Origin of the sequence: Variovorax frigidus (assembly GCF_051216515.1) — a bacterium.
In the GTDB taxonomy this organism is placed as follows: domain Bacteria; phylum Pseudomonadota; class Gammaproteobacteria; order Burkholderiales; family Burkholderiaceae_C; genus Variovorax.
In genome coordinates this window covers 946,853-1,004,045 of the sequence record NZ_JBPJZF010000001.1, presented here as the reverse complement: position 1 = coordinate 1,004,045, position 57,193 = coordinate 946,853, and the positions used below count along the sequence as shown (strand labels likewise).

Genomic DNA, 57,193 nt, shown 5'->3' with positions numbered 1-57,193 from the left:
GCCGGCGTCGACGGCCTGATCCTGGTCTGCGCCGGTGCGGGCGGCCATGCCGGCACCATGAGCCCCTTCGCGCTCGTCAGTGAAGTGCGCCAGTTCTTCGACGGCCCGATCGCGCTCTCGGGGTCGATCACCTCCGGTGCGCACGTGGCGGCGACACGCGCGATGGGCGCCGACCTGGCCTATGTCGGCACGCGCTTCATCGCGACGCCCGAAGCCAATGCGCAGGAGGCCTACAAGCAGATGATCGTCGACAGCGCCGCGGCCGAGGTCACCTACACGCCGCTGTTCACCGGCGTGCACGGCAACTACCTGGCACGCAGCATCGCGGCCGCGGGGCTCGACCCGGTCAACCTGCCCACGGCCGACAAGACCTCGATGAACTTCGGCTCGACGCGCATCAAGCCCTGGAAGGACGTCTGGGGTGCGGGGCAGGGCGTGGGCAACATCCGCGAGGTGCTGCCGACGGCGGAACTGATCGCGCGCATGGTGCAGGAGTACCAGGGCGCCCTCAACCACATGGCAGCTTGAGATGAAGATCGGCATTCCCTCGGAGACGCTGGCCGGAGAGACACGCGTGGCGGTGACGCCGGAGACCGCGAAGAAGTTGGTGGCGCAGGGCCACGTGGTGGTGGTGCAGTCGGGCGCGGGGGGGGCGGCCAGCGTGACCGATGCGGCCTACGAAGCCGCCGGTGCGCGCATCGTCGACGGGGCCGAGGCCTTCGCCGCCGAGATCGTGCTCAAGGTGCGCGCGCCCTCGGACGCCGAAGCCGCCTTGCTCAAGCCGGGTGCCGTGGTCGTCGGCATGCTCAACCCCTTCGATGCCGCGGGCCTGCAGCGCCTGGCCGCGGCCGGGGCGGTCGGCTTCGCACTCGAAGCCGCTCCGCGCACCACGCGTGCCCAGAGCATGGACGTGCTGTCTTCCCAGGCCAACATCGCCGGCTACAAGGCCGTGATGATCGCGGCCGACCAGTACCAGCGCTTCTTCCCGATGCTCATGACGGCCGCGGGCACGGTCAAGGCCGCGCGCGTGGTGATCCTGGGTGTCGGTGTGGCGGGCCTGCAGGCGATCGCCACGGCCAAGCGCCTGGGGGCGGTCATCGAGGCTTCTGATGTGCGCCCCAGCGTGAAGGAGCAGATCGAGTCGCTGGGCGGCAAGTTCATCGAGGTCTCCTACGACACCGCCGAAGAGAAGGAAGCGGCTGTGGGCGTGGGCGGGTATGCCAAGCCCATGCCCGCGAGCTGGCTGGCGCGCCAGCAGGTCGAGGTGGCCAAGCGCGTGGCGCTGGCGGACATCGTGATCAGCACGGCGCTCATTCCCGGTCGTGCCGCGCCGACCTTGATCACCGAAGAGATGGTCAAGTCCATGAAGCAGGGCTCGGTGATCGTGGACATCGCCGCGGGCAAGGGCGCGGACGGCGTGGGTGGCAACTGCCCGCTGTCCCAAGCCGACCGCACGGTGGTCAAGCACGGCGTGACGATCGTGGGCGAGACGAACCTGCCCGCGCGCGTGGCGGCGGACGCCTCGGCGCTGTATGCGCGCAACGTGCTGGACTTCCTCAAGCTGGTGCTGCCCAAGGAGGGGGGTCTGAAGATCGACCTCGAGGACGACATCGTGGCGGCCTGCCTGGTCACGCGCGACGGTCAGGTGACCCGCAAATAAGAACGCAAAAGAACACAAGGAGCCGAGACATGGAATCCGTCAACCCGACCGTCATCAACCTGATCATCTTCGTGCTGGCCATCTACGTGGGCTACCACGTGGTGTGGACGGTCACGCCCGCGCTGCACACGCCGCTGATGGCGGTGACCAACGCGATCTCCGCGATCGTGATCGTGGGCGCGATGCTCGCGGCTGCGCTCACCACCACGCCGCTGGGCAAGACCATGGGCGTGCTGGCCGTGGCGCTGGCCGCGGTGAACGTCTTCGGCGGCTTCCTGGTGACCCGGCGCATGCTGGAGATGTTCAGGAAGAAGGAGAAGAAGCCTGTTCTGAGCAAGGTCGAAGGGGCCGCACCCGCTGCCGGCAAGGGAGACGCAGCATGAGCATGAGCCTCGTCACGCTGCTGTACCTGGTGGCCAGCGTCTGCTTCATCCAGGCCCTGAAAGGCCTGAGCCACCCCACCACATCCATCCGCGGCAACGTCTTCGGCATGAGCGGCATGGCGATCGCCGTGCTGACCACGATCGCGCTGATCCATGGCCAGGCCCGGGCGCTGAACATCGACTTCGGCACCGGCATCGCCTATGTGCTGGTGGCGCTGGTCGTGGGCGGCGGTCTGGGCGCCTACATGGCCAACAAGGTCGAGATGACCAAGATGCCCGAGCTGGTGGCCTTCATGCACAGCATGATCGGGCTGGCGGCGGTGTTCATCGCGGTGGCCGCGGTGGCCGAGCCCTGGGCCTTCGGCATCACGGCCGCACCGGTGGCCTCGGCCATCGGCAGCGTCACGGTCGACGGCGGCGCGGTGCTGATCGACGGCTTCCTGCGCTACGCCATCCCCGCGGGCAACCGGCTGGAGCTGTTCCTGGGCGCGGCCATCGGCGCCATCACCTTCAGCGGCTCGGTGATCGCCTTCGGCAAGCTCTCGGGCAAGTACAAGTTCCGCTTGTTCCAGGGCGTGCCGGTGCAGTTCCAGGGCCAGCACATGCTCAACCTGGTGCTGGGCCTCTTGACCGTTGCACTGGGCCTGGTGTTCGTCTTCACCGAGAGCTGGAGCGCCTTCTTCGCGATGCTGGCGCTGGCCTTCGTGATGGGCGTGCTGATCATCATCCCGATCGGCGGGGCGGACATGCCGGTGGTGGTGTCGATGCTCAACAGCTACTCGGGCTGGGCGGCTGCGGGCATCGGCTTCAGCCTGAACAACGCGATGCTGATCATCGCGGGCAGCCTGGTGGGCAGCTCGGGCGCGATCCTGAGCTACATCATGTGCAAGGCGATGAACCGCAGCTTCTTCAACGTGATCCTGGGCGGCTTCGGCGGCGAGGCGGTCACGGCGGGGGGCGGTGCCAAGGAGCAGCGGCCGGTGAAGAGCGGCAGTGCGGACGATGCGGCCTTCGTCCTGAGCAATGCCGAGACGGTGGTCATCGTGCCGGGCTACGGTCTGGCGGTGGCGCGCGCGCAGCACGCGGTGAAGGAGCTCGCGCAGAAGCTCACCGACAAGGGCATCACGGTGAAGTACGCGATCCACCCGGTGGCCGGGCGCATGCCGGGGCACATGAACGTGCTGCTGGCGGAGGCCGAGGTGCCCTACGACCAGGTGTTCGAGATGGAGGACATCAACGGCGAGTTCGGCCAGGCCGACGTGGCGATCATCCTGGGCGCGAACGACGTGGTGAACCCTGCCGCGCACACCAAGGGCAGCGCGATCTACGGCATGCCGATCCTGGAGGCCTACAAGGCCAAGACGGTGATCGTGAACAAGCGCTCCATGGCTGCGGGCTACGCGGGCCTGGACAACGAACTCTTCTACATGGACAAGACCATGATGGTCTTCGGCGACGCCAAGAAGGTCGTGGAAGACATGGGCAAGGCGATCGAGTAGGCCGAGCAGGCCGATCCACATCAGCACAACGAAGGAGCTGCACATGACGAACGACAAGACGGGAAAGAAGGCGATCCTGGTGATCGGCGCGGGCGACGCCACCGGCAGCGCCATCGCCAAGCGTTTCGCGCGCGAGGGCTACATCGCCTGCGTGACGCGCCGGCAGGCCGACAAGCTCGCGCCGCTGGTCGAGGAGATCAGGGCCGAGGGGGGCGAGGCGCACGGCTTCGGCAGCGACGCGCGCAAGGAAGAGGAGATGGTGGCGCTGGTCGAGCAGATCGAGCGCGACATCGCGCCGATCGAGGTCGCGGTGTTCAACATCGGCGCCAACGTGCGCTTCGGCATCACCGAGACCACGGCGCGCGTGTACTTCAAGGTCTGGGAGATGGCCTGCTTCGGCGGCTTCCTCATGGGCCGCGAGACCGCCAAGGTGATGCTGCCGCGCGGCCGCGGCACGATCATCTTCACCGGTGCCACGGCCAGCCTGCGCGGGCGCGACGGCTATGCGGCCTTCTCGACCGCCAAGCAGGGCCTGCGCGCGCTGGCCCAGAGCATGGGCCGCGAACTCTGGCCCAAGGGCATCCACGTGGCGCACCCGGTGATCGACGGCGCGATCGACACCGAGTTCATTCGCACCACCTTCCCCGAGCGCTACGCGCTCAAGGAGCAGGGCGGCATCCTGAGCCCCGAGGCCATCGCCGACGCCTACTGGCAGATCCACATGCAGCCGCGCAACGCGTGGACGCACGAGACCGAACTGCGTCCCTGGATGGAGGCCTGGTGATGAGCGACGCCACGAACGACATCTCGCGCGCGCTCGAGGCCGGCGTGCTGCGCCTGGGCTTCGACCGCCCGGCGCGCAAGAACGCCATGACCGGCGCGATGTACATCGCCCTGGCCGAGGCGCTGCAGCAGGCCGATGCCGACGACGCGGTGCGCGTGGTGGTGATCCACGGCAACGAGGACGCCTTCTGCGCCGGCAACGACATCGGCGACTTCGCGGCTGCCGCGCCCAGCGAGGGCGAGCGCCCCTCGGTGCGCTTCATGAAGGCGCTGCTGCGCATGGGCAAGCCCGTGGTCGCGGCGGTCAACGGGCCCGCAGTGGGCATTGGCGCGACGATGCTGCTGCACTGCGACCTGGTCTACGCGGGGAGCGCGGCGAAGCTGGTCTTCCCGTTTGCCAGGCTCGGCCTGTGCCCGGAGTTCGCGTCGACGCTGCTGCTGCCGGCCAAGCTCGGCCACCAGCGCGCGGCCGCGCTGCTGATGCTGGGCGAACCCTGCACCGCGGCCGAGGCGCAAGCGCTGGGCCTGGTCAACGCGGTGCTGCCGCCGGCCGAGGTGCTGCCACAGGCGTTGAAGGTGGCGGCGCAACTGGCCGCGACCTCGGCGCCGTCGCTGCGCGCCACCAAGGCGTTGATGCGCGGCGAGGAACTGGCCGGCTACGAGGCCCGTATCGCGCAGGAGAACGCGCACTTCGCGCAATTGCTCGCGTCGCCCGAGGCCAAGGCCGCCTTCGCTGCGTTCCTGCAGCGCGGCAAGGGCGGCTGAGCCGATGCATCGAGATACCCAGGAGACCACCGTGCGCACCCAAGTTCCCGTCCACTTCATGTTCGACTTCGGCAGCCCCAATGCCTACATGTGTCACCGCGTGATCCCCGAGATCGAGGCCCGCACCGGCGCCGTGTTCACCTACGTGCCGATGCTGCTCGGCGGGCTGTTCAAGCTCAGCAACAACCGCTCGCCGGCCGAGGCCTTCGCGGACATCGCGAACAAGCGCGCCTACGACAAGCTCGAGGTGCGCCGCTTTGTCGCGAAGCACGGTCTCGACCGCTACCAGCCCAATCCCTTCTGGCCGGTCAACACCCTGCAGACCATGCGCGGCGCGGTGGCGGCGCAGAAGCTGGGCTGCTTCGTGCCCTACGTGGAGGCGGTCTACGTCGCCATGTGGGAGCAGGGCCTGGACATGGCCGACCGCGAGGTCATCGTGCGCACGCTCGACGCGGCGGGGCTCGACGGCCTGGCGATCTACGAGGGCACGCAGGACGCGGAGGTCAAGGCCGAGCTGATGGCCAACACGCAGCGCGCCTACGAACGCGGCGCCTTCGGTTCGCCGACCTTCTTCGTCGGCGAGGAGATCTTCTTCGGCAAGGACCGCCTGCGCGAAGTCGAGGAAGAGATCGTGCGCGCGCAGGCCGCCTCGGCCTGAGCGCGCCGACGACCCCACCCCGGATCAAAGAGAGACAGGAGACAAGAATGAACACCCGACTTTTCATGCGCACGCTGGGTGCAGCCTGCGCGCTCGCGGCCCTGCTGCCGCTGGCGCAGGCCCAGGACAGCGTCACGAACTACCCGGTGCGGCCGATCCGCGTGATGATCGGTTTCGCGCCCGGCGGCTCGACCGATGCGCCGATGCGCGTGCTGGCCGAGCGCGTGTCGAAGATCCTCAAGCAACCGGTGGTGGTCGAGAACAAACCCGGCGCGGCCGGCGTGATCCCGACGCAGGTGCTGCAGTCCTCGCCCAACGACGGCTACACGCTGGCCATCGCGCCGGCCGGCGTCTACCGCATCCCCTACACCACCGACCTCAAGTGGGACCCGGCCACCGACCTGAGCTACATCATCGGCATCACGGGCTATGCCTTCGGCACCGTGGTGCAGGCCTCGTCCTCGATCAAGACCATGGCCGACTTCATCGCGCAGGCCAAGGCCCGGCCTGGAGAGATCACCTACAGCACGCCGGGCGTGGCGACCACCAACCACCTGACGATGGAGCAGGTGTCGCGCATCGCGGGCATCCAGCTCAACCATGTGCCCTACAAGGGCTCGGCCGAATCGCTGCAGGGGCTGCTCGCGGGCCAGGTCGACTCGGCCGCCGAGACCTCGGCCTTCGTGCCGCAGGTGGACAGCGGCAAGCTCCGGCTGATCGCGGTGTGGGGCGCCAAGCGCATGGCGCGCTATCCCGATGTGCCCACGCTCCGGGAGCTGGGCATCGACATCGTCCAGACCTCCCCCTGGGGCCTGGTCGCGCCCAAGGGCACCGACCCGCGGATCGTCGCGCGGCTGCACGACGCCTTCAAGGAGGCGATGGCCTCGCCGGCCTTCCTCGAAGTGCTGGCGCGCTACGACATGGAGCCCGACTACCGCAGCTCGAAGGACTTCCAGCGCTTCGCCGTCGAGTCGATGAAGCGCGAGAAGGCCATCCTCGACACGCTGGGGCTGAGCCGCACGCGGCAATGACCTGAACACAAGAAGAAAGACGGAGACAAGACCATGAAGACACGACACTTCCTCGCGAGCGGCCTGGCCGCCGCTGCACTGAGCCTGCTGGGCGGGGCCTCGACGGCCATGGCACAGGAGGCCTTCCCCGCGCGCCCCATCAAGGTCATGCTGGGCTTCCCGCCCGGTGGCTCGACCGACACGCCGATGCGCGTGCTGGCCGAGGACGTGGGCCGGATCCTCAAGCAGCCGGTGGTGATCGAGAACAAGCCCGGCGCGGCGGGGCTCATGCCCGCGCAACTGCTGCAGGCGGCGCCGGCCGACGGCTACACGGTGGGCGTGATCCCGGGCAACCTGTTCCGGCTGCCCTACACCGGCACGATGAACTGGAACCCGGCCACCGACCTCAGCTATGTGATCGGTCTCACGCAGTTCGTCTACGGCGTCGTGGTGCCGCCCAACTCGCCGTTCAAGACCTGGGACGACCTGCTGGCCTACGCCAGGACCAACCCTGGCCAGCTCACCTACGCCACCTCGGGCGCCTACCTCGCGCAGCACATCACGATGGAGCAGATCGCGCGCATCAAGGGCGTGAAGTTCAACCACGTGCCGTACAAGGGCACGGCGGAGGCGTTGAACGCGGTGATGGGCGAGCACGTGATGGCCGCGGCCGACACCTCGGGCTGGGGTCAGGCGGTCGAGGCCGGGCGGCTGCGGCTCTTGGTGACCTTCAACGAGAAGCGCCTGGCCAAGTTCCCCAACGTGCCGACGCTCAAGGATGTCGGCATCGACTTCCCGCCGCCCTCGGCCGCCTGGGGCCTGGCGGTGCCGAAGAACACGCCGCCGGCGGTGGTGCAGAAGCTGCATGACGCCTTCAAGCAGGCGATGGAGATGCCGGGCTTCCGCAACGCGCTGGCCCAGTACTACATGGAGCCTTCGTACATGAGTTCGGCGCAGTACCAGCAATTCGCCGCGGCCTCGGTCAAGCGCGAGAAGACGCTGCTCGACGAGATCGGCTTCGTGCGCGACAAGTGAACCTTCTTCGCCCGTCCGAGGTGGACGGGCATGACCTCAGCGCCGCGCGCCGAGCTGCTGCTCGATGCGGCGCACCGTCTCGATCACGCGCGGCCGGATCTCCTGCATGAAGGTCTCGCGCGACAGCAGCTGCGCCGGGCCGGCGGCGTTGATCACCATCACCGGCAGGCCCTGGCCCAGCTGCAGCGGCACCGCGATGCCGTGGATCTCCTTCTGCCATTCGCCGAAGGAGCTGCAGCAGCCGTGCTCGGCCAGCTCCGACACGCCCTGCCGGATGCCCTGCGCGACGCGTGGCCACGAGGTCGGATCGAGCGCCTCGATGCGTTCCTCCAGGCCTTGCCGCTCGCTGGGCGTCACGCCCGCCAGGTAGGCCCGGCCCATGGCCGTGGTCGCGAGCGGGATGCGCGAGCCGATGTCGAGCCGCAGCGTCACGATCGACTGCCCGCGACAGACCTCGATGTAGAGCATCGACATGCCGTCGCGGATGCCCAGCGAGATCTGGCTGCCGGTGGCGTTGGCCAGCTCGTCCATCAGCGGTCGGCTGACCTCCTTGACGTCGAGCCGCGCGAGCGTGGTGCCGCCCAGCGTGAGCGTGGCCATGCCCAGCCGGTAGCGGCCCGACTCTTCCACGTGGTGCAGGTAGCCCAGCTTGGTCAGCGTGTAGGTCAGCCGCGTCACGGTGGACTTGGGCAGCTTGCAGCGCTCGGACAGGTCCTGGTTGCCCAGCCGTTCCTCGCCCGACTTGAAGCAGCGCAGCACGTCGAGCCCGCGGGCCAGCGCCGTGACGAAGTGGCGGTCTTCCTTGCCGTGGGCACTGCCTGAGGCGATGCCCTCGTCCTCACGGTCTTCCTCGGCATCGAGGGGGGAGGGCACGGATCTCTTGTTCATGGTGATGTGCTGCAGAGCGGTTTTTTAATCTGCCATGGAGGTAGGTTGACCCCGCATGGTCCCTCTTGTCTCTTCAGATGACTCGATTGCAGAATTCTAGACTGCATTGCAAAACATATGGCAATGGCCGAACCCTCTGCAACAGGAGACTTCCATGCATCCCCTCCTTCCCACCGGCATCCACAGCTTCCCCGCGATCGAGCGCGTGCGCTTCGGCCAACCGGCCGCCGCGGCCGTGGCCGTCGAAGCCGCCCAGGCCCGCGCACAGCGCGTGTTCATCATGGCGAGCCGTACGCTCAACACCCGCACCGAGGTGATCCGCGAGATCGAGGCCGCGCTCGGCGAGCGCCATGCCGGCACCTACGACGGCATGCCGCAGCACACCACGCGCACCGGCGTGGCGCGCGCCGCGCGGGCGGCGCAGCAGGCCGGCGCCGACCTGATCGTGGCGGTGGGCGGCGGCTCGGTGATCGACGGCGCGAAGATGGTCACGCTGTGCCTGCGCCACGGCATGAGCGACGAGCACCTCGAGGCGCTCGACCGCTTCGAAGTCAGGCTGGGCGACGACGGCAAGCCGGTGCGGCCGGTGTTCGACGGCCCGACGGTCCGCATGGTCGCGGTGCCCAGCACGCTCAACGGCGGCGAGTGCAACGCGGGCTGCCTGGTGACCGACGAGCGACGCAAGCACAAGCAGACCTTCTTCCACATCCACATGATGCCGCGCGCGATCGTGCTCGACCCGGCGCTCACGCTGCACACGCCCGAGACGCTGTGGCTGGGCTCGGCCACGCGCGCGCTCGACCATGCGATCGAGGCGCTGCTGTCGGTCACGGCCACGCCGCTGGCCGATGCGGTGGTGCTCTCGGGCATCGCGCGCATGGCCGCGGTGCTGCCGAAGTGGCAGGCCGCGCCGCACGATCTCGCGCTGCGCGCCGAATGCCAGATCGCGTCGTGGCTGTGCTCCTACGGCCTGTCCAGCCGCGGCGCGCAGGGTGGCGTGATGATGGGGCCGAGCCACGCGATCGGCCATGTGCTGGGCGGCACCTGCGGCGTGCCGCACTACCACTGCACGCCGGTGCTGATGCCGGCCGTGCTGCGCTGGAGCGAAGGCGCCACCGCCGATCGGCAGCGGCTGCTCGCGCAGGCGTTGGGCCAGCCCGCGCTGTCGGCGGGCGAGGCCTTCGCGCAGCTCGTGGCCTCGCTCGGCTTGCCGGCCAACCTGCGCGCGGTCGGCGTCGACGAGAGCCGCTTCGACGAGATCGCGAAGATCAGCATGCACGAGATCTTCACGCGCGGAAATGCGCGCCAGATCACCACGCCGGCCGACGTGCGCGAGATCCTCGCGCTCGCGGCCTGAACAGGGCGTCGAGGGTCGACGCGCCGGTGCGCGCGCGGAGACACGGCGATACGGAACCAGGCCGACCGGTGGCGTGGAACCGGCCGGCCGGAAACCGCGCGCCGCAAGGCTGTCAAGAAACGGTCATTTGGCGCGGCGAGTATGGGAAGGTTTGATCCTCCTCGTACCGCCTTGTCGCCTTCGCCCTCCCACCCGCCATCGCACCGGCCGTCCGTCTGCCGGCGGGTGTGCGTTCGCGACGCCGCTGGAACAGGGCGGCCGATCGCATGCGCCGGCACGCCGTGGCGCTGACCTGGGCGCGCAGGGTCATGGTCCTGTGCTGCGCGTTGGGCGTTCAGGTCGCCGCGTCGGCCGACCCCGCGGAGGGCCTGTTCGATTTCGACCTGCCCAGCCAGCCGCTGGCCTCGGCCCTGCGGGTCTATGCGAGCACGGTTCGGCGCCCCTCGGTCTCTCGCAGCGAGATGGTGACCGGCAGGACCTCGACCGCATTGCAAGGCCGCTACTCGGCGGAGGCCGCGCTCGCGCTGCTGCTCGCCGGCACCGGCCTCGCGGTCGAGACCGTCGATTCGGGCGGCATCCGGGCGTTGGTGCTGGTGGCCGCACCGATGCCGAGCCTGGCGGTGCGGCCGTCGGGCCTGTCGCTCGGTGACTATGCAGGGCTGCTGCAGGCCGGGGTGTGGGCCGACTTCTGCGAGGACGCGCGCACGGCGCCCGGCGCCTACCGCGCGCTGCTGCGTTTCCAGGTCGACGGGGCGGGACAGGTGCAACGGCCTCGGCTGCTGGGTCCATCGGGCGATGCGATGCGCGACGCGGCGCTGCTGGAGGTGCTCCAGCGCGTGCGCATGGCGCAGGCCCCGCCGCCGGACTTTCCGCAGCCTGTGACCCTGCTCATCGAACCGCATCGCGCGCATGGCGGCCCGCGCTGCACCGCGGAGGTCGCCGGGCCATGACCGACAACGCCCATCCGGCCCTGTCCGACTACCTGAGCCGGCACTACGCGCGGCTCAAGCTGCGCGTCGCCCGTTTGCTGGGCAGCGAGGACCTCGCCGGCGACGCTCTGCAGGACACCTGGCTGCGGCTGCAGGGCCAACCGGACGAGGCCGCGTCGATCCGCAGCCCGACGGGCTACCTGATCCGCGTCGCGGTCAACATCGCGGTCGACATCCAGCGCCGGCAGAGCCGCTCCGCCTCGGTGGAGGAGATCGAGGCCTTCATCGATCCGGCGCCCGGGCCGGCACAGACCGCCGAGGCACGCTCCGAGTTCAAGGTGATGCTGGCGCTGCTCGAACGCCTGCCGGAGCGGCGTCGCCAGGTGTTCCTGCTGGTGCACCTGGACGGCCTGGCGCACAAGGAGGTCGCGCAGGCGCTCGGGATCTCGATGCGCACGGTGGCCTACGAGCTGAAGAGTGCGCATGGGACGTTGAACGAAGGCATGCAGCAAGGCGCCGGTCCGCGCCGGACGCCGCCCATGGAAAATTCATGATCGAGAAAGTTTGCAGTTTTGGCGTGCCTCATTCGTCCTTCCTGAATATGGCCATGCTTGCATCCCCCCGTGACCTGCCGGCGCACCGCGCCGCGTGCGGAAGGCGCGCGACCGCATGAGCACCGCACTGCCGTCCGAAGCCGTCGACGCGGATGCCGCCGAGCGCCTGCAGGCGCAGGCCTGGGTCTGGCTGCGGCTGCTGCATTCGGGCCAGGCCCGGGTCCACGACCTCGACGGGCTGCGGCGCTGGTTGCGTGCCGCGCCGGCGCACCAGGCGGCCTTCGACCAGGCCAAGCAGCAGTGGACGGATTTCAAGCCCCTCTCGCGTACGGCGCTGCGCGCCGACGCCGGTCTCGCACAGCGCCATGCCACGTTGCTCGCGGCCCGGCAGGCGCCATCCCGCGGCACGCCGGGCCGGCGCGCCTTCCTGGGCATGGCCGGTGCGGGTGCGCTCGCCAGCCTGGTCGGCTTCGGGCTGGTGCATCCGCCGGCCGACCTGTGGCCCGCGGCCGGTGAATGGGGCGCCGACCTGCGCACGGCCACCGGCGAGCAACGCACGGTGACGCTCGAGGGGCGGGTCGGGCTGATGCTCAACACGCGCACCAGCGTGCGGTTGCGCAGCGCCGGCAGCCAGGCCGTGGGCATCGACCTGCTGGCCGGCGAGGCCGCGATCGACCTGCGGGCCAGCGCCCATGCCTTCGGCGTGGCCGCGGGCGTGGGCCGCAGCTTCGCCGAGGGCGGCCGCTTCGAGGTGCGCCACCTCGACGGCCGCGTGTGCGTCACCTGCATCGAGGGCCAGGTGCGCATCGAGCATCCCGCGGGCGAACGCCGACTGCGTTCGCGGCAGCAGGCCGTGTATGTCGCCGACGCCATCGGCGCCGTGGTCGACATCGACGCGGCGGACGCTACGGCATGGCAGAAGGGCGAACTGGTCTTCAGTGAGACGCCGCTGCACGAAGTCATCGCCGAGATCAATCGCTATCGCCCGGGGCGCATCGTGCTGATGAACACGCAGGTGCGTGACAGGCCCGTGACCGGCAGCTTCTTCACGGCTTCGCTGGACGAGGCGCTGCTCCAGATCCGCCACGGCTTCGGCCTGCAGGCCCGCGCGCTGGTGGGCGGGGTCGTCGTCCTGAGTTGATCGCCGGGTGCACGCGCGCTGCGCCTGCACCGCGTCGTCCGTCGAGTCGGTCTGGATTTATTTTTGCAGTCGGACGGGGGCTTCGTTCGTCCTTTCGGTATCGGAGCCTGCGTGCACGCCGGCTCCATGGACAGCGTCGAACGGCAAGGGCCGTCGGCGCTGCGAGACCGACTCCACCTTCGACTGGACACCCGATGAGCAGACGCGAAACCCCGGCCCCCTCGACCCCTCGCGCGCAGCGCCCGTTGCATCGATCGCGACGCAGGCTGGCGCCGATCGCACGGGCGATCGCCGTCGTGCTGGCGACCGGCAGCGTGCTTGCCGATGCGCACGCACAGCGCGCACTCGGCGCGGCCTGGATGGCGCAGAAGAACGTGATCCAGGGCACGGCGCAGGCCACGGGCCGCTTGCCCAATGGCCAGCCGGTGACCAGCCTCACGAACCCCACGCAGCAGCGCGACAGCGCGCAGATGCAGCGCTCGCTCGACAACCTCAACCTCGCCGCGCGCGGCATCGCGGCGCAGCAGGCGGCCCAGGAAGCGGCGCGGCAGGCGGCGTTGAATGGCAATGCGGTGCTGCCCGATGGCCTCGTCGACGGCGGCCTCAAGGTCGACACGAACAGCCTCACGGCCGGCTGGTTGAACGCCAAGGCGCCGGTGCAGACGGCCGCGGGCGGGCGCACGGTGGTGGGCATCGAGCAGACCGACGAGAAGGCGATCCTGAACTGGGAGACTTTCAACGTGGGCAAGAACACCACGGTGAAGTTCGACCAGAAGGGCGGCGCGAAAACCGACGGCACGAACAGCTGGATCGCGCTCAACCGCATCAACGACCCGAGCGGCAAGCCGAGCCAGATCGCCGGGCAGATCCAGGCCGACGGCGCGGTCTACCTCGTCAACCGCAACGGCATCGTCTTCAACGGCAGCAGCCAGGTGAACACGCGTTCGCTGGTCGCGAGTTCGCTGGCGCTGAGCGACAAGCAGTTCAAGCTCGGCATCAACAAGGCGCAGTATTTCAACGATGCCTACGAGGGCCAGGCGGATTCGTTCGCGATCCCGCAGTTCGGCGAGTTCACGGCCGTGCGCCCGGACATCAACCAGGGCTTCGTCAAGGGCGTCGATGGCGCGCCCGACACGCTGGGCGGCGTGGCGCGTTTCGATCCGGGCGCGGCGCCCGGTGCGGTGCAGGTGCAGGCCGGCGCAAGGCTGGCCGTCGATGCCGGCGGCAAGATCATGCTGTTCGCGCCCAAGGTCCACAACGCGGGCACGGTGTCCGCACCCGACGGCCAGGTGATCCTGGCGGCCGGCGAGAACGTGCACATCAACACCTCGAAGCTGACCGACAAGAACGGCGTGCGCGGTCTGGAAGTCGCGGTCTCGGCCGTGCCGGGCTGGGCCTTTGCCTGGACGCACATGGAGAACGCGCTGGCCGGCGGCCCGGTGCAGTGGAATCCGCAGTTCGTGCAGGGCCTGCGCGACGTGCTGCTGCCGGAGATGGCGGCGCGCACCGCCGCCGTCGGCTACGACGTGACCAACGCGGGCATCGTGCAGTCCGAGCGCGGCAACATCACGCTGCAGGCGCAGAACATCCACCAGAACGGTGTGCTGACGTCGACCACCGCGCTGAACAACCGCAGCGGCTCCATCCTGCTGCGCGCCTGGGGCCAGGGCACGCACGCCTATCAGAACAGCGACAACGACAACATCCTGATCAACTGGCTGGCCGGAACGCTGACGCTCGGCGAAGGCAGCGTGACCCGGATCCTGCCCGACGCCAGCGACACCAGCCTGATCGAGACCACCGCGCTCGCGACCCGCTACCAGCCGGGCCGCATCGCCCTCTATGGCAAGCTGATCGACCTCCAGCCGCACGCCGGCGTGCTCGCGCCTTCGGGCACCATCGAGATCGAGTCGGCGGTCAACCCGCTCTACACGCAGCTGCCGGGCTACCGCCCCGGCAGCCTCGGCGACGGCAGCCGCGTCTACATCGACGCCGGCGCCTACGTCAGCGTGGCCGGCATCCAGGGCGCGGCCGTGGACATGTCGCGCAACTTCGTCGAGGCCGAGCTGCGCATCAACGAATTGCGCGACTCGCCGCTGCTGCTCGATTCCTGGGTGCGCGGCAAGAAGATCGTCGTCGACCGCCGGGCCTCGGGCGTCTTCGCCGACGGTCCGATGGCCGGCGTCGAATGGGTCAAGAACAGCGCCGGCGTGATGGTTCCGGGCGCCTGGGCCGGCACGCCGATCGGCGACGTGACGGGCTGGGTCGGGGTCGGCATGACCGACATGAACGAGCTCTCGACCGATGCGGGCCGGATCACCGTGCGCGCCGGTGGCGAATTCATCTCGCGCGCAGGCTCGCTGCTCGACGTCTCGGGCGGATCGGTGCGCTACAACGACGGCCTGAACACCGCGACCAAGCTGATGGGTGCCGACGGCCGCGTCTATGCCATGGACAAGGCCTTCTCCGACCGCGACTACACCGGCATCGCGGGCCGCTACGTCCAGGACCACCAACGCTGGGGCGTGTCGGAGGAATTCGTCTCGCCGCTGATCGGCCGCAACGCGATCGAAGCGGGCTACACCGAAGGCCGCAACGCCGGGTCGGTCGTCATCTTCGCCGGCAAGGGTTTCGTGCTCGAAGGCGACTATGCGGGCGGCGTGGTGGTCGGCGACCGCCAGCAGAAGCAGCCGTCTAAGAACATCGGCGGCAAGCTCGAATTCGGCGGCGGCAGCGTCGAGGACCGGCCGTGGTCGCTGGGCGACCTGGTCGTGGGCCACGACCCGCACCGGCTCGCGGCCGACTTCACTTCCACCGCGACGCTGGGCGCCGACTTCATCGCCGCGCCGCGCCCCGGCCGCAACGAGGAGCCGGGCAAGCTGAGCTACATCCTCGACGACACGCTGAGCCAGTCGCGCATGGGCTCGGTCACCTTCCACATGCGGCGCGACTTCACGCTCGAGGAGGGCGCGGTGCTCGACATGGCGCCGGGCTCCAGCCTCATGATCAACGAGTTCGAGAACTCGACCAACACCGTCACCATCCACGGCACGATGCGCGCGGCCGGCGGCAACATCACCGCGATGGCGGCGATGGGCACCCTGCGCATCGGCGAGAAGGGCCGCTTCGACACCAGCGGCCAGTGGATCAACACCTGGCTGGACGGCGCGCAGCCCGCGCGCTGGGCCATGGACGCCGGCAGCATCCTGCTGTCGGCCAAGGATTTCGAGATCGACAGCCGCGCCGTGCTCGACGTCTCGGGCGGCGGGCGTGTCGACACCGCGGCCAAGGGCCTGCCGACGCTGCGGGTCGGCCATGCCGGCCTGATCACGCTCGCAGGCGTGGACGAGCGCACCGACCTGGGCGCGCTCGACATGCGCGCGCTGGCGGCGGGCTCCGCCGGCCGGCTCGCGATCAACACCGGCGCCGTGGTGCAGATCGGCGGCGAGCGCAACGACCCCACCCGTCTCTGGCTGCCGGAAACGCTGTACGCGGAGCGCGGCTTCGGGGTGGTGAGCATCGCCGGCAGCGCCGACATCGGCGTGGCCGACGGTGCCGTGGTCAGCCTGGTGCCGGCCAGCCTGGACACCGGCGGCTTCGACTACCGCCTGCTCGCCAGCGGCGCCCGCCTGGCCGACGCCGCGCCGGCCGTGCGGCTGGCGGCCGCGCAGCGTTTCGCGCGCAAGCCGGCCGAGCTCAACCTGAGCAACACGTCGAGCCACATCACGATCGGCGCCGGTGCGTCGGTCGGCGTGGACACCGGCGGCCGCATCCAGCTCAAGGCCGAAGGCGGCACCGTCACGGTGCAGGGCACGGTCGCCGCGCCGGCCGGCACCATCACGGTCGAAGCGGGGCAGGTCACGCTGGAGGCGGACGCGCAACTGCTGGCGCGCGGCGCCGCGCTGATCGCCACCGATGCCAAGGGCCGCCTGAGCGGCCGGGTACTGGACGGCGGCCGCATCGAACTGGTCGGCGGCATGGCGGACCTGGCCAGCGTGGCGCTGAAAGCCGGCTCGCTGATCGACGTCTCGGGCAGCACCGGCGTGGTGGAGAGCCCCAGGTCCGGCCCCTTCGGTGGCGACCTCGCAGGCATGCCGCTGCGCCGGCTGGACAGCGACGGCGGCAGCATCCGCGTGCAGGGCGCGCTCGCGCTCGACGGTCGCCTGGCCGGCCATGCCGGCGGTGCGTCCGCCAGCGGCGGCGCGCTGACCCTCGTCGACAGCGGGGTGAAGCCGACGGGCGGCATCACCGTGCCGACGCGCCTCTACTACCGCGACAAGGCCGGCGTGATCCGCAACGGCCTCTTCACGACGCTGGACCTGGACATCTTCGACACGTACGGCACCGCGCCGCTGCGGCTCACCGCAGCCATGCGCACGGCCCTGACCAACCTGTCGCCCATCCAGGCCAGCGGCATGGTGATCGACGATGGCGGCTCGGGCGGCAGCGGCGTGACCATTCAGAAGCCGTGGGAAGCCAACCCGGTGCTGGACGCTCGCGTGGTCCAGCTGCTCAACACCCATTTCTATTCGAACGCGACGGCCACCCAGAAGATCCAGATCGGCGATGTGCAGGTCTCGGCGAGTTCGCATGTCTCGGACAAGGCACTGGCCGATGGCGGTTTCGCCGACCTCTCGCTGAACGGCAAGGTCTCGCTGAACAACGTCCACCTGCAGGCGGGCCATTCGATCACCATCGGCGGCACGCTGAGCGGCCTGAACGGCAGCAGCGCCAGCCTCAGTGCGCCGCACCTGGTGTTCAGCGGCATCGGCGGTGGTTCGCCCCCGGCCGCCAACACCGCGCAGTCGAGTGGCCAGCTGACGCTCACGGGACAACTGATCGACATCCAGGGCAGCAACGCCCCCGGCGCAGGCATGCGCATCGGCGGCTTCGCGCGCACGGTGATCGAGGGCAAGGCGCTGCGCTTCATCGGCGAGATCCCGGCGCAGTTCGCGGGCACGCTCAATTCGGACATCACGCTCGGGGTCGACGGCGAACTCGTCGTGCGCGCCGGCCAGGTCTATCCGTCGACCGGCATGACCGGCATCCTGCGCGCGGGCGATTCGATCACGGTGGAACGCTTCGGCGAGACCGGCTCGGCGCCCCTGTCGGCCGGCGGCACGCTGCGCCTCGAAGCGCCGGTGATCGAGCAGAACGGCGTGCTGCGCGCACCCTTCGGCCAGATCGAGCTGATCGCCGCGAACCGCCTGACGCTGGGCGCGGGCAGCCTGACCTCGGTCTCCGGTGCGGGCCTGAACGTGCCCTACGGCAGCCTGATCAACAACGAGCATTGGCAGGATCCGCGCAAGGCGCCGAACACGGTGACGCCGTCCGACGGCGCGTTGGTCGCGCCGCCCGAGAAGCGCATCACGCTGAAGGCCCCGGACGTCGGCCTCGCCGCGGGCGCGGTGCTCGACATTACCGGCGGCGGCGACCTGTTCGCGGCCGAGTTCGTACCGGGCCCGGGCGGCTCGCACAACGTGCTGAACGTGCCCGGCATGTACGCCGTGGTGCCCGGCTACGGCAGCGCCGCGCCGGTCGCCGGTGCGCCGGCCGGCCAGCGCGTCTGGCTGGCCGGCAGCCCGGGCCTCGCGGCCGGCTGGTACACGCTGCTGCCGGCCCGCTACGCCTTGCTGCCCGGCGCCTTCGCGGTGCAGAGCAACGGCCGCGCCTGGCTGGGCACGGCGGCCAGGCCGTCGGCCTTGCCCGACGGCAGCCACGTGGTGCAGGGCAAGGCCGGCGATGCGCTGGGCAGCCTGAGCGAAGAGGTCGCCACCGGCTGGCGCGTGATGTCGGGCGCGACGCTGCGCCGGTACACCGAATACAACGAGGCCTCGTCGAACGCGTTCTTCTCGTCCGACGCCTTCAAGCTCACGCAGTACCGCCTGACCGGCCGCGACATCGTCACGCCGCGGCTGGCGCGCGACGGCGGCGCGGTGGTGTTCGACGCCACCGCCAGCCTGGTGCTGGACGGCAGCCTGAAGTCAGCGCCCGACGCGGGCGGACGCGGCGGCCTGGTCGACATCGCCGGCCAGAAGATCGCCATCGTCGGCCGCGACCTCGATGCGGCCGACCTGCGTGCCGACGGCTACCTCGTCATCGACGCGGCGAGCCTGTCGAACTTCGGCGCCGGCAGCCTGCTGGTCGGCGGCAAGCGCAGCGGCCACGTGCTCGGCCTCGGGCTCGAGGTGACGGCCACCGACATCGTGGTGCGCAACGGCGCCGGCTCGGCGCTGACCGGACCGGAAATCATCCTGGCCGCCAGCGACCAGGTCGGCATCGACGGCGGCAGCGTGCTGAGCGCCGTCGGCACGGTCTCGCCCGGCGGCGGCCGGCTGGTCGTCAGGCCGCGCGTGGCGGCGGTCTACACCGATCCCGACGGCAACCTCGACGACAACAACGACGGCGTGATCGACGCCAAGGACACCAAGGACGACGTGCTGACCAGCCCGGCACGCGACCACGGTGCGCTGGTCCGCCTGTCGAACGGCGATGCCACCACCGTGCTGCGCGAAGGGGTGGACACCACCACCGGCGGGCGGGTGCGCATCGGCGAAGGCGTGATCGTGCAGGGCGGCGCCTCGCTGCTGATCGACGCGACCCGCTCGACCGAGCTGGCCGGCTCCGCGCAGGTTTCGGCCGCCCGGCTGTCGGTGTCGGCCGGCCGCATCAGCTTCGGCGGCGGCACCGAAGGCATGCTGCTGGACGCGGCGACGCTGACGCAGCTCTCGAACGCGAAGGCGCTGACGCTGCGCAGCTATTCGAGCTTCGACTTCTACCGCTCGCTCGACCTCGGCGCCAGCGGCCTGGCCGCGCTGACTTTCGACGGCGCGACCTTCGCCAGCCGCGCGCCGGGCGACGTGACGATCAAGGGCGACACGGTGACGCTGGCCAACAGCGGGGGCGCGGCCGTCTTCGATCCCGCGCAGGGCGGCGGCGCCTTCATCCTCGACACCCGCACGCTGGTGCTGGGTGCCGGCGACAAGGCTTTCGCGGGCTTCGGCCGCGTCGAGCTGGCCGCGCGCGAGCAGATCACCGGCGAGGGCAAGGGCAGCCTGTCGACCGCGAGCGCGCTGACGCTGCGCACACCGGTGCTGACGGGACGCGGCGGCGCCGTGCAATCCATCGCCACCACCGGCGACCTGCAGGTGCTGGCATCGGGCACGTCCGGCGCGGTCGCGGCCGACCCGCAGGAGAGCCTGGGCACCCGGCTGTCGCTCAGCGGGCGCAACGTGCTGTTCGCCAGCCAGGCGCTGGCGCTGGGCGGCGGCATCGAGCTCGGCGCCACCGGCGGCAGCGTGGTGGTGGCCGATGGCGCGCGGCTCGACGTCGGCGGTTTCGCCAAGAACTTCTTCGACGTCGCCGATTTCGCCGACGCCGGCCGCATCAGCCTGTCGGCCCTGGGCGGCGACGTGCGCCTGGCCTCCGGCAGCAGCCTGAACCTGGCCGCTCACCGCGACGGCGGCAGCGCCGGCACGCTGAGCCTCGCCGCATCGGGCGGCGGCACGGTGGTGCTGGACGGTGCCATCACCGCGCAGGCCGGCGCCAGCGGCAAGGCCGGCGCCTTCGCGCTGGACATTGCCGCCCTGCCGGACTTCGCCGGCTTCAGCCAGCGGCTCAACGACGCGGGCTTCAACCGCTCGCGCCAGTTCCGCATCCGCCAGGGCGACATCACGCTGGGCGGCGTCACGACGGTGGAGGACTTCGTGCTGACGGCCGACCAGGGCCGCGTCGACATCACCGGCCGCATCGATGCGCGCTCGGCCTACGGCGGCGCGGTCCGCATCACCGGCGGCAACGGCGTCGCCATGCAGGACGGCGCGCAACTGCGGGCCGGCGCCACCGGCGAATTGGGCAGCGGCCGGGTCACGCTCGAAGCCGCCGGGGGCTCGCTGGACCTGCAGGGCGGCCTGATCGACGTCTCCGGCGCGGACGGCGGCAAGGTTCGACTGCGCGCGCAGCAGAGCGACGATCACCGGGACGTGCGGGTCACCGCATTGCGCGCCGCCATCCAAGGTGCGCGTTCGACCGTGCTCGAAGGCGTTCGCGGCTACGACGTGGCGAACTACGACGGCAGCAGCGTCGATTCCGTGAAGGCCGATGCGGTCGCCGACGCCGTGCGCTTCGCCGGCCTGGCGCCGGCCATGGCCGCGCGCCTGGGCCGCAGCGACATCGCCGTCGCCGCCGGCATCGAGATCACCAGTGCCGGCGACCTCGTCATGAACGGCGACTGGAATCTGTTCGGCGATTTCGCCGCCAGCCGCGAAGGCAGCCTGACGCTGCGCGCCGGCGGCAACCTGTTGTTGAACGGCCACCTGAGCGACGGCTTCGACAAGGCCGGACGCGACGGCGTGCTGCAGGACGCCGCATCGTGGGACCTGCGCCTGGTCGCCGGTGCCGACCTCGCGTCGGCCGACCGGCTCGCGCTCCAGCCGCTGGCCGGCCTGGCGGCGGGCAAGGGCTCGGTCATCGTCGGCACGGCCAACACCAGTGCGGATCCGGCCGTCGACAACGGCGCCGGCAAACTGCTGCGCACCGGCACCGGGGACCTCACGGTCCGCGCCGGCCGCGACCTCACGCTGGCGCACAAGGATTCGGTGGCCTACACCGCCGGCCGCAAGGACATGACGACCTGGGCCGACTTCACGACCGCGCGCGCCGATGCCACCTACGGCGTGGCCGGTGGCCACCTCGACCTGGCCGCGCAGGGCGACATCGGCGCGCAGGCGTCCGGCCAACGCTTCACCGAGTGGCTCAACCGCCAGGGCATGGTGAACCAGGACGGCTACTTCGGCGAGTACTCGATCCGCTCCGGCACCCGGCCGGATGGCAGCTACGGTCCGATCGTCGAGAGTCCGGACCAGTCGAGCTGGTGGGTCAACTACGGCGAGTTCCGCCAGGGCGTGGGCGCCCTGGGCGGCGGCAACGTGAAGGTCAGCGCGGGCGGCGACCTGCGCGACCTCGGCGTCATGCTGACGACCAACCTGCGCCTGCGCGGCGGCCTCCGTTCGGGCGCGGCGATGGCGCAGGAAATGCGCAACGGCGGCCTGATGGCGGTCGATGCCGGCGGCGCGATCCGCGGCGGGCAGTACTACGTCGCACGCGGCGCGGCCGAGCTCCGCGCCAACGAAACGGCGACCAGCCACACCGTCCAGGTGCGGCGCAGCACCGGCAGCACCGGCAGTACGCAGGATGTCGTCGGCGATTTCGCGCTGGCGCCGGTGCTCTCGCTGGGCGACGCCACGCTCACCCTGCGCACCGCCGGCAACCTGGTGCTGCAGGCGGTCATCGACCCTCTGCTGGTGCGCTACGGCGACGGTTACATCGCCGGCAACCTCAACGACTACCAGGCCTACATGAGCGGCTACACCGGCCGCAGTGCGCTCCGGCTGTCGTCCACCGGCGGCGACGTGACCCTGGTCAACCAGGCGGAGTTCGCGTTCAAGAACGTGGCGCTGCAAACCTCGACGACCGCGCAGGACGGCCTGGTCGGCAAGGGCGCCAACCGCTTCCCGGCCATGACGCATGCGACGGCGATGAACGGTTCGCTGGAGATCCAGGGGCCGATGTCCGTCATGCCCGGCACCACCAACGACGTGCGCCTGCTGGCGCAGAAGAACGTCTTCTTCAACAACCAGAACTACAGCCTGCTCCGCGCACTGGGAGGCAATACCCGCTTCAACGCGACCTACCAGAGCGAGCCCTACGCCGAGGTCATCATGTCGTATGCGACGCCGGAGATGATGCCGTCCGCTTTCGCGCCACTGGGCAACTTCCGCCAGGTCAACCTGGACGCGCTGCTGCGCAACGTGCAGGGGCCCTCTGTCGACATTGGCGCCTTCTCGAACGCCCGCTACGACGCGCTGAAGAACCCGGACGTGCTGCCCCTGGCCGGCGACCGCGAACCCAGCCGCATCTATGCCTCGCAGGGCTCGGTGCTCGGCCTGGACATGATGGCCAGCGAGCAGACCTGGACCCGCGCCGGCACCGACATCCGCGGCGTGCGCATGAGCGGGCGCAACAACCATGCCGACGACGTGACCCTGCTGGAAGCCGGCAACGACATCCTCGCGATGACGGCGTTGCGCCCGCGCGGCGGCAGCGGCGTCGTCATGCAGGGCGCCGGTACGCTGCTGCTGTCGGCCGGACGCGACGTGTACGCCGACGACATGCAGATCCGGACCGTCGGCAACCAGCTGTTCGACGGCGCCAACCGGGCCCTGCCCGACACCCGGGTCAAGGGGCTGCCCGACCAGGGCGCGGCGATCACGGTGATGGCCGGCATGAACCGCGCCGCCGGCTACGACGCCTTCGCCAGTGCCTACCTCGACCCGGCGAACGTCGCGGCCATGCCCGACTACCTCCAGACCCGCGCCGCCGACGGCCGCATGCTGCCGGCCTACCTGAGCGACCGGGTCGAAAGCCGCAAGGACGGCCAGGAAAAGACCGTGCGCCGCGGCCTGGTGTCCTATGTGAAGGACATGACCGGCGAAACGCTGGAGCCGCTGGCCGCCTGGGCGCGTTTCCAGACCCTGCAGCCGCTGGCCCGCCAGCAGTTCCTGCGCCAGGTCTACCTGCTCGAACTGCGCGAAGCCGGCCGCGACCAGAACGAGCCGGGCGTGGGCGGCCTGCCGCGCAACGGCGGCTACAACCGCGGCTACGCGGCGATCGCCACGCTGTTCCCCGGCGACGAATGGAAGGGCGATGTGGCGGCCAACAAGCTGATGCTGCGCACCATGGCCGGCGGCGACATCAACGTGTTGACGCCGGGCGGCGGCCTTCAGGTGGCGGCGTTGGGCGCGACCGTGCCCGAAGGCTACGGCCTGGTGACGCTGGCCTCGGGCCACATCAACGTCTTCGCCAAGGAGGACGTGACGGTCAACCGCTCGCGCATCCTGTCCTTCGTGCCGGCGGCGACGCAGCAGGGCAGCGACCAGATCATCTGGTCCACGCAAGGCGACATCGACGCCGGGCGCGGCTCGAAGACCGTGCGGGTGCCGTCCGGTCCGGACATCGCCACCGACGTCGACGGCGACACCACGGTCCGCGAGCGTTCCGACATGAGCGGCAGCGGCATCGGGACCGTCGGCGACGGCGACGTCGACCTGGTCGCGCCGGGCGGCACCGTCAATGCGGGCGACGCCGGCCTGCGGGTGGCCGGCAACCTGAACATCGCCGCGCTGCAGGTGCTCAACGCCGACAACATCCAGGTCAAGGGCGAGATCAAGGGCCTGCCGGTGATCGCGGCGGTCAACATCGGCGCGCTGACCAACGCCAGCGCGGCGGCCTCGCAGGCGGCCGTTGCGGCGCAGGAGGTGCTGCAGCGCGAACGCGCCGCGGCCCGCCAGACATTGCCTTCGGTGTTCACGGTGCGCGTGCTGGGCTTCGGCAGCGAGCCCGCGGGGCAGGGCGGCCAGGGCGGGCCCGCGTCGGACCCGCCCGCGCCGAGGCCGGCGAGTCGCGCGGCCTACGATCGATCGAAGATGGTGCAGATCGTCGGCCTGGGCAGCGACATGGATGCGGGCGGCTGGCTGCGGCTGACCGAGGCCGAGCGCCGCAGTGTGCAGCAGGATCGGTGATGCACGGCCTCGCGACGGATCGCATGGCGGATCACGGGAGCGCCGCCATGGATGACCCTGCGCCGGCCCTGCCGGCCCTGCCGCTGCGCGACGTGCTGGTGCGCCACTACGCCACGCTGCATCGCCGCCTGACGCGGCAGCTGCGCTGTCCCGAATTCGCGAGCGAGTGCCTGCACGAGCTCTGGCTCGGCCTGGGCGAGGCCGTGGCGGATGCCCTGGACCGGCCCGAGGCCTACGTCTACCGCGCCGCCTCCAACCTGGCGATGGACCGCCTGCGCACGCGCAGCCTGTGGCAGTACGTGGACGAGAGCGAGGCTTCCGAGCTCGCGGACCTGTCCCCGGGACCGGCCCAGCTCACGGAGATGCGCTCGGAGATCGCGGCGATCGATCAGGCCTTCCAGCAGCTGCCGCGGCGCCACCGTGCGGTGCTGGTGGCGATCCGCGTCGATGCCTGCAGCCGCAGCGAGGTGGCGGCGCATTTCGGCATCTCGTTGCGCACCGTCGACACGGTGCTGCGCCAGTCGCTGGACCACTGCGCGCAGCAGACCGGGCTGCGCATCGCCGGCGGCGTGAGCGCACCGCGGCGCAGCCTGAGCCCGCGCCGCACGGCGACGGTCGGCGCTGCTGCGTCCGGCATCGCGGCCCGTTGCCGGACGCACCCGACCGCTGCCGCCGCGGGCTGCTAGGCCTGCGCCCCCAGGGCGATCGACAGCGCGCGTTCGCGCGTCACGCGGTCGGTGTCGTCGAGCGCAGCACGCGCGCGGCCTCGACCTTCATCGACTTCATCCTTGCACGAGCGAAGGATGAGGGCCGGCGACCCTGGAGGCGCTCGCTCTACCCAGGGGCCCCGTTGCCCCGTGCGCTTCGTGCGCGGCCGAACACGTGTCACCGCCGCACCAAAAATGCCCCAACCCCCCTGATTTCGGGGCCACTATGGGGCAATTCAAAAAATGCCTGCCATTTTTTGCACCTGCTTTTCGCGCTCGAAATAAATCGGACGGATTCCCGTTCGACGCCATAAAGAATTGTACGAATATCCGTACGAATTTCTTTGGCGAAGCGCGTTTCAAGGGTCGAATCTATCGATTTTCATATCGAACTCGGGTTTACGAGGGAATCGAGCTGGCACAGACCATGCTCCAGTACCCATGCCTCGATTCTTGCGAGCGACCCCGTGCAAATGCCGATGAATCGGTCTTGCATCCATTTGTAGTCATAGGAGTAAAGATGACCGATAAGAGCAGTTTTCGTCTTTTGGTAATGGCCTCCGCCTTGGGCCTTGCCGCATGCGGCGGCGGTAACGACGCGCCGGTCGTGGTCGCGCCCCCCGTCAGTGAAACGCCCAATCCATCGACTGAACCGCCCCCGACCACGCCGCCGGTGGCGTCCGATCAATTGGTCATTCCGCCGGAAGTCGTGGCGGCCGCGGCGAAGATCGACGGTGATCCACAGATCAAGGCGTTGCTATTGGACCAGAGCGCACCCACGGCGGCCAAATCGCGCTGGAATCAGTTTCTCGAATTGGTAAAAATCGCCTCGCCATCGCGTGCCGAACTGCGCATGGCTGCGGAAATCCATCAGCGCCTGATCAATGAATGGGGATTCTCTCCCACCGAAGTCAAAACCCGTGCCGACGGCATCATGTTCGGCACCGACGTGAACGTGGTCGACGGCCTGCCCGTCTATAACGCATGCGTCGAAATCAAGGGCTCCTATTCCAGTTCCGCCGCGGCGAAGCATTACAACGGCCAATTCCCGAAGGTGCTGGTCGAAGGCCACATCGACGTGGTGAATCCGGAAAGCCTGCCACCGGCCAGCGATCCGTTCAACAAGATTCGCCTGCAGCCCTTCAGCCAGGCCGTGGTCGAAACGCCGGCCCAGCTTGCCGGACTGACGGATGTGCTGAGCTTCAATTCAGCGGGTCGGGTCATCGAGGACGCGAACTACGGCCGCGCCAGCCAGATCTTCGCCAACGCGACGGCGGCAGCGGCGGGTGGCGGCGTGCGGGTGTATGTGCCCGGCTACGGCGACATGATGTCCAGCACTTCCAATGCCTTCGTGCTCGCCGCGGCCATGAAGAAATTCAACATCCGCCCGGTCTACGACGTCTGGATCTGCGGCACGGCGGGTGAGGAAGGCAAGGGCAACCTCGCCGGCATGAAGCAACTCTTCGGCTTCGAGCAAGACCTCGGAACCGGATCGAACCCACTGAACTTCGTTTCCAGCATGGGCCTGGAAGGCGGCGGCACCGTCAACTTCCTGGGCAGCTACCGCTTCGAGATGAAGTTCAAGGCGCCAACCACCGCCAGCAGCAGCGATCCGAGCGCACCGGAAGCCATGGCAGCGGCCATCGCCAAGATCGCCGACGTGAAGACCCCGTCCGAACTTCGCCAGGGTGCGCCCCGGACGACCTACACGGTGGGCCGTGCATCGTGCGAGGCGCCAGCGGCAGGCAGCACCGTCGTGCCGAGCTGCTCGCTGGAAGTCGACATGCGCTCCCCGGTGACGGAGACGCTGAACGAGGTGCGCGCCTCGATCGTGCCCCAGTTCCAGGCCGGACTGACGGCGGAGAACACCCGTTACAGCCGTGCCGACGGCACCGCGCAAGCGCTGTCGCTGGAACAGGTCTGGTACGGATTGCGTCCCGCCTTCGTGCTGACGCAGCCCAACACCGCCGCGATCCATGCGGGGATCCAGTCGGGCCTGACCACCGGAACGGACACCCGCACCACGGTCAACACCTCGTCGGGAAGCCTGAACGACAACGTGCCGGCCAACACCGGCGTGCCGACCTATAACTTCACCCTGGCCTCGAACGCCGCCGGTGCGGGGGGTCATGCCTTCTGGGAGTGGGGCACGCGCGGCACGCCTGACCTCGAAGTGCAGCGCATGCGCCGGGTGCTCACCGCCACCCTCATCCAGTCCGGCTACCACGCTGCGGACGGCACCATCGTCCAGCCCTCGGTCGGACCCATCGGCAATCGCACCCGCGAAGTGCGCTAAGGAGCAAACATGAACACCCGATTTCTCATCAAAGCCGTCTGCGTGGCCGCGTTGACCGTGGCCGGTTTCTCCGCCCAGGCCCAACAAACGGGCAGCGTCGCTGTCGAGTTCCAGGGGCCGGGAGGCCACAGCAGCAGCAACTACGGCCGCACCAGCGCGCTTCACGCCGCCGGACGTGCGGTGATCTTCCTGCAGCAAGCCAACCTTCCCCGCGGCAGCTACACCATCACCAATGTGACCGGTGGCAACTCGGTCAACAGCATCGCATCCGATGGCCTCATCGAACTGCAGCTGACGGCCGCCGACCCGACGGCCTATGCCGACCTGGTCGCCAAGATCACGGCAGCAGCCAAATCGGGCGCCGATGCGGAGAACGCCTTCCGGGGCGTCAAGGTGGGTGACCTGACGGCCGGCGCGCCCGCGCATGTCCGCTACAACGTGGCCCAGCGTTAAGAAGCCATCGGGCGGTGATGCGAGGCGCACTGACGCCCCGCATCGCCGCCCATTTGAAGGGTGTGCTGCAAATGTCTTCTGCGCGCTCGGAAGTGCTGGCGTTGACTTATAATTCGATATTCAATAGATGTCGTAGGTGGATCGGAAGCCTATAGATGCCAGGAGGCTTTATTTTGAGGCAGCCAATGGCATACCGTGTGTGGGCCAATTTTTATTGGCCGATTGTTTTTCTTTTATTCGGCAGCACCTGTGGCGTTCACGCCCAGGACATCGACACCCTCAAACGCATCGCGGACACCGGCACCATCCGGCTCGGCCACCGCGAATCGTCCATTCCATTTTCTTATTACGACGAAAAACGCAATGCGGTCGGATTTTCACACGACCTGATGCTGAAGATCGTCGACACGCTTAAATCCAATCTCGGGCTGCCGGGGCTGACGATCAAATTGGTCCCGGTCACCCCGCAGAACCGTCTGGCATTGGTGCAAAATGGCAGCGTCGATATCGAATGCGCATCCACCACCCATAATCAAGAACGCGCCCGCCAGGTCGCTTTTTCGACATCTTTTTTTCAGATCGGGACCCGTCTTCTCACGCACCGATCGTCCGGTATCCGGGATTTTTCCGATCTGGCGGGTAAACGCGTGGCGGTGACGTCGGCGACGACCTCCGAGCGGCTTTTGAGAACCTATAACGAAAGCTCGCTCAGGGGCTTTCGCATCGTGGTGGGCAAGGACCACGGCGAATCCTTCGAATTGGTGACGAGCGGCAGGGCCGACGCCTTCATGATGGACGACGCCTTGTTGTACGGTGAGCGCGCAAAGGTTGCCAATCCGCAGGACTGGGAGGTGGTGGGCACGCCGATGTCATCCGAAGTGTACGGATGCATGATGCGGTTGAAGGATCACCAGCTCAAGCAGATCGTCGACGGCGTCCTGATAAAAATGATGACAAGCGGAGAAATACTGAAGGTGTATCAAAAATGGTTTCAGAGGCCCATTCCGCCGCGTGGGCTGAATCTGGCATGGCCCCCTTCGCCGGAGTTGCGGCAGCTGTACGCACACCCCAACGACCAGCCGTCGGAATAACGCGCCCATGTTGCGGGGCAAAGTAACTGCCAATATCTTCAAGGGCGCCATCGGCGTCGTGGCATTGCTGTTGGTATTTGCCACTGCCGTGCTGTCCTATCAGCAGGGGAAGAAGCTCGGTATTCGACAACTCAAGACCGACGCCAACCATCGGCTCGATCTTTTTGCGTCGGCGGTGGAAGGCGTCGCCAAGCCGCTGGAGAACATTCCGGCCACGATACAGCTGCACCCGGATGTGCTGCAGATTTTGCGGGCACCCGGCACGCCCCGCACCACCCGCGCGGTGAACGACTATCTCCGGCGTCTCAATGCCCATGTGGGAGGGCTGGCGGCGTTCACCCTCAATGTGAGAGGCGTGGTGGTCGCTTCGAGCAACACCGCGGTTCATGACGATAGCCTCCTGGGGGCGGACGTTTCTTTCAGGCCGTATTTCCTCGATTCACTCGCAGGTCGTGTCGGCAAGCATTTTTCCATCGGTATCGACGGCGGCGGTGCCGGGTACTTTGTCTCGTATCCCGTGCGTGACGGTGCGGTGGTGGTGGGCGTGGCGGTGATCAAGATCGGGTTGCATCCGGTCGACCAGCTGTGGGACCTGGTCGGTTCGCCCGCGCTGATTGCGGATGCCAACCATGTGGTGATCCTTGCGTCCCGGCCCGATTGGCGATACCGCGCCATCTTGCCGCTGACGGTGGAGCAGCGCGTGAATCTGCAACTCACCCGCGCCTATGCCGACCTGGAGATCCTGCCCATTCAGGATTTTCTGCCCATCGGTGCCGATGTGGATGTTCGAACCGACGGTCAGAAAATGACGTTGATACGACCGCTCGACGGCATGGACTGGCGCGTCAGCATCGTTCTCGACCTGAAGCAGGTGCACCGTGGCGCGACGATGGCGGCGATCACCGGCGGTGGCGGCGCCGCCTTGCTGTTGCTGCTGGCGCTGGCCGCGGTCCAGGGAAGACGCATTGCCAGGCAGCGTCGACTGGTGCGGCAGATGCTGGAGCAATCGAATGTGGCCCTCGAAATCAAGGTCGCAGAGCGCACCCACGACCTGAGCGCCATCAATGATCAGTTGCGTCGCGAAGTGCACGACCGCAATGTTGCCGAGCAGTCGTTGCGGGCCGCGCAAAGCGAACTCGTGCAAGCGGGCAAGATGGCGGTCCTGGGGCAGTTGTCGGCCGGCATTACCCATGAACTCACCCAGCCTCTGGGCGCGATGCGCACCATCGCAGGCAATGCCGAGGAGTTTCTGCTGCGCGGGAAACTCGACAGTGCGACACAGAATCTGAAGATCCTCGGCCGTCTGGTGGACCAGATGGGCGGCATCATCCAGCCTTTGAAGAACTTCGCCAGAAAATCGGAGCCTGTTTTCCAGAAGGTCGATCTGAGCAAATCGCTTGACGATGCGCTCTTTCTTCTGAGCAGCAGAATACGCGCGCTTCAGGTTGAAATTTCGAACCCTGTCGGGAAGGGCCGATTCTTCGTTCGTTGTGAACAGAATCGACTTGAGCAGGTCTTCATCAATCTGCTGAGCAATTCGCTGGATGCGCTCGAAGCGCAGCATTCACCGCGGGTCATCACCATCCAGGCCGCGCAGGACAGCGAGCGGACCTGCGATGCGCTCATGACCAGCATCAGCGTTTCGGACAACGGCTCGGGCATGGACGACGCCACGCGCGCCCGATTGTTCGAACCATTCTTCACCACCAAGGAAAGCGGCGCGGGCCTCGGCTTGGGGTTGGTGATTTCACGTGACATCCTGACCGAGTTCGGCGGCACGATCGAAATCGTCTCTGCGCAGGGCCGCGGCACCTGCTTTCGTCTGAGGATACCGTCGTATGAACCGTGATGAATTTCCGGGCAGCAACCTCATGGTTCTGCTGGTGGAGGACGAGCCCGACATGCGCCTGGGCTGCACGCAGGCCTTGGAACTCGACGGGATACCCTCCCGAGCCGTGGCGAGTGTGGAGGAAGCACGCCCGTTGTTGCAGCCGGGCTTTCCAGGCGTCGTCATCACCGACATGAAGCTGCCCGGCGAGGACGGTCTGGCGCTCATCAAATACTGCCGCCAGCTCGATGCAGAACTGCCGGTGGTGATGATCACGGGGCACGGGGACGTTCGACTGGCCGTGGAAGCCATGCGAAACGGCGCCTACGATTTCATCACCAAGCCGTTTTCGAGAGAAACGCTTCTGGAGGTGACCCGGCGCGCCCTCGAGAAACGGCAACTGACGCTGGAAGTGCTGAAACTGAGGCAAAGCCTGGCGGACCTGCACGGTTTCGAGAGGCAATTGGTCGGCGCGTCCGAACACATCAAGAAGATCCGGATACTGACGGCCGAACTCGCCGCCTCGCCGATCGATGTGTTGATCTCCGGCGAGACAGGCACCGGCAAGGAAGTGGTCGCGCAGGCATTGCATACCCAGTCCGACCGCCGTCTGGGACCGTTCGTCGCCATCAATTGCGGGGCCATGTCGGATCAACTTCTCGATGGCGAGCTGTTCGGTCATGAGCCTGGCGCCATGCCGGGCGCTTTTGAAAAACGCGTTGGCAAGATTGAATTCGCGAACGGCGGCACGCTGTTCCTGGATGAACTGGAGTCGATGTCCATCTCGATGCAGATGAAGCTTCTGCGGGTCATTCAGGACCGAAAGATCGAGCGCATCGGGTCCAACGAACCGTTGCATGTCGACGTCCGCATCATCGCGGCGACCAAGGTCAATCTGCTCCAGGCCGCGCAGGAAGGAAGTTTCAGGCCCGACCTGTACTACCGGCTGAATATCGCCTCGGTAAAAATGGCGCCACTGCGCGAGCGCCGGGAGGATATTCCGGTCTTGCTCAACCACTTTCTTCTGCTGGCATCGAGCCGTTATGCCCGGCCCCTGCCCGATATCAGTCAGGCGCAGCAGAGCCAGCTGCTCGCACACGACTGGCCCGGCAATGTGCGAGAACTCAAGAACATTGCCGAATGCCTGGTGCTGAACGTGCCGTGCGGCGTCATCACGCAGCGGGAGCCCGATGCGGATGCCGATCTGGACAACGATCCCGGCCTTGCCGACATGGTCGAGAACTTCGAGAAGGCGATCATCGAAAGCGTGTTGGTCAAGCACGGCGGCAATGCCTCATTGAGTGCCCGGTCGCTGAAGGTGCCTAAAACAACGCTGGCCGACAAGCTGCGGAAATACAACCTTTCCACCAAACGGGACGACGGCTAGGTCGGCTATGGCGACCCAAGCCACGGTCGCCTTGTTTGCTGGCTTGGCGCGCATGCAGGTCGTGGGCCGGGGTTGTGCCGAGCATGCCTAGGCTCTTTTCAGTTCGAACACCAGGCAGGTCGTAGTGGCGTGCGCATACAGCGTGCCGCCCGGACCGACCAGCCGCGCCTCGGCGGTGGCGAGCTGCCGGCCGCAATGGATCACGCGGCCTTCGGCGCGCACGCGCTGCACCTTCGGTGTCAGGCCCTTGACGTAGTTCACGCCGAGCTCGGCCGTGGTGTAGCTGCGGCCCGCCGGCAGCATCGTCTGCACCGCGCAGCCCAGCGCCGAATCGAGCAGCGTCGCGACCCAGCCCCCGTGGATGGTGCCCAGCGGGTTCAGGTGCCGCGCCATCGGCGTGCCCTGGAACACCGCCACGCCGGGCTGCACCGACAGCACCGTGAAGTCGAGCGTCTTGGCGATGGCTGCGTAGGGAATCTCGCCTTCGATCATGGCCTGCATGATCTCGAGGCCGGTCTTGCCCTCGATCTGTTCGGGCTTCGCCAGCCCCGGCCCGGGGCCGGCGTCGAGCCGGGCGATCACTGCGTTTTCTTCCTCGACCCAAGCGGCGAGCATGTCGATTTGCACGGGAAATTCCTTTTCTTATGTACATGCAATGATTGCACATACAATCATTTCCATGGATGCTATCTCAACACCGCAAGGCTGCACCAATTTCAGGCTGCGCAGCCTGAGCCGACTGATGTCGCGCCACTACGACGCGCACGTCGCGCAGGCCGGCATCAAGACCACCCAGTACTCGTTGCTGAGCCACGTGCTGCACCGCGGCCCGCTGCGTCCCACCGACCTGGCCGACGCGCTCAACCTCGATGCCTCGACCCTGACGCGCAATCTCAAGCCGATGCTGCTGGCCGGCTGGGTCACGCAGACCGAGGGCGTCGATGCACGCAGCCGGCTCATCGCGGTCACCGAGGCCGGGCGCGAAAAGCGCGCCGAGGCCCTGCGTTGCTGGCGCACCGCGCAGCGGGAGATCAACGCGCTGCTCGGCGTCGAGCGCGTGCTGGCGCTGCATGCGCTGATCGACGAGAGCATCGAACTGCTGCGCCATGCGGGCGACGAAATCGCGGAAGGAGGCGGCGATGAATGACATTCCGAACGCCGCCCCATCGAGGCCGGCCGTGGCGCGCCATGCGCTGTGGGTGGTGCTGCTGGCCGCGGCCGGCACCTTTGCGCTGACCATGGGCGTGCGCCAGACCATGGGCCTGTTCCTGTCGGCGGTCAACACCTCGACCGGCCTGGGCGTGGGCAGCATCAGCCTGGCCTTCGCCTTCGGGCAGCTCTGGTGGGGCCTCACGCAGCCCTTCGCGGGCGCGGTGGCCGATCGCATCGGCACGGGGAGGGTGATCTTCGTCGGCGTGCTGCTGGTGGCGATCGGCACGGTCCTCACGCCGCTGATGACGAGCACCGCCGGCCTCATCTTCGCCATCGGCGTGCTGGCTGCGGGTGGCGCGGGCATGGCCGGCCCCTCGGTGCTGATGGCGGCCTGCACGCGGCTGGTGCCGGCCGAGAAGCGCGGGCTGGCCACCGGCATCGTGAACGCGGGCGGCTCCTTCGGGCAGTTCGCGATGGCACCCATCGCCATCGGGCTCACGGCCGCGGTCGGCTGGGCCGCGTCGATGCAATGGCTGGGCGTGCTGGTGCTGCTGGCGCTGCCGGCCATCTGGGTGCTCAAGGGAAATTCCAATGCCATCGCCGCGGCCTCGGCCGCCGCTTCGGGACGCCCGCCGCTCACCGCGCGCCAGGCCATCGGCCAGGCCCTGGCCATGCCGAGCTACCGCTACCTGGCGCTCGGCTTCCTGGTGTGCGGTTTCCACGTCGCCTTCCTGGCGACGCACCTGCCGGGCGTGGTGGCCGCCTGCGGCCTGCCGCCGGAGATCGGTGGATGGTCGCTCGCGCTGATCGGCCTGTTCAACATCGTCGGCAGCCTCGGCATGGGCTGGGCCGTGGGGCGCTGGCGCATGAAGTCCCTGCTGTCGCTGCTCTACACGGTGCGCGGGCTGGCCGTGCTGGCCTTCCTGCTGGCGCCGAAGACGCCGCTGGTGATGCTGCTGTTCGCGGCCATCATGGGCGTGACCTTCCTGTCGACCGTGCCACCGACCGCGGGCCTGGTCGCCAAGATGTTCGGCCCGTCGAACATGGCGATGCTGTTCGGCATCGTGATGCTGGCGCACCAGGTCGGCGGCTTTTTCGGCGCCTTCCTGGGCGGCTACGTGTTCCAGGCCACCGGCAGCTACGACTGGGTCTGGTACATCGACATCGTGCTGGCCGCCGGTGCGGCGCTGATCAACCTGCCGATCCGCGAAGCGCGGCTGGCACCCAAGCCCCACGCGGCGGCCTGAGATGGCTGGCGTCGACCCGCGCACGCGCCTGCTGCTCGAGGCGCCGATCGTGCCCACGCTGCTGCGCCTGGCCGCCCCCAACGTGGTGGTGATGGTGGCGCAGGCCTCGGTCGGCCTGATCGAGACCTACTTCGTCGGCAAGCTCGGCACCGATGCGCTGGCCGGCATGGCGCTGGTGTTCCCGATCGTGATGCTGATGCAGATGACCTCGGCCGGCGCCGTGGGCGGCGGCATCGCCTCGGCCATCGCGCGGGCGCTGGGCGCCAAGCGCATGGACGACGCCCGCGCGCTGGTGCTGCACGCGATCGCGGTGGCGCTGTGCTTCGGCGTGCTCTTCAGCGTGGCGCTGCTGTTGGGCGGCCGCTGGCTCTATGCGCAGATGGGCGGCAGCGGCGCCTCGCTGGAAGCGGCCGTCACCTACTCGCACTGGGTGTTCGCGGGGGCCGTGCTGGTCTGGCTGTTCAACTCCCTCGCGGCGGCGATCCGCGGCACCGGCAACATGGCCGTGCCCGCCAACGTGACGGTGGCCGGCGTGGTGGTGCTGATCCCGCTGTCGCCGCTGCTGATCTTCGGCGGGGGCCCGGTGCCGGCCATGGGGATCGCGGGCGGCGCGATGGCGCTGCTGCTGTACTACCTGCTGGGCACTGCGGCCCTGCTGCTCTACATGCGTTCGGACCGCAGCCTGCTCAAGCTGTCCTTCACAGGCCTGCGGCTGCGCTGGCCGCTGTTCCGCGACATCCTGCGCGTGGGCCTGATCTCGGCCATCGCGACGGTCTGCGTCAACCTGTCGATCGGCATCGCCACCGCACTGGCAGGCCAGTTCGGGCCCGGCGCCATCGCCGGCTACGGCACCGCATCGCGGCTCGAGTACCTGCTGGTGCCGCTGGTCTTCGGCCTCGGCGCGCCGCTGCTGGCCATGGTCGGTACCTGCATCGGCGCCGGCCAGCGCGAGCGCGCGTTGCGCGCCAGCTGGATCGGTGCCGGCATGGCCTTCGCACTGACCGAAACCATCGGCCTGGCCGCGGCGCTGTTCCCGCGCCCCTGGCTGCTGCTGTTCGGCAACGACCCGGCCATGCTCGAGGCCGGCACGCACTACCTGCGCGCGGTGGCGCCGTTCTACGGTTTCTTCGGCGTCGGCCTGGTGCTGTACTTCGCGTCGCAAGGAGCGGGGCGCCTCTATTGGCCGGTGGTCGGCAACCTCGCGCGGCTCGCGGTCGCGGGCCTGGGCGGCTGGCTGGCGCTGCGCTGGAGCGGCGACCTGACGCAGGTCTTCGTCGCGCAGGGCGTCGCGCTGGTGTTCTACGGCGTCATCACGGCCGCGGCGATCGCCGGCGGTGCCTGGTTCGGCCGCGTGGGCTGGCCGCGCACGCCGCAGGCGCTGATGCAGCGGCTGCAGGCGCAGCGTGCCTGAGCAACCGCTCTCGATTTTTCTCCTGCTCAATGTCCTTCGAAAGCAATCCATGAAGCTCCAAGATTCCGTCGTCTTCATCACCGGCGCCAACCGCGGCCTGGGCCTGGCCTTCGCACAAGCGGCGCTGGCCGCCGGCGCGCGCAAGGTCTACGGCGCCGCCCGCAACCCGGCCAGCATCACGCTCGCGGGCGTGGTGCCGGTCGCGCTCGACGTCACCGATGCGGCGCAGGTCGCGGCCGCGGTGCAGGCGTGCGGCGACGTGACGCTGTTGATCAACAACGCGGGCATCTCGCTCGGCTCCGACCTGCTCTCGCCTGGTGCGGTCGACAAGGCGCGCGCCGAGTTCGAGACCAACTTCTTCGGCGTCTGGGCGCTGGCCGCGGCCTTCGCACCAGTGCTCAAGGCCAACGGCGGCGGCGCCATCGTCAACGTGCTGTCGGCGCTGGCCTGGGCCACCTTCCCGAGCGTCGCCACCTACAGCACCAGCAAGGCTGCCGCCTGGTCGCTGAGCAACGGCTTGCGCAACGAACTGCGCGCGCAGGGCACGCAGGTGACCAGCCTGCACGTGGGCTACATGGACACCGACATGACCGACGGCATCGACGCCCCGAAGAGCGCGCCGGCCGACGTGGCACGCGTCGCGCTCGAAGGCGTGGAGGCCGGCCTGTTCGAGGTGCTGGCCGACGACGTGAGCCGCGGCGTCAAGGCCAGCCTGTCGAGCGCCACGCCAGCCTACGCGGGCTGAGCGCGCGACGGCGCCCCGATCGCTGTCCGAGTCCGCTCAGCGTCACGCGGCCCCCTGCATCACTGCAGGTCGGCGTTCTGGCGCAAGGTCTCCACCGCCATGTCGATGAAGGCGCGCACCTTGCGCGTGGCGTGCCGGCCTTCGCGGTGCACCACATGGATGGGCAGCGCGGGGCGCTCGAAGTCCTCGAGCACCAGCTTCAACGAGCCCTCCTGCAGTGCACGCGCGATGTGATAGATCGGCAGCCGCGTGATGCCGAAGCCCGCAGTGGCGGCATCGGCGGCGGACTCGTTGGTGTTGGTCGAGAGCCGCGGCAGGAAGCGCACCTGCACCGGCTTGTCGCCATCGAGAAAACGCCATTCGAGCGTCGGCGACACGCCGGTGGCGGCCACGATCACGTGCGCGGCCAGGTCTTCGGGCCGTTGCGGCGCGCCATGGCGCGCCAGGTAGTCGGGCGAGGCGCAATGCACCTGCCGCACGCGGCCGACCCGCGTGGCCTGCAGGGACGAATCGGGCAGCGCGCCGATGCGCACCGCCACGTCGACACCCTCGTCGACCAGGTTGACCACGCGATCGAGAAACCAGCACTGCATGTCGACCTCGGGGTACTGCCCGAGGTAGCTGCGCACGATGGGCGCGACATGGATGCGGCCGAAGTTCACCGGCGAGGTGATGGTCAGTTGCCCGCGCGGTGCGGCGTGCGTGCCCGCGGCTGAACTCTCCACCTCCTCGAGATCGGCGAGAAGGCGCCGGCAGCCGTCGGCATAGCCGGCACCCGTCTCGGTGAGCCGGACGAAGCGCGTGGTGCGCGTGAGCAGGCGCGTGCCCAGGCGTTCCTCGAGCTCGGTGACGGCGCGCGTCACCACCGACGGCGAGATGTTGAGCTTGCGTGCGGCGGAGGCGAAGCCGCCGGTGTCGACGACGGCCAGGAAGGCCGACATGGCCTGTATGCGATCCATACCGAGCTCCTGTGCGACAGCGCGTGGTGGGTTGTTCGTGAATCGAGAAGAGTGACTTGCCGCAGACGGGGATTCTAGAGAGCGGCCGAAGAAAAGATCATTGCGCCAAGCCGGTGCCACCGGTCCTTTTCTCGAACCCAGGAGATCCCCATGAAGCTCTACCACCACCCGCTGTCCGGCCACTCGCATCGCGCGCGCCTGTTCCTCTCGCTGCTCGGCGTGCCGCACGAACTGGTCGAGATCGACCTGTCCAAGCGTGCGCACAAGTCGCCCGACTACCTGCGCATCAACCCCTTCGGCCAGGTGCCCGCGCTCGACGACGACGGCACCATCGTGACCGACTCGAATGCGATCCTGGTCTATCTCGCACGCAAGCTCGGCAAGACCGACTGGTTGCCCGACTCGCCCATCGAACAGGCCCGCATCCAGAAGTGGCTCAGCGTGGCCGCGGGGCAGATCGCCTACGGCCCGGCCGCGGCGCGCCTCATCACGGTCTTCGGCGCGGACTTCCGGCCCGAGGAAGTGATCCAGCGTGCGCACGTCGTGCTGGGGCTGATCGAGGACCAGCTGTCGTCGCAGGCCTTCATCGCGGCCGCGCAGCCGACGATCGCCGACGTGGCGCTCTACAGCTACATCGCCCGCGCACCCGAGGGCCATGTCGATCTCTCGGCCTATCCGCAGGTGCGCGACTGGCTCGCGCGCATCGAGGCGCTGCCGGGCTTCGTCGACTTCCAGCGCACGCCGGCCGGGCTCGACGCCTGAGCCTTCACGCCAGCGAACGCGGAGCACACGCCATGTCGAATCCATCCCCCCAGATTGCGGCTTCGCCCTGGCATGCGGGCGAGCTCGCGCTCCAGCAGAGCGTCGGTGTGGTCGAGCACATGGACCGGCCGGGCCGGCTCTATGTGCGGAGCTTCCTGCTCGACCAGCACCGCGCGTTCTACCCGCTGCTGCCCTTCATCGCGATCGGCGCGGTCGACCGTGCGGGCGATGTGTGGGCCACGATGCGGGCCGGCGAACCGGGCTTCCTGCAGGCGCCCGATGCGGGCACGCTGCGTGTGCGATCGCGGCGCGAGGCCGCCGATCCGGCCGAAGAGGGCATGGCCGACGGCGATGCCGTGGGCATGGTGGGCGTGGACCTGCTCACGCGTCGGCGCAACCGCGTCAACGGCACGCTGCGGCGCCGGAATGCGGACGGCTTCGACCTGGTGGTCACGCAGAGCTTCGGCAATTGCCCGCGCTACATCCAGAACCGCCGCTTCGCGCTGGTGCGCGATCCCGACGTGGCGGCGCAGGCGCAGGCCGTGCACCTCGACGCCCTCGATGCGCGCGCGCGGCAACTGATCACCGCCGCCGACACCTTCTACGTCGCCTCGTACGTGGAGCGCGAAGACGGCACGCGGCAGGTCGATGTGTCCCATCGCGGCGGCAAGCCCGGCTTCGTGCGCATCGGCGACGACGGCGTGCTCACGATCCCGGACTTCAACGGCAACCTGTTCTTCATGACGCTGGGCAATCTGCAGTCGAACCCGAGGGCCGGTCTGCTCTTCGCCGATGCGGCCACGGGCGACATGCTGCAGATGACCGGCGACACCGAGCTGGTGCTCGACTCGCCCGAGATCGCGGCCTTCGAAGGGGCCGAGCGCCTGTGGCGCTTCAGGCCGCGGAAGGTCGTGCACCGCCGCGAAGGCCTGCCGCTGCGCTGGACCTTCGAGGCCGACGGCTGGTCGCCCCACCTCGCGATGACCGGCGACTGGACGCAAGCCGCGCAGCGCCTCCAGGCCGCCGCGCTGGCCGAACGCTGGCGGCCGTTCCGCGTGACGCGCATGGTGCAGGAGAGTGCGACGATCCGTTCGCTGCACCTGGCGCCGATGGACGGCATCGCGCTCCTCCCGCATCGGGCGGGCCAGCACCTGCCGATCCGCGTTGCCTTGCCCGGAACCGATGCGCCGGTGCAGCGCAGCTACACGCTCTCGACCGCGCCCTCCGATGGCACGTACCGCATCAGCGTCAAGCGCGAGGGCCGTGTGTCGCAACACCTGCACGCGCTGAAGGAAGGCGACATGATCGAAGTGCGCCCGCCCGCGGGCCGCTTCACGCTCGACGCGGCGCAGCGCCGGCCGGCCGTGCTGCTGGCCGCGGGCGTCGGCATCACGCCGATGCTCGCGATGCTGCGGCACGTGGTGCACGAAGGGGCACGCACGCGCACCCTGCGGCCGACCTGGCTGTTCCAGTCCGCGCGCACCGTGGCCGAACGTGCCTTCGATGCCGAGATCGCGGCGCTGGTGCAGGCCGGCAGGGGCGGCGTGCGCTGGGTCCGCGTGCTGAGCGCGCCGCAGGACGCGAAGGTGGGCCGGGACTTCGATGCCGAGGGCCGCATCGACATGGCGCTGCTCCAGGCCACGCTGCCCTTCGGCGACCACGACTTCTACCTGTGCGGTCCGCCGCCCTTCATGCAGGCGGTCTACGACGGCCTGCGCGGTCTCGGTGTGGCGGATGCGCGCATCCATGCGGAGGCCTTCGGGCCGGCGTCGCTCGAGCGCAGCGGGGAGGGCCGGCAGACGGTGTCCGCGGCCACGCAGCCGGTGCGCCTGGTCTTCGCCACCTCGGGCAAGGAGGCGCGATGGAAGCCGGGCGACGGGTCCTTGCTGGAAGCGGCCGAAGCGCGCGGCCTGTCGCCGGCCTTCGGTTGCCGCGGCGGCAGTTGCGGCAGCTGCAGCACGCGCGTGCTGCAGGGCGAGGTCAGCTACACGAGCGCGCCATCCTTCGCGGTGGAGGAGGGCGCCGCGCTGATCTGCTGCGCCGTGCCTGCAGCGGCTTCAGGCGAGGCCTTGCACCTCGCGCTGTGAGGGGGAGCGCTCAGTACGCGCCCATGTAGTCGCGCTTGCCGACCTCGACGCCGTTGTGGCGCAGGATGGCATAGGCGGTGGTCACGTGGAAGAAGAACTGCGGCAGGCCGTAGTGCAGCAGGTAGGCGTTGGCCGAGAGCTTCTTTTCCTTGGGCGTGCCGGGGCGCAGCACGATCTCCAGCGATTCGCTGGGCGCGAACTGTTCCGGCGTGAAGCTGTCGAGATGGTCCTTCGCCTTCGCGATCAGCGCCTGCAGGTCGGCGAAGGTGGTTTCGCTGTCCGGCCACGAGGGCACGGGCGCGCCGGCCAGACGCGAGCCGATGCCCTTGGCGAAATCCGCGGCGATCTGCACCTGGCGCAGCAGCGGGAACATGTCGGGGAACAGGCGCGCCTGCAGCAGGGCGTTGGGTTCGATCTTCTTCTCCGTGGCGTGGGCTTCGGCCTTCGCGAGCACATCGGAAAGCGCGCTGAGCATCTGCTTGAGGACGGGAATGCTGGCGCTGTAGAGGGGGCTGGTCATGGGTGGGTCTTTTCTTGAAGAGGGCGCAGACCGACGGCGCTCGAGTGCCTGGCCGGGCGCTGCAAGCGTGATCTGCGTGAGAGCGTGCGCCCGGCGGGTCGCGCGGGCGCGTGCGGATGGTAAGGCACGGCCGGGCGTCGGGTCGGCACTCAGGTCTAGGGCAGCAGCCGGCGCAGTGCCTCGAAGAACAGGTCGGACTGTTCGCGCTCGCCCTGCACCTGCGCGGCCACGCGCGCGGCTAGCGCGGCGTCGACCGGCGCGAGCGGTCGGCCGGTGGACTGCGCAATCACCTGGTGCAGGCAGGCGCGCTCCAGGTAGTAGAGGTCATCGTAGGCATGGGCGACGGTGCCGCCCGCGACGATCACGCCGTGGTTGGCCAGGAAGGCCACATCCTTGCCGGCGGTCATCGCGCGGGCGATGCGCTCGCCCTCGGCATCGTCGAGTGCCAGTCCGTTGTACTGCGCATCGATCGCGATGCGGCCCATGTAGCGCATCGCGTTCTGGCTCAGCGTGGGGTCGAGCGCGCGGTCGCTCGTGAGCGTGAGCGCGGTCGCGTAGGGCATGTGGCAATGCAGCACCACCGCGTGGCCCGTGAGGCGGTGCACCGCGCCATGGATGAACAGCGCGGTCGGCTCGACGCGGTGGCGCCCGGCCAGCACCTCGCCGTGCAGGTCGATCAGCACGATGTCGTCGGCCCGCACCTCGCTCCAGTGCAGGCCGCGCGGGTTGATCAGGTAGCGGTCGGTGCTGCCGGGCAGCATCACGCTGAAATGGTTGCACACGCCTTCGGACAGGCCGTGGTGCGCGGCGGCGCGCAAGGCCAGCGCGAGGTCTTCGCGCAACCGATGGACCTGGGGGCTGGCGTACTGGGCGTCGGCGTTCGGCATGGGCGGGCTTTCAGGTGCGCACGGCGCCGTTCCAGGCGGCGGCGAATTGCAGCGCATCCTCGCGCACCGCGTCGGCGCTCTTGCCGGGCTTGTAGAGCGCGGAGCCGATGCCGAAGCCGGTGGCGCCCGCGGCGCGCCAGGCGTCCATGTTGGTCGGCGTGATGCCGCCCACCGGCATCAGCGGCGTGCCCTTGGGCAGCACGGCGAGCCAGGCCTTGACCACGGCGGGCGAGGCCGCCTCGGCCGGGAACAGCTTGAGCCCGGTGGCGCCGGCCGCGAGCGCGCCGAAGGCCTCGGTGGGCGTGGCCACGCCGGGCAGGCTCACCATGCCGAGCCGGGCCGCCTCGGCCACCACCTCGGCATTGAAGTTGGGCGCGACGATCAACGCGCCGCCGGCTGCATGCACATCGCGAACCTGTTGCGCGGTCAGCACCGTGCCGGCACCCACCAGCGCATCGGGAAAGCGCTGGCGCAGCAGCGTGATGCTCTCCAGCGGCTGCGGCGAATTGAGCGGCACCTCGAGCAGCTGGAAGCCCGCGTCGATCAACGCATCGCCGACGGCAGGTGCCTCGGCGGGCGTGAGGCCGCGCAGGATCGCGACCAACGGGAGTCGGCGCACGGCGGCGTGGAAGGTGTCGAGAGCAGTGGTCATGGTGCGAGTGTGGTGGCCACGGCATGCAGCCCGGCCCAGGTCGCTTCGGCGCCCAGGGTCCGGCTCGCAACGCCGCTGGCGTGGAGGGCCAGCGCATAGCGCTGGGTGAGGGCAGGCGAGCCGATCAGCACCACCTCGCCCGCGGCACGCAGCGATTGCGTGCGCAGCTCTTCGCCGATCAGCAGGCCCGAGAGATAGCTCGCGAGGTCGGCCGCCGACATGCGATCGAACAGCGCCAGCGTGCGCGCGCCGAAGGCGTTGTGCAGCAGGCCCTCGTTGTTGGCCGACTGCGTCACGCCCTGCAGGAATGCGGCCTCGTCGAGCGGCGCCGAGGTGTCGATGGTGCGCGCCAGGATCGAGTGGGTGCCGAGCAGCGCGTAGAACTCGCCGGTCATGAAGGTGCGGAAGCCCGCCACGCGGCCTTCGGTCACACGAACCCACTTGTTGTGCGTGCCCGGCAGCACGAAGAGGCCGTCGCGCAGGCCGGTCAGCGCGATGGCGCCGAAGATCTGCACCTCCTCGCCGCGCATCACGTCGGGCACGCCGTCGTGTTCGTCGTGGAGGCCCGGCACGATCGCGATGCGGCCGGGCTCGATCTCGATCACCTTGGCCGCGATCTCGGCGAGGCCGGCCGGGCAGGCGCAATAGGGCGCTTCGACCCAACCCTGCTTGCTGCCAGCCATGCCGGAGATCAGACAGCGCGTGCCCGCGGGCGCCATCCATTCACCGAACAGCGCCTCGAAGGCGGCACCGAAGCCGCCGGCCGGCACGCTCAGGATGCCGCGCGCGTGGCTCTGTTCCTCGAGTACCTTTCCGTCGGCATCCAGCAGCGCGCCGCGCAGCGAGCTGGTGCCCCAATCAACTGCGACCCAATGCATCGTGGCTTGTCTCCGGGTTCATCGTCATGGCCGCCGTATCCCAGGGTTTGTCCTGCGGAAACGGCATTTTCAATCATCATATGATAAGCCGGCGAGCCCGGGTCGACCCGGGTGTTCGCCCCCCAATACCGGAGACAGAGCCATGCAAGACACCCTCTCGGCGCAACGTCGCCACCTTCTTCAGGGGCTCGGCGCGATGCTGCTGCCCCTGCCTTTCGCCGCCTTCGCCGACGACTACCCGAGCAAGCCCGTCGAGCTGGTGGTGCCGGCTTCCGCGGGCGGCGGCACCGACGCGCTGGCGCGCGGTTTTGCCGAGCTCGCGAAGAAGCACTTCCCGCAACCCTTCATCGTGAACAACAAGCCCGGCGCGAGCGGTGTGGTGGGCATGGGCGAGGTGCTCAACAGCAAGCCCGACGGCTACAAGGTGTCGGTGGCGATCGCCGAGCTGGTCATCCTGCCGCATCTGAACCTGTCGAAGTTCACCTATGCCGATTTCCGGCCCATCGCGCGGCTCAATGCCGACCCGTCGGCCATCACGGTCAAGGCCGATGCGCCCTGGAACACCATCGAGGAGTTCCTCGCGGCGTCCAAAGCCAAGCCGGGCGAGATGCGGGTCGGCAACTCGGGCAACGGCTCGATCTGGCACCTCGCGGCCGCGGGCCTGGAGGACAAGGCCGGCGTCAAGTTCAACCATGTGCCCTATCAGGGCGCCGCACCCGGCGTGGTGGCGCTGCTCGGCGGCCACATCGATGCGGTGGCCGTGAGCCCGGGCGAGGTGGCCGTGCACGTGCAGGCCGGCAAACTCAAGATCCTGGCCGTGATGGCCGACCAGCGCCTCAAGGCCTTCGACAAGGTGCCGACCTTGAAGGAACGCAAGATCGATTTGTCGATCGGCACCTGGCGCGGCCTGGCCGTGCCCAAGGCCACGCCGACCGCGGTGGTCGACGCGCTGCGCACCGTGGCGCGCAAGACCGCCGAGGAGCCGGCCATGCGCGAGGTCCTCGAGAAGCTCAACCTGGGCTTCTCCTACCTCGATGCGGCCGAGTTCGGCCAGTCGATGGAACGCGACCACGCGTACTTCAAGGAACTGGTGCAGAAGGTGGGGATTCGCGCATGAGCGATGAGCGCATCGAAATCCTGGTCGTCGCGCCGGTGATGCCCTTTCTGATGGACGCGCTGCGTGGCGCGTTCACCGTGCACGACCGCCTCCACCTGAGCGACCCGGCTGCCTTCGCGGCGGCGGCGCCGCGCATCCGCGCGGTGGTCGCGACCGGCGAGTCGAAGGTGCCGGCCGAGCTCATCGCGCGGTTGCCTGCGCTGGAGATGATCACGGTGTTCGGCGTGGGCTACGACGGCGTCGACGTCGCGGCAGCCAGGGCGCGCAACGTGCCCGTGACCCACACGCCCGGCGTGCTCAACGACGACGTGGCCGACCTCGCGCTCGGGCTGCTGATCGCAGCGGCGCGGCGCATCCCGCAGGCCGATCGCTTCGTGCGCGGCGGCGAATGGCTCAAGGGTCCGATCCCGGTGGCGCGCAAGGTCGCGGGCAGCCGGCTGGGCGTGGTCGGCATGGGCCGCATCGGCCAGGCGATCGCACACCGCGCGCTGGCCTTCCGCATGGACGTGGCCTACACCGCGCGCTCGCCGCGCGAGAGCCTGCCCTACACCTATCACCCCGATGCCGCATCGCTGGCCGCTGCGGTCGATTTCCTGATCGTCATCACGCCCGGCGGCGCAGCCACGCGCGGCATGATCGACGCGAAGGTGCTGCAGGCGCTGGGCCCCCAGGGCTACCTGATCAACGTGGCGCGTGGCAGCGTGGTCGACCAGCCCGCGCTGATCGCCGCGCTGCAGGCCGGCGCCATCGCCGGCGCCGCGCTCGACGTCTTCGCCGACGAGCCCCACGTGCCGGCCGAGTTGCTGGCCATGGACAACGTGGTGCTCACGCCGCACATCGGCAGCGGCACCAGGCAGACCCGCGAAGCCATGGCGCAGCTCACCTTCGACAACCTGCGCGCGCACTTCGCGGGCGAGCCGCTGCTCACGCCGGTCCCGGCCTGAAGGGCCTGAACGAGGCGATGGCCAAGAACGCGCACGGCCAGACGGTCGACCTGCTCGGCGAGGCGATCGTTTCGGGCCGCTACGCGGAGGGCGGCGTGATCCCGCCCGAGCCTGTGCTGGGCCAGGAACTGGGCGTGAGCCGCACCGTGGTGCGCGAAGCCATCAAGGCGCTGGCGGCCAAGGGCATGGTCGTGACCGGGCCCAAGGTCGGCAGCCGGGTGCTGCCGCAGGATGCGTGGAACTGGTTCGATCCCGACGTCATCACCTGGAAGGCCAAGGTCGGCCTCACGCCCGCGTTCCTGCGCGACCTGCAGGACCTGCGGCGCATGGTCGAGCCGGCCGCCGTGCGGCTGGCCGCCGAGCGTGCGACCGCGGCGGACATCGCGGAACTGGAGGAGGCCTATGCCGGCATGGCGCAGGCGGTGGCGACGCGAGGCGGCGACTACACGACGCACGACCTGCGCTTCCATCACGGCCTGCTGCGCGCGGCGGGCAACCTCATGCTGGCGCAGATGAGCAAGGCGCTGAGCGCGCTGTTGCGCACCAGCTTCGAGATTTCCAGCACGCTGCACAACGGACCCGCGCTGTCGCTGCCGCGGCACCGCGCGGTGCTCGATGCGGTGCGTGCGCGCGATCCGGACGAAGCCGAGCGCGCGGTGCTGGCGCTGATCGACAGCGCACGCACCGACATCGAGCAGGTGCTCGGTGCGCGGGCGGCCGCGCGCCCAAGCAAAAGGGCGCCGAAGCGCCCTTGAGAAGAGTGGGGTGCTGCCGTCGAAGGCAGCTGCCGGCCTCAGCGGCCGAAGGAACGGCCACCGCCGCCGCCCGAACGGCCACCGCCGCCGCCACCGCCGTAACCGCCACCACCGCCGCCGGAGCGACCACCGCCGCCGCCGCCCGAGCGGTTGCCGCCGTAGCCGCCGCCACCACCACCACCACCACCACCACCGCCGCTACGGCGGCCACGGCCGCCCATGCTGTCGACGCTGGTGCGCAGCGGATCGGGCTGGCCGTCGCCGCCGCCGACCGATTCGGCACGCAGGTGCGCGACCTGGTTGGCTTGCGTCGGGCTGTGGCTGTTGCCGTGATGGCGCGGTTGGCGCTCGTCATGCGGCAGGCCTTGCGGTGCATGGTGCGGCGCACGCGCCGGACCCTGCGGGCCGCGACCCGGACCGCCTTGCGGACGCGGTGCCTGGCCCCGTGCGGGACCCTGGCCGCCACCGCCGCCGCTGCGTGCACCCTGGGGTGCCGCGCCGCCGCCGCGACGGGGACCGCCACCGCCGCCGCCGCCACCACCACCGCCCGAGCGATCGCCCTGGCCGGCCTTGTTGTCGCGCACGCGCTGGAGCATCTCAGTGCGTGCGGCCTTGGCGGCTGCCTGCATCACGTCGCGGCTCGGCGGACGACCGGCGCCGCCCCAGATCGTCTGGCGACCCATGGCGATCGGTTCGGCGTGTTCGCCGTCTTCGGGGCCGAAGCCTTCGACGATCTTCACCGGGATCTGCTGCTTGGTGAAGCGTTCGATCTCCTGCATGAAGCCTTCTTCGTCCAGACAGACCAGGCTCACGGCCTCGCCGCTGTTGCCCGCGCGGCCGGTGCGGCCGATGCGGTGCACGTAGTCTTCGCTGACGTTGGGGATTTCGTAGTTCACGACGTGCGGCAGCTCGTCGATGTCGATGCCGCGGGCCGCGATGTCGGTCGCGACCAGTGCGCGGATGGCGCCGGTCTTGAAGCCGGCCAGTGCCTGGGTGCGTGCGCTCTGGCTCTTGTTGCCGTGCAGCGCCATCGCCTCGATGCCGTTCTTGGTCAGGAATTCGGCGACGTTGTTGGCGCCGAACTTGGTGCGCGTGAACACCAGCACCTGGCTCCAGTTGTGCTCGTTGATGATGTGGGCGAGCAGGGCCTTCTTCTTGCCGCGGCCCACCGGGTGGATCACCTGGCTGATGCGCTGCACGGTGGTGTTGCGCGGCGTGACCTGCACGCTCTGCGGGTTCTTGAGCAGCTGGGCGGCCAGGTCGCGGATCTCGTCGCTGAAGGTGGCCGAGAACAGCAGGCTCTGCTTGTCCTTGGGCACCAGCGCGAGGATCTTCTTCACGTCGTGGATGAAGCCCATGTCGAGCATGCGGTCGGCTTCGTCGAGGATCAGGATCTGCACTTGCGACAGATCGAGCATGCCTTGCTGTTGCAGGTCGAGCAGGCGGCCGGGCGTGGCCACGAGGATGTCGACACCCTTCTTGAGCTTGCTGATCTGCGGGTTCATGCCGACGCCGCCGAAGATCACGGTCGAGTCGAGTTGCAGGTACTTGCCGTAGGTGCGGACCGATTCCTCGACCTGCGCCGCGAGTTCGCGCGTGGGGGTCAGCACCAGGGCACGGATGCCGATGCCGCCGAACTTGTTGGTGGCGCTGCGGCTCATGGTGAGCTTGTGCAGCATGGGCAGCGTGAAGGCCGCGGTCTTGCCGGTGCCGGTCTGGGCGCCGCCGAGCAGGTCATGCCCCTCGAGCACCACGGGGATCGCCTGGGCCTGGATGGGCGTGGGCGTGTCGTAGCCGTGTTCGAGCACAGCCTTCAGGATGGCCGGGGCCAACTTCAGATCTTCAAAAGTCATTTGGAAGCAATAGCGCCTTGCATGGCGCAGTGGCATCGGCCCACCGCAGTGCCCTTTGTTGGGGCGACCCGGTCAGTCAAGGCTGATGTATCAAGGGTGGGAGCCGAGAGCCAGTCGCATGGGTGTGCGCAGAGCCTTCTTGTCCCCGGCAGAAGAGCCGCTGTTGCGGGCAACTGGACCCGGCAACGAACCCACATTGTCGCATGAGTCCGCGCTGCGCTTCGAAACGTCGTGCGCAAGGCCTCGAGGCGTGCGGGTGTCCGGCCCTAAAACCTCGGCTTCGGTGCCGGAACCGGGTGCCGCGGGCGGGGGCACCCGCGCCATTGGGGATAATAGAAGGTTCGCCGCCCCTCGCTGACCGCCCGCAGCGCATCGCGCGGCCCTTGTTCCAACCTGCTTCAACCTGCAAGAGATATGGCCCAATACGTCTATTCGATGAACCGCGTCAGCAAGACCGTGCCGCCCAAGCGGCAGCTCTTGAAGGACATTTCGCTGTCGTTCTTCCCCGGCGCCAAGATCGGCGTGCTCGGCCTCAATGGCTCCGGCAAGTCCACCTTGCTCAAGATCATGGCCGGCGTCGACAAGGAGTACGAAGGCGAGGCGCTGCCGATGCCGGGCCTGTCGATCGGCTACCTCGAACAGGAACCCAAGCTCAACAACGAGCACACGGTCCGCGAATCGGTCGAGGAATCCATGGGCGCCGTGTTCGCGGCCAAGGCGCGGCTCGAAGAGGTCTACATCGCCTATGGCGCCGAAGACGCCGACTTCGACGCGCTGGCCGCCGAGCAGGCCCAGCTCGAAGCCGTGATCGCCACCGCCGGCACCGACTCCGAACACCAGCTCGAAATTGCCGCCGACGCGCTGCGCCTGCCGCCGTGGGACGCCAAGGTCGGCCAGTTGTCGGGCGGCGAGAAGCGCCGCGTGGCGCTGTGCCGGCTGCTGCTGTCCAAGCCCGACATGCTGCTGCTCGACGAGCCGACCAACCACCTGGACGCTGAATCGGTCGAGTGGCTGGAAGTGTTCCTCAAGCGCTTCACCGGCACCGTGGTGGCCATCACCCATGACCGCTACTTCCTGGACAACGCGGCCGAATGGATCCTGGAAATGGACCGCGGTCGCGGCATCCCATGGAAGGGCAACTACAGCACCTGGCTCGAGCAGAAGGGCGAACGCCTGGCGCAGGAGCAGAAGGGCGAAGAAGCCCATGCCAAGGCCCTGAAGAAGGAACTGGAATGGTCGCGCCAGAACCCCAAGGCGCGCCAGGCCAAGAGCAAGTCGCGTCTTGCGCGGTTCGAAGAGCTCAGCGACATGGAATACCAGAAGCGCAACGAGACGCAGGAGATCTTCATTCCTGTCGCGGAGCGGCTGGGCCAGCAGGTGTTCGAGTTCCACAACGTCAGCAAGTCCTTCGGCGACCGGGTGCTGATCGACAACCTGAGCTTCACCGTGCCACCGGGCGCGATCGTCGGCATCATCGGCCCGAACGGCGCCGGCAAGTCGACGCTGTTCAAGCTGATCGCAGGCAAGGAGCAACCCGACAGCGGCGAAGTCGTGATCGGCTCCACTGTCCGCGCGGCCTTCGTCGACCAGCACCGCGACGAACTGGCCAGTCAGAAGACCGTGTGGGAAGACATCTCGAACGGCCTCGACATCATCAACGTCGGCAAGTTCCAGATGGCCAGCCGCGCGTACGCGGGCCGCTTCAACTTCAACGGCGCCGACCAGCAGAAGAAGGTCGGCACGCTGTCGGGCGGCGAGCGCGGTCGCCTGCACCTGGCCAAGACCCTGATCGCCGGCGGCAACGTGCTGATGCTCGATGAACCCTCGAACGACCTGGACGTGGAAACCCTGCGTGCGCTCGAAGACGCGCTGCTCGAATTCGCCGGCACCGTGATGGTCATCAGCCATGACCGCTGGTTCCTCGACCGCATCGCCACGCACATCCTCGCGGCCGAAGGCGACAGCCAGTGGACCTTCTTCAACGGCAACTATCAAGAGTACGAAGCCGACAAGAAGAAGCGCCTCGGCGAAGAGGGCGCGAAGCCCCAACGCATGCGCTACAAAGCACTGAAGTAATCCTTTCGAATGCATCTGAAAAAAGCCAGCGTCTCGCTGGCTTTTTTCATGGAAAGGCCTTTGTCCGACAGGGCGATTAACATTTCTTCACATAGACTCGCCGATCTTTAAGTCGAGGGCATCGGATGGTTCGGCATTGCAAGGCGCTGGCGTTTTTCTTTTTGTTTTTGGGAGGCCTCGTCGGCCAGGCATCGGCGGTGAGCGTCTCGCTCGCCGGCTTCGCCTACTCGGGTGATGCGGCCAGCATCGCGGCCCGTTTCCCGCACTCGCAGCGCCTCGACAAATCGCTGGGCGCGGGCGGCATCAACGGCCTGATCCGACAGGTGGTCGCGGCCCAGCCGCCGGCCGCCTTCGAACTCGACACGGCCAACCTGATGGAGCTCAAGGGTCGCGACCAGGCCATTGCCGTCGCGCTGATGCTCAACGGCGAGACCGTGTCGACCGAGCGCTTCGGCGGCCTGTCGAAGGTTTTCATCCAGCTGCGCGCGCAGGCCATGTTCTTCGACTTCAAGACCATGACCGTGCTGCGCGCCTACCCGTTCAGCGTGGCCTACGTCGACCTGCTCGACCATGCACCGACCGACGACGAGATCGCCGAGCGCGTGCGCACGCTCTACCTGGGCGCGGGCACCACGCCCGGCATCCTGAACCGTTTCTCCGAAGCGCTGACGCGTGCCAGCCTGCCGGCGCAGGTGCCGCGCTTCCTGCAGGTGTCGCAGGCCACCGTGAGCGACGAAGTGCGCAAGGTGCTGCCGGCCGAACTCGCGAGCCAGCCGGGCGTGGCCGAGACCTGGGTCGCCGACATGCTGGCCGAGTCGATCTCCAGCCGCACCGGCGTGCCGATCCTGCCCTACGCCAAGGGCTATGCGATCGGCAAGGTGATGTCGATGCGCGTGGCCGACGGTTCGGTCTACGAGCTCAAGCTGCCCGAACCCGATTACGCGATCTCGGTCGACCTCACACGCTTCGGGCGCTTCGAGCATGCCAAGGTCGCGGCCGGCACCAGCTACATCTATGCATCGAAGGTGGTGGTCAAGGTGCAGCAGCCGCTGGCCAACCGCGTCTACATGAATTCGGAATTCAAGAACGGCGAGGTCAAGACCGTGCCTTCTTCGCAGCGCAGCGTGGACGATTTCCCGGCCTACAGCGACAGCCTGCGCGGCCTGTTCACCAAGCTCTCCGGCGTGCTCGCCGGAGGCAATGATCCGTGGCTCAAGGATGCGGCCGCCGCCTCGGACATCGACAAGCAAATCACCGCCACCAAAGAGGTTCTCCAGTCATGCAAATAGCCTTGCCACTCGCCGCGCCGATCGCGCGCAATTCGATGCGCAGCATCGTCCTGATGCTGCTCGCCTTCGGCCTGTTCTTCATGGGCCTGAATGCGCACGCGCAGGTCGCCACCGCCCGCGGCAAGGCCTCGGTGCCCTACGAGGGTTCGGTGTTCGGCAGCAAGGCCAGCCCCGAGGTGAAGGAACGCGCGATGCGCGAAGCGCAGGTCAAGGCGGTCGAGTTCTACTACGCCGAAGCCGGCGAGTCGGAGTCGGCCAACTTCGACGCGATCCGCGACCGCGTGGGCGCCAACCTCGACAAGTTCATCCTCGACGCGACCATCCTCGACGAGCAGGACCAGACCGACAAGCGCGTCTACACCGTCACGGTGCGCACCTCGATCAACGTGGCCAAGCTGCGCAACGCGGTCAAGGCCGGATCGGCCACCACGGCCACGGCCAAGGGCGACCGCTCGAAGCTGACCTTCCTGTTCGTGTCGCGCCAGGTCGATTCCGAGAAGACCTTCGACGACCGCGTCTACCAGCGTGTCGACCGCGGCGTGAAGGTCGATGCACAGGGCTCCGACAAGCGTCGCGGCGCCGAGGGCGAATCGATCCGTGGCGGCCAGATCGGCACCAACGCGTCGCGCAGCCGCGCGACGTCGTTCGAAGCCAAGCGCACCGACACCATCGAGACCGGCGGCAGCACCACCCGCAAGGCCAGCGAATCGACCTGGCGCATCTTCCCGAGCGCCAACCTCAATTCGGTGTTCACCGGCATCTTCGCGTCGGCCGGCTTCAAGGTGCTCGAGGCCGGCTTCGTCGAGCCCTACACCAACGGCCTGATGAAGATCAAGAACGTCGAGAACGACTACAAGACCGGCAACGACCTCGACCCCGCGACGCTGCGCGACGTGGTGCGCGGCCTGCAGACGGCACAGGTGCCGTACCTGGCCTTCGGCACGCTCGACGTGGGCCTGACCGACACCGACCCGGCCAGCGGCCTGCAGCGCGTGGCCGTGACCGTGACCGGCAAGATCCTCGACCTCACCAGCGGCATCCCCGAGAACATCTCGACGGTCGGCCCGGTGCAGTACGCCGGTGTCGGCCCGACCGAAGCCGAAGCCCGCGGCAACGCACTCAAGAAGGCCGCCGACAGCGCGGCGCGCGAACTCGTGAGCCAGGTCACCAACCTCGGCCTGCGCTGAAGACCGCGCACCTCTTTCCTCTTCTTTTTTCTTTCACTCCAAAGAACACCACAACATGTCCAAGAAACTGACCGTCATCGCACTCGCCGCAGCCCTCGCCGTTCCTTCTGCCTTCGCGCAGTTCTCGATGCCCTCGATCGGCAGCATCACCGGCGGTGCCGCTTCCGGCGGTGGCGACCAGGGCGCCGAACAGGACTCGCTGGTGCGCGCCTACGTGTCGGCCAACAAGGAAGTGCTGGTCGCGCAGTCGAAGATGGCCGAGGCCGTCGGCCTGAAGGAATCGGCCGCCAAGCTCAAGTCGACCGCCGATGCGCTGGGCGACGGCGCGACCAAGGGCAACCTGTCGGACGCCGACAAGATCCAGAGCGATTCGTCCAAGGAAATCAGCGCCCGCCTGAACGACGGCAACCTGAAGATGGATGCGCAGTCGCAGGCGCTGTACCAGTCGGGCATGGCCTCGCTGGGCCTGGGCGTGGTCAAGTACATCGGCCTGCGCCCGCACGTGCTGGCCTTCAGCAACACGCTCAAGGCCTCGCCGATGCTGGCCATGACCAAGCTCAACGCCGGCGCCTACGTGGTGACCAACTTCCCGAGCAACGCGAAGAACGTCTACGACACGCTGAGCTACTCGACCGCCTACGCCAAGAGCCACGACATCCCCGTGCCGACCGACGCGACCAAGGCGCTGGGCGCCTTCTGACGCCATGCGCACCCTCCGACTGACGCTGGCGCTGTCGCTGGCCTTCTCGGTCTCGGCCTGCGACCAGGCCCAGACCATGATCGACAAGTACACCGGCAAGAACAAGCCGGTGCCGGCGGTGGTCGCCACACCGGCTCCTTCGGTCGCACCGGTGGCACCGCCGCCGGCTTCGCCCGTGGCCGCGCTGCCGGACGCCGGCAAGGTCGGCACGGTGACGGTCAACGCGCAGGGCACGGGTGCCAGCGCGGCCGAGGCCGTCGACGAGGCGATGCGCCTGGCGCTCAAGATGGTCAACGGCACGACCATGGACCTGAGCACCGAGCAGCTCAAGCTCACGCTGACGCTGGCGCGTGGCCGCAACGCCGAGGCCCTGCGCGGCACGGCCTTTGCCGAGCAGGTCGTGCAGAGCGCGGGCGGCGCGATCACCGGCTTCAAGGTCAACACGCTCGACGGCCCCGACAGCCGTGGCTTCTACCGGGCCGACATCGAGGCCTCGGTCGCCAAGTACACGCCGCCGGCAGCCGACAGCAAGAAGCTCAAGATCGTGATCGCGCCGCTGCGCTACGACACCGCGTCCTTCCCCATGGGCGGGCGCAGCGTGCCGGCCGAGAAAGTGGCCGAGGACCTGCGCCAGCAGATCCTCACCGCGCTGACCAACACCGGGCGCTTCACCGTGCTCGACCGCGACATGGGCGGCGAGGTCGCGCAGGAGCTCGACATGATCAGTTCGGGCCAGGCACCGCGCGCCGAGTTCGGCAAGCTGGGCCAGGCCATGAGCGCCGACGTGATCTGGGTCGGCAAGATCACCTCCTTCGCCTACAACCGCCACGCGCGCCAACTGCAGACCAGCGACCGCCAACTCGTGAGCTATTCGGGCGGCTGGGGTGTCTCGCAGAAGCTGGTCAACGTGTCGACGCGGCAGGTCATGCTGTCGGAGTCGCTGCGTGGCGAAGCACCCAAGGTGGCGGCCACCACGCTGGGCTCGGGCATCGACGGGGCGCAGGTCAGCGAAGGCATGCAGAACGAGATCGCCAACCGCATCGTCTCGGGCATCGTCTCGCGCACCTACCCGGTCACCGTGATCTCACGCGACGGCAATGCCGTCGTGCTGAGCCAGGGCGGGCAGGCGGTGCGCGAAGGCGGGCGCTACCAGTTGGCCTACATGGGCAAGGAGATGTTCGACCCGCAGACCAACCAGTCGCTGGGCCGGGTCGAATCCGACTGCTGCGAGGTCGTGATCGAGCGCGTGACGCCGACGATGGCGCAGGGCCGGCTCGAACGCGTGCAGATGCCGCTCGACGGGCTGCAGCCCGGCGCGCTGCAGTTGCGCGGCCTGGTGACGGCGCGGGCGGCGGCGGCCACCGACACCGCCGCGGCACCTGCCGCTGCGGCCAAGCCCCGGCCGGCACGCCCGGCGGCCGCGCGCAGCGATGCGCCGGCCGTGGCGCCGGCACGCGACGACAAGTGGTGACATCGTTGCCGTGCTGGCACAAGGAAGAAGCCGCCTTCGGGCGGTTTTTCTTTGGACCGATTGCAGGCGCCGTCCTACGCAATGCGCCCGGCGCGGCCCCGATCATCGGTCGCATGAACAGACATTGGATGCTCGCCATCGGCCTTTCCCTCGGCGTGACGGTCGTCGTGGCGGAGGAGGTCAAGGTCCCGATCGACAGCAACGACGAGCGCATCGTCTATGTCGCGCCCCACGTGGTGTCGACCGAGAGCACCGTGGTCACGAACGGCGCCACCGTGGGCGTGCAGAAGCCCGACGGCAGCACGGCCTATGGCGGCATGAACACCGCGGGTGACCGGCCCACCTATTCGGTGGGCGCGAGCACGGGCGGCGACGTGTCCTTTTCCGCGGGCGTTCAGTCCGACGGGCGCAAGGAAAGCGCCGCGGTCAAGGCGGGCGTGACGATCAAGTACTGACCGGCGTTGCAGCCGCTGACCGCATCGTCTCGACGCGCCGGCGCACGGTCGCGATGTTTCGGCGCAGGGCGTAGAGCTCGTCGGCATACGAGAGCGGCACCGCCACCTTGTTGACCCGGTTGTCGAGGTCGTCGAGTTCCTTGAGCAGTTGGTCCTGCGCATCGGTGCCGCCTTCGAACCGGCTCTCCACATCGCGCAGCCGCGCATACCAGCGGAAGACGCGCGAGCGCACGCGGAACTGGTAGAGCGGCGGGACCACGCGCGACAGCGGCAGCATCAGCACCACCAGGCCGCCGAGCACCAGCCACATGCGTTCGACCAGGTTGCTGGCCCAGAAGGGCAGGTAGCGCTGCCAGAAGGGCGGCGTGCCGTTGATGGCGCGATCGCCCTCGGGGCTGACCGGCAGTTCGCTGGTGCGGGTGTTGGGGAAATCGCGCGCCCGGTTGAACCAGCCGGCGTCGCCATGCAGGGTTTGCGCGCTCTGGGCGAACAACTGCCGCAGCGCCGGATGCGTTTGCTCGCGCGAGAGCAGCGAGGTGGTGGCGGCGAGCATCGACACGTCGGAGGGCGGTTGGTCCCTGGCCAGATCCACCACGCCGCGCGGCAGCGACACGGCCGACAGGAAGGCGAAGCGGCGCGAGTAAGCGTCGCTCTGGCCGACGTCCATCAGCGCGATGCCGGGCGTGCGCAGCAGCTGCTGCACCTGCGGCGATTGCGGTGCCGACGCGAGCACGATCACGTCGAGCAGGCCGGCCTGCAACGCCTCGCTGGCCGACTTCTGCTCCAGGTGCGAAAGCTGCATCTGCGCCGGGTCGAGGTGGTTGGCGCGGAACATCTTGTCCATGATCTCCGGCACGCCGCTGCCCAGCTTGTCGATGTTGACGCGCAGGCCCTGCAGCTGCGCCAGCGAGGTCAGCGTGCCGCTCTTGCGGTCGATGCGCCGCGCCGTGTCGCTGCGGTAGAACACCCACAGCGGTTCGTAGAACAGGCTCCCCAGCGAACGCAGTCCGGCTTCCTCGTCGGCCACCACGTCGGCACTGCCGCCGCGCACGAAGGCCACGTCGACATCGCCGTTGCGCAGCATCTGCAGGTTGTCGGAAGACCCGTCGCTGGGCCGCAGCTCGACCTGGATGCCGTTGGTGGCCAGCGCCTGCGCATAGCGCTTGCCGAACTCCGCGTACGCGCTGCCGGCCGGGCCGGTGGCCAGCGTCACGCGCTGGGGCGGTTGCGGTTGCAGCCACCAGTAGGCGGCCACCAGCATCGCGATGACCAGGAACACCACCGGACCGGCCGAGGCGATCAGGTCGCGGATCGAGAGCAGGAAGAGCTTGAGCGGCTTGGGCATGGACATGGACATGGCGGGTCTTGCTTTCGATCAGCCCTGGGCCGACGCGGTGCCGGCCAGCTCGGCCGCGCAGGGGAAATGCTGGCCGTCGACGTCGAGCGAGCGCGCCGCCTGCACCGCGCGCAGCGTGGCGCGCGCCACCACTTCGGCGGCCATCGCGCTGAGCACCGTCATGCCGGGCGCATCGCCTTCGAGCGGCACGCGACAGGTGGCGAGCGCGAACAAGGTGTCGCCGTCGCTCATGGTGTGGACCGGGTTGATGCTGCGCGCCAGCCCGTCGTGCGAGACCATGGCGAGGCGGTTGGCCTGCACCTTGGTCAGCACCGCGTCGGTGGCGATCACGCCGATGGTGGTGTTGGTGCCGGCCAGGAGCGGCTTGGGCGCCTCGCCGCGCATCAGCGCACGCCGGATGTCGAGCAGCGAGCGGCCATCGACCGTGCGCGCGCCCGCCACCACCTGCGCGGTGTCGGGGTCGATCACGTCGCCCAGCGCGTTGCAGGCGATCAGCGCACCCACGGTGACGCCGCCGACCGTGACCGAGGCACAGCCGATGCCGCCCTTCATCGCGCGGTCGATGCCGAACAGCTTGCCGACCAGCGCGCCGGTGCCCGCACCCACGTTGCCTTCGGCCGGCGCCGTCGTCGATGCGGCCTCGCAGGCCGCGTAGCCCGCGGCGGCGTCGGGGCGGATGCGCGCGT

General features: G+C 68.8%; 45 protein-coding genes (2 of these 45 cut by a window edge). 35 read left to right on the top strand and 10 right to left on the bottom strand.

Going from position 1 to position 57,193, the window contains the following annotated elements:
- The 9 genes in view from ACSFBC_RS04710 to ACSFBC_RS04670 are tightly spaced (at most 58 nt apart) and all read left to right on the top strand, a layout consistent with a single transcriptional unit that may run on beyond the window.
- On the top strand, window positions 1–528 hold the 3' portion of the coding sequence (locus ACSFBC_RS04710; RefSeq protein WP_435509137.1) for an NAD(P)H-dependent flavin oxidoreductase. Its footprint begins 426 nt before the window's first position; the window shows 528 of its 954 coding nt (coding positions 427–954); its start codon lies off the left edge, out of view; its stop codon occupies window positions 526–528.
- A gap of 1 nt (window position 529) precedes the next feature.
- On the top strand, window positions 530–1,660 hold the full coding sequence (locus tag ACSFBC_RS04705; protein WP_435509136.1) for a Re/Si-specific NAD(P)(+) transhydrogenase subunit alpha: 1,131 nt from the start codon (window positions 530–532) through the stop codon (window positions 1,658–1,660).
- A 29-nt stretch (window positions 1,661–1,689) separates the two neighbouring features.
- On the top strand, window positions 1,690–2,043 hold the full coding sequence (locus ACSFBC_RS04700; RefSeq protein ID WP_435509135.1) for an NAD(P) transhydrogenase subunit alpha part 2: 354 nt from the start codon (window positions 1,690–1,692) through the stop codon (window positions 2,041–2,043).
- The gene (locus tag ACSFBC_RS04695) at window positions 2,040–3,542 is read left to right on the top strand and encodes an NAD(P)(+) transhydrogenase (Re/Si-specific) subunit beta (RefSeq protein ID WP_435509134.1); all 1,503 of its coding nucleotides are present in this window, start codon (window positions 2,040–2,042) and stop codon (window positions 3,540–3,542) included. Before ACSFBC_RS04700 ends, ACSFBC_RS04695 begins: the two co-directional genes overlap by 4 nt.
- Before the next feature lie 43 nt (window positions 3,543–3,585).
- Window positions 3,586–4,326 carry an SDR family oxidoreductase gene (locus ACSFBC_RS04690; protein ID WP_435509133.1) on the top strand — a complete coding sequence of 247 codons (741 nt, stop codon included), beginning with the start codon at window positions 3,586–3,588 and terminating at the stop codon, window positions 4,324–4,326.
- Window positions 4,326–5,090, top strand: a complete 765-nt coding sequence (locus tag ACSFBC_RS04685; RefSeq protein WP_435509132.1) for an enoyl-CoA hydratase — start codon at window positions 4,326–4,328, stop codon at window positions 5,088–5,090. Before ACSFBC_RS04690 ends, ACSFBC_RS04685 begins: the two co-directional genes overlap by 1 nt.
- Before the next feature lie 58 nt (window positions 5,091–5,148).
- A complete protein-coding gene (locus tag ACSFBC_RS04680) occupies window positions 5,149–5,748 on the top strand; it encodes a 2-hydroxychromene-2-carboxylate isomerase (RefSeq protein ID WP_435509266.1) in 600 nt (199 codons plus the stop codon).
- 47 nt (window positions 5,749–5,795) lie between these two features.
- The gene (locus ACSFBC_RS04675; RefSeq protein WP_435509131.1) at window positions 5,796–6,779 is read left to right on the top strand and encodes a tripartite tricarboxylate transporter substrate binding protein; all 984 of its coding nucleotides are present in this window, start codon (window positions 5,796–5,798) and stop codon (window positions 6,777–6,779) included.
- A 33-nt stretch (window positions 6,780–6,812) separates the two neighbouring features.
- Window positions 6,813–7,793, top strand: coding sequence for a tripartite tricarboxylate transporter substrate binding protein (locus ACSFBC_RS04670; protein ID WP_435509130.1), 981 nt, complete (start codon window positions 6,813–6,815; stop codon window positions 7,791–7,793).
- A 36-nt stretch (window positions 7,794–7,829) separates the two neighbouring features.
- Here the strand turns inward: ACSFBC_RS04670 and ACSFBC_RS04665 are convergent, their stop codons facing one another.
- On the bottom strand, window positions 7,830–8,681 hold the full coding sequence (locus ACSFBC_RS04665) for an IclR family transcriptional regulator (protein ID WP_435509129.1): 852 nt from the start codon (window positions 8,679–8,681) through the stop codon (window positions 7,830–7,832).
- 154 nt (window positions 8,682–8,835) lie between these two features.
- On the opposite strand from ACSFBC_RS04665, the gene ACSFBC_RS04660 reads away from it, so the two are divergent.
- From ACSFBC_RS04660 to ACSFBC_RS04610, 11 genes are all read left to right on the top strand, one after another.
- Window positions 8,836–10,038, top strand: coding sequence for an iron-containing alcohol dehydrogenase (locus ACSFBC_RS04660; protein WP_435509128.1), 1,203 nt, complete (start codon window positions 8,836–8,838; stop codon window positions 10,036–10,038).
- A 266-nt stretch (window positions 10,039–10,304) separates the two neighbouring features.
- Window positions 10,305–10,988: an energy transducer TonB family protein gene (locus ACSFBC_RS04655; protein WP_435509127.1), complete on the top strand. Its 684-nt coding sequence runs from the start codon at window positions 10,305–10,307 to the stop codon at window positions 10,986–10,988.
- Window positions 10,985–11,521, top strand: a complete 537-nt coding sequence (locus ACSFBC_RS04650; protein ID WP_435509126.1) for an RNA polymerase sigma factor — start codon at window positions 10,985–10,987, stop codon at window positions 11,519–11,521. The genes ACSFBC_RS04655 and ACSFBC_RS04650 overlap by 4 nt, the downstream gene beginning before the upstream one ends.
- A gap of 115 nt (window positions 11,522–11,636) precedes the next feature.
- Entirely contained in the window at window positions 11,637–12,662 is a 1,026-nt protein-coding gene (locus ACSFBC_RS04645; protein ID WP_435509125.1) for a FecR family protein, read from the top strand.
- Between the two features lie 194 nt (window positions 12,663–12,856).
- Window positions 12,857–24,241, top strand: a complete 11,385-nt coding sequence (locus tag ACSFBC_RS04640; protein WP_435509124.1) for a filamentous haemagglutinin family protein — start codon at window positions 12,857–12,859, stop codon at window positions 24,239–24,241.
- A 47-nt stretch (window positions 24,242–24,288) separates the two neighbouring features.
- Window positions 24,289–24,927, top strand: a complete 639-nt coding sequence (locus tag ACSFBC_RS04635; RefSeq protein ID WP_435509123.1) for an RNA polymerase sigma factor — start codon at window positions 24,289–24,291, stop codon at window positions 24,925–24,927.
- 541 nt (window positions 24,928–25,468) lie between these two features.
- On the top strand, window positions 25,469–27,244 hold the full coding sequence (locus ACSFBC_RS04630; RefSeq protein WP_435509122.1) for a zinc-binding metallopeptidase family protein: 1,776 nt from the start codon (window positions 25,469–25,471) through the stop codon (window positions 27,242–27,244).
- Between the two features lie 9 nt (window positions 27,245–27,253).
- The gene (locus ACSFBC_RS04625) at window positions 27,254–27,697 is read left to right on the top strand and encodes a peptidase dimerization domain-containing protein (RefSeq protein WP_435509121.1); all 444 of its coding nucleotides are present in this window, start codon (window positions 27,254–27,256) and stop codon (window positions 27,695–27,697) included.
- 185 nt (window positions 27,698–27,882) lie between these two features.
- Window positions 27,883–28,788: a transporter substrate-binding domain-containing protein gene (locus tag ACSFBC_RS04620; RefSeq protein ID WP_435509120.1), complete on the top strand. Its 906-nt coding sequence runs from the start codon at window positions 27,883–27,885 to the stop codon at window positions 28,786–28,788.
- Between the two features lie 7 nt (window positions 28,789–28,795).
- A complete protein-coding gene (locus ACSFBC_RS04615) occupies window positions 28,796–30,637 on the top strand; it encodes an ATP-binding protein (protein ID WP_435509119.1) in 1,842 nt (613 codons plus the stop codon).
- A complete protein-coding gene (locus tag ACSFBC_RS04610) occupies window positions 30,627–32,003 on the top strand; it encodes a sigma-54-dependent transcriptional regulator (RefSeq protein ID WP_435509118.1) in 1,377 nt (458 codons plus the stop codon). The genes ACSFBC_RS04615 and ACSFBC_RS04610 overlap by 11 nt, the downstream gene beginning before the upstream one ends.
- Before the next feature lie 87 nt (window positions 32,004–32,090).
- Here the strand turns inward: ACSFBC_RS04610 and ACSFBC_RS04605 are convergent, their stop codons facing one another.
- Window positions 32,091–32,618 (bottom strand): PaaI family thioesterase, encoded by a 528-nt coding sequence (locus tag ACSFBC_RS04605; RefSeq protein WP_435509265.1) that lies wholly within the window; start codon window positions 32,616–32,618, stop codon window positions 32,091–32,093.
- 64 nt (window positions 32,619–32,682) lie between these two features.
- Between ACSFBC_RS04605 and ACSFBC_RS04600 the strand changes: the two genes are divergently transcribed.
- Genes ACSFBC_RS04600 through ACSFBC_RS04585 form a run of 4 tightly spaced genes read left to right on the top strand, consistent with a single transcriptional unit; the run spans window position 32,683 to window position 36,558 of the window.
- Window positions 32,683–33,150 (top strand): MarR family winged helix-turn-helix transcriptional regulator, encoded by a 468-nt coding sequence (locus tag ACSFBC_RS04600; protein WP_435509117.1) that lies wholly within the window; start codon window positions 32,683–32,685, stop codon window positions 33,148–33,150.
- On the top strand, window positions 33,143–34,402 hold the full coding sequence (locus ACSFBC_RS04595) for an MFS transporter (protein WP_435509116.1): 1,260 nt from the start codon (window positions 33,143–33,145) through the stop codon (window positions 34,400–34,402). The genes ACSFBC_RS04600 and ACSFBC_RS04595 overlap by 8 nt, the downstream gene beginning before the upstream one ends.
- A 1-nt stretch (window position 34,403) precedes the next feature.
- Complete coding sequence (locus ACSFBC_RS04590; RefSeq protein WP_435509115.1) at window positions 34,404–35,813, top strand: MATE family efflux transporter; 1,410 nt, start codon at window positions 34,404–34,406, stop codon at window positions 35,811–35,813.
- A gap of 49 nt (window positions 35,814–35,862) precedes the next feature.
- Window positions 35,863–36,558: an SDR family oxidoreductase gene (locus ACSFBC_RS04585; RefSeq protein WP_435509114.1), complete on the top strand. Its 696-nt coding sequence runs from the start codon at window positions 35,863–35,865 to the stop codon at window positions 36,556–36,558.
- A gap of 59 nt (window positions 36,559–36,617) precedes the next feature.
- Here ACSFBC_RS04585 and ACSFBC_RS04580 read toward each other — a convergent pair whose 3' ends face one another.
- Entirely contained in the window at window positions 36,618–37,517 is a 900-nt protein-coding gene (locus tag ACSFBC_RS04580) for a LysR family transcriptional regulator (protein WP_435509113.1), read from the bottom strand.
- A 150-nt stretch (window positions 37,518–37,667) separates the two neighbouring features.
- On the opposite strand from ACSFBC_RS04580, the gene ACSFBC_RS04575 reads away from it, so the two are divergent.
- Both ACSFBC_RS04575 and ACSFBC_RS04570 read left to right on the top strand, forming a co-directional pair.
- Window positions 37,668–38,279, top strand: a complete 612-nt coding sequence (locus tag ACSFBC_RS04575) for a glutathione S-transferase family protein (RefSeq protein WP_435509112.1) — start codon at window positions 37,668–37,670, stop codon at window positions 38,277–38,279.
- Between the two features lie 32 nt (window positions 38,280–38,311).
- Window positions 38,312–40,366 (top strand): 2Fe-2S iron-sulfur cluster-binding protein, encoded by a 2,055-nt coding sequence (locus tag ACSFBC_RS04570; RefSeq protein WP_435509111.1) that lies wholly within the window; start codon window positions 38,312–38,314, stop codon window positions 40,364–40,366.
- A 10-nt stretch (window positions 40,367–40,376) separates the two neighbouring features.
- Here the strand turns inward: ACSFBC_RS04570 and ACSFBC_RS04565 are convergent, their stop codons facing one another.
- From ACSFBC_RS04565 to ACSFBC_RS04550, 4 genes are all read right to left on the bottom strand, one after another.
- On the bottom strand, window positions 40,377–40,886 hold the full coding sequence (locus ACSFBC_RS04565; RefSeq protein ID WP_435509110.1) for a DUF1993 domain-containing protein: 510 nt from the start codon (window positions 40,884–40,886) through the stop codon (window positions 40,377–40,379).
- Window positions 40,887–41,041: 155 nt separating this feature from the next.
- Complete coding sequence (locus ACSFBC_RS04560; protein WP_435509109.1) at window positions 41,042–41,773, bottom strand: aldolase; 732 nt, start codon at window positions 41,771–41,773, stop codon at window positions 41,042–41,044.
- 10 nt (window positions 41,774–41,783) lie between these two features.
- The gene (locus ACSFBC_RS04555; protein WP_435509108.1) at window positions 41,784–42,425 is read right to left on the bottom strand and encodes a 2-dehydro-3-deoxy-6-phosphogalactonate aldolase; all 642 of its coding nucleotides are present in this window, start codon (window positions 42,423–42,425) and stop codon (window positions 41,784–41,786) included.
- Complete coding sequence (locus ACSFBC_RS04550; protein WP_435509107.1) at window positions 42,422–43,303, bottom strand: 2-dehydro-3-deoxygalactonokinase; 882 nt, start codon at window positions 43,301–43,303, stop codon at window positions 42,422–42,424. Before ACSFBC_RS04550 ends, ACSFBC_RS04555 begins: the two co-directional genes overlap by 4 nt.
- Before the next feature lie 142 nt (window positions 43,304–43,445).
- Between ACSFBC_RS04550 and ACSFBC_RS04545 the strand changes: the two genes are divergently transcribed.
- The 3 genes from ACSFBC_RS04545 to ACSFBC_RS04535 are packed head-to-tail and all read left to right on the top strand — an operon-like array spanning window position 43,446 to window position 46,119.
- Complete coding sequence (locus tag ACSFBC_RS04545) at window positions 43,446–44,420, top strand: Bug family tripartite tricarboxylate transporter substrate binding protein (protein ID WP_435509106.1); 975 nt, start codon at window positions 43,446–43,448, stop codon at window positions 44,418–44,420.
- Complete coding sequence (locus ACSFBC_RS04540) at window positions 44,417–45,364, top strand: 2-hydroxyacid dehydrogenase (protein WP_435509105.1); 948 nt, start codon at window positions 44,417–44,419, stop codon at window positions 45,362–45,364. The genes ACSFBC_RS04545 and ACSFBC_RS04540 overlap by 4 nt, the downstream gene beginning before the upstream one ends.
- A 17-nt stretch (window positions 45,365–45,381) precedes the next feature.
- Window positions 45,382–46,119, top strand: coding sequence for a FadR/GntR family transcriptional regulator (locus ACSFBC_RS04535; RefSeq protein WP_435509104.1), 738 nt, complete (start codon window positions 45,382–45,384; stop codon window positions 46,117–46,119).
- Between the two features lie 38 nt (window positions 46,120–46,157).
- On the opposite strand, the gene ACSFBC_RS04530 is transcribed toward ACSFBC_RS04535, so the two are convergent.
- Window positions 46,158–47,972 (bottom strand): DEAD/DEAH box helicase, encoded by a 1,815-nt coding sequence (locus ACSFBC_RS04530; RefSeq protein ID WP_435509103.1) that lies wholly within the window; start codon window positions 47,970–47,972, stop codon window positions 46,158–46,160.
- A gap of 414 nt (window positions 47,973–48,386) precedes the next feature.
- On the opposite strand from ACSFBC_RS04530, the gene ettA reads away from it, so the two are divergent.
- The 6 genes from ettA to ACSFBC_RS04500 all read left to right on the top strand — a co-directional run bounded on the left by ettA (window position 48,387) and on the right by ACSFBC_RS04500 (window position 55,150).
- Window positions 48,387–50,048: an energy-dependent translational throttle protein EttA gene (ettA, locus tag ACSFBC_RS04525; protein ID WP_435509102.1), complete on the top strand. Its 1,662-nt coding sequence runs from the start codon at window positions 48,387–48,389 to the stop codon at window positions 50,046–50,048.
- A 197-nt stretch (window positions 50,049–50,245) separates the two neighbouring features.
- Window positions 50,246–51,337 carry a hypothetical protein gene (locus ACSFBC_RS04520; protein WP_435509101.1) on the top strand — a complete coding sequence of 364 codons (1,092 nt, stop codon included), beginning with the start codon at window positions 50,246–50,248 and terminating at the stop codon, window positions 51,335–51,337.
- Window positions 51,328–52,524 carry a hypothetical protein gene (locus tag ACSFBC_RS04515; RefSeq protein WP_435509100.1) on the top strand — a complete coding sequence of 399 codons (1,197 nt, stop codon included), beginning with the start codon at window positions 51,328–51,330 and terminating at the stop codon, window positions 52,522–52,524. Before ACSFBC_RS04520 ends, ACSFBC_RS04515 begins: the two co-directional genes overlap by 10 nt.
- Before the next feature lie 55 nt (window positions 52,525–52,579).
- Window positions 52,580–53,224 (top strand): hypothetical protein, encoded by a 645-nt coding sequence (locus ACSFBC_RS04510; protein ID WP_435509099.1) that lies wholly within the window; start codon window positions 52,580–52,582, stop codon window positions 53,222–53,224.
- A gap of 4 nt (window positions 53,225–53,228) precedes the next feature.
- A complete protein-coding gene (locus ACSFBC_RS04505; protein ID WP_435509098.1) occupies window positions 53,229–54,695 on the top strand; it encodes a CsgG/HfaB family protein in 1,467 nt (488 codons plus the stop codon).
- Window positions 54,696–54,808: 113 nt separating this feature from the next.
- Window positions 54,809–55,150: a hypothetical protein gene (locus tag ACSFBC_RS04500; RefSeq protein ID WP_435509097.1), complete on the top strand. Its 342-nt coding sequence runs from the start codon at window positions 54,809–54,811 to the stop codon at window positions 55,148–55,150.
- Here ACSFBC_RS04500 and ACSFBC_RS04495 read toward each other — a convergent pair.
- Window positions 55,140–56,501: a TAXI family TRAP transporter solute-binding subunit gene (locus tag ACSFBC_RS04495; RefSeq protein WP_435509264.1), complete on the bottom strand. Its 1,362-nt coding sequence runs from the start codon at window positions 56,499–56,501 to the stop codon at window positions 55,140–55,142. The two genes, ACSFBC_RS04500 and ACSFBC_RS04495, sit on opposite strands and share 11 nt — an antisense overlap.
- 24 nt (window positions 56,502–56,525) lie before the next feature.
- Window positions 56,526–57,193: the 3' portion of a P1 family peptidase gene (locus tag ACSFBC_RS04490; RefSeq protein ID WP_435509096.1), read on the bottom strand. Its footprint extends 370 nt past the window's final position; the window shows 668 of its 1,038 coding nt (coding positions 371–1,038); the start codon falls outside the window, past its right edge — the gene reads right to left on this strand; the stop codon is at window positions 56,526–56,528.

What these genes read in the sequence shown, in the direction of transcription:
- ACSFBC_RS04575 (WP_435509112.1), top strand. Translation starts at nt 37,668, where the DNA reads ATGAAGCTCTACCACCACCCGCTGTCCGGCCACTCGCATCGCGCGCGC.
- ACSFBC_RS04700 (WP_435509135.1), top strand. Translation starts at nt 1,690, where the DNA reads ATGGAATCCGTCAACCCGACCGTCATCAACCTGATCATCTTCGTGCTG.
- ACSFBC_RS04555 (WP_435509108.1), bottom strand. Translation starts at nt 42,425, where the DNA reads ATGACCACTGCTCTCGACACCTTCCACGCCGCCGTGCGCCGACTCCCG.
- ACSFBC_RS04690 (WP_435509133.1), top strand. Translation starts at nt 3,586, where the DNA reads ATGACGAACGACAAGACGGGAAAGAAGGCGATCCTGGTGATCGGCGCG.
- ACSFBC_RS04705 (WP_435509136.1), top strand. Translation starts at nt 530, where the DNA reads ATGAAGATCGGCATTCCCTCGGAGACGCTGGCCGGAGAGACACGCGTG.
- ACSFBC_RS04635 (WP_435509123.1), top strand. Translation starts at nt 24,289, where the DNA reads ATGGATGACCCTGCGCCGGCCCTGCCGGCCCTGCCGCTGCGCGACGTG.
- ACSFBC_RS04680 (WP_435509266.1), top strand. Translation starts at nt 5,149, where the DNA reads ATGTTCGACTTCGGCAGCCCCAATGCCTACATGTGTCACCGCGTGATC.
- ACSFBC_RS04600 (WP_435509117.1), top strand. Translation starts at nt 32,683, where the DNA reads ATGGATGCTATCTCAACACCGCAAGGCTGCACCAATTTCAGGCTGCGC.
- ACSFBC_RS04550 (WP_435509107.1), bottom strand. Translation starts at nt 43,303, where the DNA reads ATGCATTGGGTCGCAGTTGATTGGGGCACCAGCTCGCTGCGCGGCGCG.
- ACSFBC_RS04695 (WP_435509134.1), top strand. Translation starts at nt 2,040, where the DNA reads ATGAGCATGAGCCTCGTCACGCTGCTGTACCTGGTGGCCAGCGTCTGC.
- ACSFBC_RS04495 (WP_435509264.1), bottom strand. Translation starts at nt 56,501, where the DNA reads ATGTCCATGCCCAAGCCGCTCAAGCTCTTCCTGCTCTCGATCCGCGAC.
- ACSFBC_RS04585 (WP_435509114.1), top strand. Translation starts at nt 35,863, where the DNA reads ATGAAGCTCCAAGATTCCGTCGTCTTCATCACCGGCGCCAACCGCGGC.
- ACSFBC_RS04685 (WP_435509132.1), top strand. Translation starts at nt 4,326, where the DNA reads ATGAGCGACGCCACGAACGACATCTCGCGCGCGCTCGAGGCCGGCGTG.
- ACSFBC_RS04640 (WP_435509124.1), top strand. Translation starts at nt 12,857, where the DNA reads ATGAGCAGACGCGAAACCCCGGCCCCCTCGACCCCTCGCGCGCAGCGC.
- ACSFBC_RS04530 (WP_435509103.1), bottom strand. Translation starts at nt 47,972, where the DNA reads ATGACTTTTGAAGATCTGAAGTTGGCCCCGGCCATCCTGAAGGCTGTG.
- ACSFBC_RS04620 (WP_435509120.1), top strand. Translation starts at nt 27,883, where the DNA reads ATGGCATACCGTGTGTGGGCCAATTTTTATTGGCCGATTGTTTTTCTT.
- ACSFBC_RS04615 (WP_435509119.1), top strand. Translation starts at nt 28,796, where the DNA reads ATGTTGCGGGGCAAAGTAACTGCCAATATCTTCAAGGGCGCCATCGGC.
- ACSFBC_RS04580 (WP_435509113.1), bottom strand. Translation starts at nt 37,517, where the DNA reads ATGGATCGCATACAGGCCATGTCGGCCTTCCTGGCCGTCGTCGACACC.
- ACSFBC_RS04560 (WP_435509109.1), bottom strand. Translation starts at nt 41,773, where the DNA reads ATGCCGAACGCCGACGCCCAGTACGCCAGCCCCCAGGTCCATCGGTTG.
- ACSFBC_RS04595 (WP_435509116.1), top strand. Translation starts at nt 33,143, where the DNA reads ATGAATGACATTCCGAACGCCGCCCCATCGAGGCCGGCCGTGGCGCGC.
- ACSFBC_RS04670 (WP_435509130.1), top strand. Translation starts at nt 6,813, where the DNA reads ATGAAGACACGACACTTCCTCGCGAGCGGCCTGGCCGCCGCTGCACTG.
- ACSFBC_RS04675 (WP_435509131.1), top strand. Translation starts at nt 5,796, where the DNA reads ATGAACACCCGACTTTTCATGCGCACGCTGGGTGCAGCCTGCGCGCTC.
- ACSFBC_RS04655 (WP_435509127.1), top strand. Translation starts at nt 10,305, where the DNA reads ATGCGCCGGCACGCCGTGGCGCTGACCTGGGCGCGCAGGGTCATGGTC.
- ACSFBC_RS04565 (WP_435509110.1), bottom strand. Translation starts at nt 40,886, where the DNA reads ATGACCAGCCCCCTCTACAGCGCCAGCATTCCCGTCCTCAAGCAGATG.
- ACSFBC_RS04660 (WP_435509128.1), top strand. Translation starts at nt 8,836, where the DNA reads ATGCATCCCCTCCTTCCCACCGGCATCCACAGCTTCCCCGCGATCGAG.
- ACSFBC_RS04515 (WP_435509100.1), top strand. Translation starts at nt 51,328, where the DNA reads ATGCAAATAGCCTTGCCACTCGCCGCGCCGATCGCGCGCAATTCGATG.
- ACSFBC_RS04590 (WP_435509115.1), top strand. Translation starts at nt 34,404, where the DNA reads ATGGCTGGCGTCGACCCGCGCACGCGCCTGCTGCTCGAGGCGCCGATC.
- ACSFBC_RS04605 (WP_435509265.1), bottom strand. Translation starts at nt 32,618, where the DNA reads ATGCTCGCCGCTTGGGTCGAGGAAGAAAACGCAGTGATCGCCCGGCTC.
- ACSFBC_RS04535 (WP_435509104.1), top strand. Translation starts at nt 45,382, where the DNA reads ATGGCCAAGAACGCGCACGGCCAGACGGTCGACCTGCTCGGCGAGGCG.
- ACSFBC_RS04625 (WP_435509121.1), top strand. Translation starts at nt 27,254, where the DNA reads ATGAACACCCGATTTCTCATCAAAGCCGTCTGCGTGGCCGCGTTGACC.
- ACSFBC_RS04610 (WP_435509118.1), top strand. Translation starts at nt 30,627, where the DNA reads ATGAACCGTGATGAATTTCCGGGCAGCAACCTCATGGTTCTGCTGGTG.
- ACSFBC_RS04645 (WP_435509125.1), top strand. Translation starts at nt 11,637, where the DNA reads ATGAGCACCGCACTGCCGTCCGAAGCCGTCGACGCGGATGCCGCCGAG.
- ettA (WP_435509102.1), top strand. Translation starts at nt 48,387, where the DNA reads ATGGCCCAATACGTCTATTCGATGAACCGCGTCAGCAAGACCGTGCCG.
- ACSFBC_RS04540 (WP_435509105.1), top strand. Translation starts at nt 44,417, where the DNA reads ATGAGCGATGAGCGCATCGAAATCCTGGTCGTCGCGCCGGTGATGCCC.
- ACSFBC_RS04500 (WP_435509097.1), top strand. Translation starts at nt 54,809, where the DNA reads ATGAACAGACATTGGATGCTCGCCATCGGCCTTTCCCTCGGCGTGACG.
- ACSFBC_RS04505 (WP_435509098.1), top strand. Translation starts at nt 53,229, where the DNA reads ATGCGCACCCTCCGACTGACGCTGGCGCTGTCGCTGGCCTTCTCGGTC.
- ACSFBC_RS04510 (WP_435509099.1), top strand. Translation starts at nt 52,580, where the DNA reads ATGTCCAAGAAACTGACCGTCATCGCACTCGCCGCAGCCCTCGCCGTT.
- ACSFBC_RS04630 (WP_435509122.1), top strand. Translation starts at nt 25,469, where the DNA reads ATGACCGATAAGAGCAGTTTTCGTCTTTTGGTAATGGCCTCCGCCTTG.
- ACSFBC_RS04545 (WP_435509106.1), top strand. Translation starts at nt 43,446, where the DNA reads ATGCAAGACACCCTCTCGGCGCAACGTCGCCACCTTCTTCAGGGGCTC.
- ACSFBC_RS04650 (WP_435509126.1), top strand. Translation starts at nt 10,985, where the DNA reads ATGACCGACAACGCCCATCCGGCCCTGTCCGACTACCTGAGCCGGCAC.
- ACSFBC_RS04665 (WP_435509129.1), bottom strand. Translation starts at nt 8,681, where the DNA reads ATGAACAAGAGATCCGTGCCCTCCCCCCTCGATGCCGAGGAAGACCGT.
- ACSFBC_RS04570 (WP_435509111.1), top strand. Translation starts at nt 38,312, where the DNA reads ATGTCGAATCCATCCCCCCAGATTGCGGCTTCGCCCTGGCATGCGGGC.